The organism is Vibrio sp. 10N.247.311.13, assembly GCF_041467595.1.
Lineage (GTDB): Bacteria > Pseudomonadota > Gammaproteobacteria > Enterobacterales > Vibrionaceae > Vibrio > Vibrio crassostreae_C.
In genome coordinates this window covers 1-57,671 of the sequence record NZ_JBFSUX010000014.1, presented here as the reverse complement: position 1 = coordinate 57,671, position 57,671 = coordinate 1, and the positions used below count along the sequence as shown (strand labels likewise).

The 57,671-nt window shown below is 45.1% G+C and carries 46 protein-coding genes and 3 pseudogenes (1 of these 49 running past the window's edge); 22 read left to right on the top strand and 27 right to left on the bottom strand.

Going from position 1 to position 57,671, the window contains the following annotated elements; genetic code table 11:
- Positions 1-241 carry the 3' portion of a PLP-dependent aminotransferase family protein gene (locus tag AB6E52_RS08485; RefSeq protein WP_102320890.1) on the top strand. The gene continues 1,187 nt to the left of window position 1, outside the view, so 241 of the gene's 1,428 nt are visible here — the last part of the coding sequence; its start codon lies off the left edge, out of view; the stop codon is at positions 239-241.
- A 113-nt stretch (positions 242-354) separates the two neighbouring features.
- On the opposite strand, the gene AB6E52_RS08480 is transcribed toward AB6E52_RS08485, so the two are convergent.
- The 3 genes from AB6E52_RS08480 to AB6E52_RS08470 form a co-directional block, all read right to left on the bottom strand.
- On the bottom strand, positions 355-903 hold the full coding sequence (locus AB6E52_RS08480; protein WP_017069794.1) for a carboxymuconolactone decarboxylase family protein: 549 nt from the start codon (positions 901-903) through the stop codon (positions 355-357).
- A 237-nt stretch (positions 904-1,140) separates the two neighbouring features.
- Positions 1,141-1,710 carry a GNAT family N-acetyltransferase gene (locus AB6E52_RS08475; RefSeq protein ID WP_198594327.1) on the bottom strand — a complete coding sequence of 190 codons (570 nt, stop codon included), beginning with the start codon at positions 1,708-1,710 and terminating at the stop codon, positions 1,141-1,143.
- Positions 1,711-2,946 (bottom strand): MerR family transcriptional regulator, encoded by a 1,236-nt coding sequence (locus AB6E52_RS08470; protein WP_102320888.1) that lies wholly within the window; start codon positions 2,944-2,946, stop codon positions 1,711-1,713.
- Between the two features lie 490 nt (positions 2,947-3,436).
- Here AB6E52_RS08470 and AB6E52_RS08465 point away from each other — a divergent pair, with 490 nt between their 5' ends.
- Positions 3,437-4,600: an amino acid permease gene (locus AB6E52_RS08465; RefSeq protein WP_017061663.1), complete on the top strand. Its 1,164-nt coding sequence runs from the start codon at positions 3,437-3,439 to the stop codon at positions 4,598-4,600.
- 121 nt (positions 4,601-4,721) lie between these two features.
- Here AB6E52_RS08465 and AB6E52_RS08460 read toward each other — a convergent pair whose 3' ends face one another.
- Positions 4,722-6,701: a methyl-accepting chemotaxis protein gene (locus AB6E52_RS08460; protein WP_102320887.1), complete on the bottom strand. Its 1,980-nt coding sequence runs from the start codon at positions 6,699-6,701 to the stop codon at positions 4,722-4,724.
- Between the two features lie 495 nt (positions 6,702-7,196).
- On the opposite strand from AB6E52_RS08460, the gene AB6E52_RS08455 reads away from it, so the two are divergent.
- Both AB6E52_RS08455 and AB6E52_RS08450 read left to right on the top strand, forming a co-directional pair.
- A complete protein-coding gene (locus AB6E52_RS08455) occupies positions 7,197-7,370 on the top strand; it encodes a hypothetical protein (RefSeq protein ID WP_017061661.1) in 174 nt (57 codons plus the stop codon).
- 139 nt (positions 7,371-7,509) lie between these two features.
- The gene (locus AB6E52_RS08450; protein WP_102320886.1) at positions 7,510-8,094 is read left to right on the top strand and encodes a TetR/AcrR family transcriptional regulator; all 585 of its coding nucleotides are present in this window, start codon (positions 7,510-7,512) and stop codon (positions 8,092-8,094) included.
- A gap of 119 nt (positions 8,095-8,213) precedes the next feature.
- On the opposite strand, the gene AB6E52_RS08445 is transcribed toward AB6E52_RS08450, so the two are convergent.
- Positions 8,214-10,079 (bottom strand): fructose-specific PTS transporter subunit EIIC, encoded by a 1,866-nt coding sequence (locus AB6E52_RS08445; RefSeq protein WP_102320885.1) that lies wholly within the window; start codon positions 10,077-10,079, stop codon positions 8,214-8,216.
- A 338-nt stretch (positions 10,080-10,417) separates the two neighbouring features.
- Here AB6E52_RS08445 and AB6E52_RS08440 point away from each other — a divergent pair, with 338 nt between their 5' ends.
- Both AB6E52_RS08440 and AB6E52_RS08435 read left to right on the top strand, forming a co-directional pair.
- Positions 10,418-10,720, top strand: coding sequence for a PTS fructose transporter subunit IIB (locus AB6E52_RS08440; RefSeq protein WP_055319098.1), 303 nt, complete (start codon positions 10,418-10,420; stop codon positions 10,718-10,720).
- 7 nt (positions 10,721-10,727) lie between these two features.
- Entirely contained in the window at positions 10,728-11,501 is a 774-nt protein-coding gene (locus AB6E52_RS08435; RefSeq protein ID WP_102320884.1) for a PTS sugar transporter subunit IIA, read from the top strand.
- A gap of 148 nt (positions 11,502-11,649) precedes the next feature.
- Here AB6E52_RS08435 and AB6E52_RS08430 read toward each other — a convergent pair whose 3' ends face one another.
- Together AB6E52_RS08430 and AB6E52_RS08425 are read right to left on the bottom strand one after the other, a co-directional pair.
- A complete protein-coding gene (locus AB6E52_RS08430) occupies positions 11,650-13,428 on the bottom strand; it encodes a sodium:solute symporter family transporter (RefSeq protein ID WP_102320883.1) in 1,779 nt (592 codons plus the stop codon).
- 606 nt (positions 13,429-14,034) lie between these two features.
- The gene (locus tag AB6E52_RS08425) at positions 14,035-14,874 is read right to left on the bottom strand and encodes a helix-turn-helix transcriptional regulator (RefSeq protein ID WP_060468969.1); all 840 of its coding nucleotides are present in this window, start codon (positions 14,872-14,874) and stop codon (positions 14,035-14,037) included.
- A 378-nt stretch (positions 14,875-15,252) separates the two neighbouring features.
- Here AB6E52_RS08425 and AB6E52_RS08420 point away from each other — a divergent pair, with 378 nt between their 5' ends.
- From AB6E52_RS08420 to AB6E52_RS08405, 4 genes are all read left to right on the top strand, one after another.
- The gene (locus tag AB6E52_RS08420; protein ID WP_102320882.1) at positions 15,253-17,157 is read left to right on the top strand and encodes a fructose-specific PTS transporter subunit EIIC; all 1,905 of its coding nucleotides are present in this window, start codon (positions 15,253-15,255) and stop codon (positions 17,155-17,157) included.
- A 110-nt stretch (positions 17,158-17,267) separates the two neighbouring features.
- Entirely contained in the window at positions 17,268-18,485 is a 1,218-nt protein-coding gene (manA, locus tag AB6E52_RS08415) for a mannose-6-phosphate isomerase, class I (protein WP_102320913.1), read from the top strand.
- 248 nt (positions 18,486-18,733) lie between these two features.
- A complete protein-coding gene (locus AB6E52_RS08410) occupies positions 18,734-19,174 on the top strand; it encodes a PTS sugar transporter subunit IIA (protein ID WP_017069783.1) in 441 nt (146 codons plus the stop codon).
- 13 nt (positions 19,175-19,187) lie between these two features.
- Positions 19,188-20,600: a fructose-specific PTS transporter subunit EIIC gene (locus AB6E52_RS08405; RefSeq protein WP_102320881.1), complete on the top strand. Its 1,413-nt coding sequence runs from the start codon at positions 19,188-19,190 to the stop codon at positions 20,598-20,600.
- A 157-nt stretch (positions 20,601-20,757) separates the two neighbouring features.
- Here the strand turns inward: AB6E52_RS08405 and AB6E52_RS08400 are convergent, their stop codons facing one another.
- The 4 genes and pseudogenes from AB6E52_RS08400 to AB6E52_RS08385 all read right to left on the bottom strand — a co-directional run bounded on the left by AB6E52_RS08400 (position 20,758) and on the right by AB6E52_RS08385 (position 24,786).
- Positions 20,758-22,263, bottom strand: coding sequence for a bifunctional diguanylate cyclase/phosphodiesterase (locus AB6E52_RS08400; protein WP_102320880.1), 1,506 nt, complete (start codon positions 22,261-22,263; stop codon positions 20,758-20,760).
- A gap of 208 nt (positions 22,264-22,471) precedes the next feature.
- Positions 22,472-22,695 (bottom strand): annotated as a pseudogene (locus AB6E52_RS08395) (GGDEF domain-containing protein); the annotation flags it as partial.
- A 10-nt stretch (positions 22,696-22,705) separates the two neighbouring features.
- A pseudogene (locus AB6E52_RS08390) lies at positions 22,706-23,001 on the bottom strand (LysR family transcriptional regulator); the annotation flags it as partial.
- A gap of 159 nt (positions 23,002-23,160) precedes the next feature.
- The gene (locus AB6E52_RS08385) at positions 23,161-24,786 is read right to left on the bottom strand and encodes an ABC transporter substrate-binding protein (RefSeq protein ID WP_102320879.1); all 1,626 of its coding nucleotides are present in this window, start codon (positions 24,784-24,786) and stop codon (positions 23,161-23,163) included.
- Between the two features lie 144 nt (positions 24,787-24,930).
- Here AB6E52_RS08385 and mpaA point away from each other — a divergent pair, with 144 nt between their 5' ends.
- Entirely contained in the window at positions 24,931-25,638 is a 708-nt protein-coding gene (mpaA, locus tag AB6E52_RS08380; RefSeq protein WP_102320878.1) for a murein tripeptide amidase MpaA, read from the top strand.
- A 408-nt stretch (positions 25,639-26,046) separates the two neighbouring features.
- On the opposite strand, the gene eat is transcribed toward mpaA, so the two are convergent.
- From eat to AB6E52_RS08365, 3 genes are read right to left on the bottom strand one after another with little or no spacing between them, the layout of a single operon-like run.
- The gene (gene eat, locus AB6E52_RS08375; RefSeq protein WP_102320877.1) at positions 26,047-27,444 is read right to left on the bottom strand and encodes an ethanolamine permease; all 1,398 of its coding nucleotides are present in this window, start codon (positions 27,442-27,444) and stop codon (positions 26,047-26,049) included.
- 24 nt (positions 27,445-27,468) lie between these two features.
- Positions 27,469-28,338, bottom strand: coding sequence for an ethanolamine ammonia-lyase subunit EutC (gene eutC, locus AB6E52_RS08370; protein ID WP_017067008.1), 870 nt, complete (start codon positions 28,336-28,338; stop codon positions 27,469-27,471).
- Positions 28,331-29,743 carry an ethanolamine ammonia-lyase subunit EutB gene (locus tag AB6E52_RS08365; protein ID WP_102320876.1) on the bottom strand — a complete coding sequence of 471 codons (1,413 nt, stop codon included), beginning with the start codon at positions 29,741-29,743 and terminating at the stop codon, positions 28,331-28,333. Before AB6E52_RS08365 ends, eutC begins: the two co-directional genes overlap by 8 nt.
- 200 nt (positions 29,744-29,943) lie before the next feature.
- Between AB6E52_RS08365 and AB6E52_RS08360 the strand changes: the two genes are divergently transcribed.
- Positions 29,944-30,864: a helix-turn-helix domain-containing protein gene (locus AB6E52_RS08360; protein ID WP_017067657.1), complete on the top strand. Its 921-nt coding sequence runs from the start codon at positions 29,944-29,946 to the stop codon at positions 30,862-30,864.
- A 104-nt stretch (positions 30,865-30,968) separates the two neighbouring features.
- Here AB6E52_RS08360 and folM read toward each other — a convergent pair whose 3' ends face one another.
- The 5 genes from folM to AB6E52_RS08335 all read right to left on the bottom strand — a co-directional run bounded on the left by folM (position 30,969) and on the right by AB6E52_RS08335 (position 35,363).
- Positions 30,969-31,685 (bottom strand): dihydromonapterin reductase, encoded by a 717-nt coding sequence (folM, locus tag AB6E52_RS08355; protein WP_102320875.1) that lies wholly within the window; start codon positions 31,683-31,685, stop codon positions 30,969-30,971.
- On the bottom strand, positions 31,682-32,320 hold the full coding sequence (gene folE, locus AB6E52_RS08350) for a GTP cyclohydrolase I FolE (protein ID WP_102320874.1): 639 nt from the start codon (positions 32,318-32,320) through the stop codon (positions 31,682-31,684). The genes folM and folE overlap by 4 nt, the downstream gene beginning before the upstream one ends.
- 17 nt (positions 32,321-32,337) lie before the next feature.
- Positions 32,338-32,709 carry a dihydroneopterin triphosphate 2'-epimerase gene (folX, locus tag AB6E52_RS08345; RefSeq protein ID WP_102320873.1) on the bottom strand — a complete coding sequence of 124 codons (372 nt, stop codon included), beginning with the start codon at positions 32,707-32,709 and terminating at the stop codon, positions 32,338-32,340.
- Positions 32,710-32,806: 97 nt separating this feature from the next.
- Complete coding sequence (gene folK, locus AB6E52_RS08340) at positions 32,807-33,304, bottom strand: 2-amino-4-hydroxy-6-hydroxymethyldihydropteridine diphosphokinase (RefSeq protein WP_102320872.1); 498 nt, start codon at positions 33,302-33,304, stop codon at positions 32,807-32,809.
- A gap of 1,105 nt (positions 33,305-34,409) precedes the next feature.
- Complete coding sequence (locus AB6E52_RS08335; RefSeq protein ID WP_102320871.1) at positions 34,410-35,363, bottom strand: LysR family transcriptional regulator; 954 nt, start codon at positions 35,361-35,363, stop codon at positions 34,410-34,412.
- Between the two features lie 136 nt (positions 35,364-35,499).
- Here AB6E52_RS08335 and AB6E52_RS08330 point away from each other — a divergent pair, with 136 nt between their 5' ends.
- Complete coding sequence (locus AB6E52_RS08330; protein WP_102320870.1) at positions 35,500-36,321, top strand: DUF4437 domain-containing protein; 822 nt, start codon at positions 35,500-35,502, stop codon at positions 36,319-36,321.
- A 116-nt stretch (positions 36,322-36,437) separates the two neighbouring features.
- Positions 36,438-36,953 carry a DUF3299 domain-containing protein gene (locus tag AB6E52_RS08325; protein ID WP_102320869.1) on the top strand — a complete coding sequence of 172 codons (516 nt, stop codon included), beginning with the start codon at positions 36,438-36,440 and terminating at the stop codon, positions 36,951-36,953.
- A gap of 444 nt (positions 36,954-37,397) precedes the next feature.
- On the opposite strand, the gene pflB is transcribed toward AB6E52_RS08325, so the two are convergent.
- The 3 genes from pflB to AB6E52_RS08310 all read right to left on the bottom strand — a co-directional run bounded on the left by pflB (position 37,398) and on the right by AB6E52_RS08310 (position 42,663).
- A complete protein-coding gene (pflB, locus tag AB6E52_RS08320; protein WP_102320868.1) occupies positions 37,398-39,695 on the bottom strand; it encodes a formate C-acetyltransferase in 2,298 nt (765 codons plus the stop codon).
- Positions 39,696-39,927: 232 nt separating this feature from the next.
- Positions 39,928-40,272 carry a multidrug efflux SMR transporter gene (locus AB6E52_RS08315; protein WP_017061635.1) on the bottom strand — a complete coding sequence of 115 codons (345 nt, stop codon included), beginning with the start codon at positions 40,270-40,272 and terminating at the stop codon, positions 39,928-39,930.
- Between the two features lie 219 nt (positions 40,273-40,491).
- Entirely contained in the window at positions 40,492-42,663 is a 2,172-nt protein-coding gene (locus AB6E52_RS08310) for a phosphoesterase (protein WP_102320867.1), read from the bottom strand.
- Between the two features lie 509 nt (positions 42,664-43,172).
- Here AB6E52_RS08310 and AB6E52_RS08305 point away from each other — a divergent pair.
- On the top strand, positions 43,173-44,321 hold the full coding sequence (locus AB6E52_RS08305; protein ID WP_017076927.1) for an S-(hydroxymethyl)glutathione dehydrogenase/class III alcohol dehydrogenase: 1,149 nt from the start codon (positions 43,173-43,175) through the stop codon (positions 44,319-44,321).
- A 156-nt stretch (positions 44,322-44,477) separates the two neighbouring features.
- Positions 44,478-45,317 carry an S-formylglutathione hydrolase gene (gene fghA / locus AB6E52_RS08300; RefSeq protein WP_102320866.1) on the top strand — a complete coding sequence of 280 codons (840 nt, stop codon included), beginning with the start codon at positions 44,478-44,480 and terminating at the stop codon, positions 45,315-45,317.
- Positions 45,318-45,394: 77 nt separating this feature from the next.
- Here the strand turns inward: fghA and AB6E52_RS08295 are convergent, their stop codons facing one another.
- Positions 45,395-46,477 (bottom strand): pyridoxal phosphate-dependent aminotransferase, encoded by a 1,083-nt coding sequence (locus AB6E52_RS08295; protein WP_102320865.1) that lies wholly within the window; start codon positions 46,475-46,477, stop codon positions 45,395-45,397.
- 306 nt (positions 46,478-46,783) lie between these two features.
- Here AB6E52_RS08295 and AB6E52_RS08290 point away from each other — a divergent pair, with 306 nt between their 5' ends.
- The 3 genes and pseudogenes from AB6E52_RS08290 to AB6E52_RS08280 all read left to right on the top strand — a co-directional run.
- Complete coding sequence (locus AB6E52_RS08290) at positions 46,784-47,185, top strand: hypothetical protein (protein ID WP_017061631.1); 402 nt, start codon at positions 46,784-46,786, stop codon at positions 47,183-47,185.
- A 224-nt stretch (positions 47,186-47,409) separates the two neighbouring features.
- Positions 47,410-48,147, top strand: coding sequence for an NUDIX domain-containing protein (locus tag AB6E52_RS08285; protein WP_102320864.1), 738 nt, complete (start codon positions 47,410-47,412; stop codon positions 48,145-48,147).
- Between the two features lie 237 nt (positions 48,148-48,384).
- Positions 48,385-49,371 (top strand): annotated as a pseudogene (locus AB6E52_RS08280) (sigma-54-dependent Fis family transcriptional regulator); the annotation flags it as partial.
- 18 nt (positions 49,372-49,389) lie between these two features.
- Here AB6E52_RS08280 and AB6E52_RS08275 read toward each other — a convergent pair.
- Positions 49,390-50,241, bottom strand: coding sequence for a LysR family transcriptional regulator (locus AB6E52_RS08275; RefSeq protein WP_102320863.1), 852 nt, complete (start codon positions 50,239-50,241; stop codon positions 49,390-49,392).
- Positions 50,242-50,339: 98 nt separating this feature from the next.
- Here AB6E52_RS08275 and AB6E52_RS08270 point away from each other — a divergent pair, with 98 nt between their 5' ends.
- Both AB6E52_RS08270 and AB6E52_RS08265 read left to right on the top strand, forming a co-directional pair.
- Positions 50,340-50,987: a glutathione S-transferase family protein gene (locus AB6E52_RS08270; protein WP_102320862.1), complete on the top strand. Its 648-nt coding sequence runs from the start codon at positions 50,340-50,342 to the stop codon at positions 50,985-50,987.
- 143 nt (positions 50,988-51,130) lie between these two features.
- The gene (locus AB6E52_RS08265) at positions 51,131-52,573 is read left to right on the top strand and encodes an N-acylglucosamine 2-epimerase (RefSeq protein WP_102320861.1); all 1,443 of its coding nucleotides are present in this window, start codon (positions 51,131-51,133) and stop codon (positions 52,571-52,573) included.
- A 145-nt stretch (positions 52,574-52,718) separates the two neighbouring features.
- Here the strand turns inward: AB6E52_RS08265 and AB6E52_RS08260 are convergent, their stop codons facing one another.
- The 3 genes from AB6E52_RS08260 to AB6E52_RS08250 all read right to left on the bottom strand — a co-directional run bounded on the left by AB6E52_RS08260 (position 52,719) and on the right by AB6E52_RS08250 (position 56,755).
- The gene (locus AB6E52_RS08260) at positions 52,719-54,164 is read right to left on the bottom strand and encodes a sucrose-6-phosphate hydrolase (protein ID WP_102320860.1); all 1,446 of its coding nucleotides are present in this window, start codon (positions 54,162-54,164) and stop codon (positions 52,719-52,721) included.
- Positions 54,161-55,120 (bottom strand): aminoimidazole riboside kinase, encoded by a 960-nt coding sequence (locus AB6E52_RS08255; protein WP_017061624.1) that lies wholly within the window; start codon positions 55,118-55,120, stop codon positions 54,161-54,163. The genes AB6E52_RS08260 and AB6E52_RS08255 overlap by 4 nt, the downstream gene beginning before the upstream one ends.
- Before the next feature lie 195 nt (positions 55,121-55,315).
- Positions 55,316-56,755: a sucrose-specific PTS transporter subunit IIBC gene (locus AB6E52_RS08250; protein WP_017064972.1), complete on the bottom strand. Its 1,440-nt coding sequence runs from the start codon at positions 56,753-56,755 to the stop codon at positions 55,316-55,318.
- 234 nt (positions 56,756-56,989) lie between these two features.
- Between AB6E52_RS08250 and AB6E52_RS08245 the strand changes: the two genes are divergently transcribed.
- Positions 56,990-57,671, top strand: a 682-nt coding sequence (locus AB6E52_RS08245) for a LacI family DNA-binding transcriptional regulator (protein ID WP_372189952.1), incomplete at its 3' end; no start/stop codon positions are given.

The window sequence follows — 57,671 nt, the reverse complement described above, 5'->3', positions numbered from 1 at the left end:
CCTATCAAAACCGGAAGGCTCTTTTTTAAACTGGATAACACTGCCTGAATCGGTCGATAGCTACGCGGTCTATCAAGATTGTTTGAAGCATAAATTGGGGATCTTACCCGGAACAGTATTTGGCACCAACGACCAATATAAACATTGCCTGCGCTTCACTGTCGCCAATATTGAAGAGAGCAAAGAGTGGAAAGAAGGGGTTGTAACACTAGCGAAGATAATCGCTAGGCACGTACGTTAGATTACCTTTCTAATTCTCCATTCAGGCCAAACAACAAAGCCCCTCCAACTGAGTGGGGCTTTCATCATTATCATATCTTGAGTTGCTTAAATACGATGGTTAATTAAAAGCGATTACCCTTGCCAAGCGAACTGTTCAAAAACTTTGTCGACTGGCGTTTTAGCAACGTGGTTTACGTAATTACTGATCACTTTCTGAGACAGGCCAAGAATCACTTCTAGCACTTGTTGCTGACCGTAGCCCGCTTCGAAAAATGCTGCCATTTCACTTTCAGGCACATTGCCGCGGTTACGTACCATGCTCAGCGTAAAATCATGCAGGGCTTGCAGCTTTTCAGTGGGTAAATCTGTGCGATTACGCAGTGCTTCGGTGATTGCAGGATCGACCTTCATTGAATGTGCAATGCCTGTGTGCGCTGGAACGCAGTAGTGGCATTCGTGTTCAACGTTGATGGTTTGCCAAACAACCGTTAGCTCTTCAGCATCGAAAGATGAGTCACTAAACGCCTGATGAAGCTGAGTGTAAGCCTTAAGTGTGTTTGGAGATTCAGCCAACACACCAAACAAGCCCGGCACTCTGCCCATCTGCTTTTTAGCGCCCTCAAGAATAGGTTGGCTTTGCTCTGGCGCGGATTCTACTGAGTGAATTTTGAAGTTGCTCATTGCTCTATCCCTATCAATTTTCGGTTCTAAAGTTATTCAATCACGGAGCAATTAATGAATGTTCTCCGTTGGTGTAAAAACAATATAGATCAAACAAGAACGATCGTTCAAGTGTTATTTTGAACAGTTGTTCAATTTATACATTGAAGCCAGAAGAATGTCTTCGTTCATAACAAGAAAGCCCAACAGGCAAACACCTGATGGGCTTTCTCTTTTTCTCAATTTTTTTGCAAGCGGCTACCAATATTCTGCGTGGGCCAAGCCTTTAACACAGCTCGACTTGCCACTTGTTACTTTAATTTCACCACCAGTCAACGATTGAGCCAACCAACCGTGAGAGAAACTCAATTCAAAGGGCGCAGGGACTTGCTCAACGGTAATTTGCTCAAAGCCCACTTTTGAATAGTAGTTAGGATCACCGTACGTCACTGCAAGCTCAATACCCTGCTCTTTTAGGAGCTGCAAACCGGAGTTAATCAGGCGCTGACCAATACCACGCTTTTGCACCTGAGTGCTCACCGCGACTGGCGAAAGCAAATATGCCTTGGTTTCATCGTCAAATGAAAGCGACGTAAAGATAATCGAGCCTACAATCGTACTAACCGCGTCCGACTCACTAGAATCATCTTCAACAACAAAGCAAAATAGCTCTGTCGGAGCTGTGGTCGTTAAAAGATCGTTGGCAAGCTTACCTACTGTTTTACCTTCGTTCTCACCTTCTGAATCGGTAAAGGTCTGAGTAAAAAGCTGAGTGATCGTTTCGATCTCACTTGAATCATATTGTCTAAATTTCATGGTGTTACTCACTTACTTTAATTTCTTGAGCACAAAGAACTGATAATCAAAATCACGTTGATCAGAAACTTTAGAAGGCTGTTGACCCAAACCGTTCTTTGATGTGCTGCTATCGAAAAATTGTTTAACTTCATTGTCGCAATCGACGAGCGCTTTTGAGTTCGGCATCGTTGCTTTAAGCGCTTCTATTCGCTTTTGAAAGGGCTGGTAATACGCAAGCCAACCAGCGTCACTCATTGCAAAGTGATCCAAAACTTCATAACCCGCTGCTTTTGCCTGTTTAATACGCTCGGAAACCGTCGTCATGTCTGGGTACTCTTTCTGCCAGAACGCTTTGCTCGATTCGTTAGGTTGTTCGGTATTCCACACCAAATCATTAACGACCAATATGCCGTCATCACTGAGTAAATTTCGCCACTGCTTTAGCGCCTTTTCAACACCCATGATGTAAGCGCTGCCTTCCGACCAAATTAGGTCAAACGACTTAGCTTCAAACGGCAGATCCATCATGCTCGCACACACGGTTTTGACGTTGCTTTTTAAGCCAAGAGCCTGTGCTTGCTGAGTCAGAATATCTAAGCTCGGTTGATCATTATCTACCGCCGTTATGTGCACATCCGCTTGATGTTCTACTATGGCTTTCGCTAACACAGAGATGGCAATGCCTTTACCACAACCGATCTCAAGCACATGTTTGGGAGAAACTGGAACTTGTGCCAGCGCCTCTAGAGTATCTTCTGCGGTTCCTGGCCCTAAACGCTGTAAACCCTCAAAGATCACCTCAAAATCCGCCATGTACTGGTCATGATCGTTCATGTCTTTTGAAAGCCATTTCAGTCGCAGTGCTTGCTTCTCATCAAAGCCTTGCTTAATGAGCCAATCGAGATGCGCATCAGGCGCCACCTTGTCCATCGATTCATGCCAATCTTGCAAACCACTCTCGCCTAACAAGGCCGATAAAAGATCTCTCGAACGCTGTTTCTGAGCGATCTCTTCGTCCAATTGTTCGAGTCGGTTTTGTAACAAGGAGCGGTCAACCTTGGCATCCAAACACGCCTGACACTCTTTCAACGTCAGTCCACCCGCTTGTAACTGCTGCAACAATTTCATACGCTGCAAGTCGCGTTCGGAATAACTTCGATAACCATTATTGGTGCGTTGAGCTTCTATCAAACCCAACTTTCCATAGTACAAAAGCGTTGAACGGCTCAGGCCAACGAGCTCCGCTAATTCAGATATGCGATACATCCACTTCTCCCTCATTTCAGTAGTAAAGATAAACTATGAAGTTGTAGTCAGGTCAACAGAATTTTCGACACTTTTCTCGTTCTTTACCTATTTACCTTCAAATTGATAAAGCGATCTGAGCGTGTCTTTTACCCATAGAACGGTTAGTCATCGACATTGCCTGAACGGGATTCAGGAAAGGAGAAGTATTAAACTTGATGAATTGAAAACAATTAGCTCATAAACATACTTCTTTTTAACTGAATTTTGCCAATTTCTAAATCATTCAATAATGGACGAACGTTAACTAAACGATAAATAAACTCACCGAGTGAATACTTAAATCAACCACACATATACACCAGAAATTCCTGCTTAAATTTTTTAGAAAAATTCAAAATTTATTAGAAATTAACCCCTAACTTTACTGAGTATTTTGTTAGTCTTGGAAACAATTATTTACAATCCAAACAAAATTTAATTGGATCGCTTGAGGTTGTTTTTCTTGAATATGAAATTATTCGGCAGTTCTTTGATTCTGTCAGGAACTGCATTAGGGGCTGGCATGCTCGCTATTCCCATGGTGTTGGCCCAATTTGGCTTCATGATCAGCTCAGTGCTGATGCTACTTATCTTTATCGGCACCACATACTCTGCACTCCTCCTGGCAGAAGCATGCACTAAAACTAAAGACAACAGTGGCATGAGCAGTGTTGCTTACCTCACTCTGGGCAGCAAAGGTAAACACTTTATCAATGCACTCTTTTACCTGTTGCTAGTATGCATGTTGATCGCTTATATCTTGGGTGTCGGTGACATCATTCATAAGCTACTGCTCGACGTTGGTGTCGATGTATCAGCATCCGTTGCGTATACCATTTTCAGCCTATTGATGGGTGCTATCGTCGTCTCGGGCAAGTCTTATATCGACAAACTGAATCGCGGGCTATTCATCTTGATGGTCGTGATGCTGTTTATCGTTATCGCGTCATTATTTAGCAACATTCGCCTTGATTACCTAACTCAAACCAGCCAATACACAGCCAATGATGTGGTGCAATACAGCGCGGTTATCTTTACCAGCTTTGCCTCTATGGTGGTGATCCCATCACTGGTGATCTACAACCGTGAAGCGACTCAAAAGCAGATCCGCAATATGATTCTGCTTGGCTCAGTGATTCCATTAATTTGCTACCTGACTTGGTTATTCGCGATTATCGGCAACCTCGGCACAGACGCGATCAGCCAGTTCCACAATATCTCTGAGTTGATCTCTGCGTTCAGCGGCCAATCTGCTTGGTTGAAAGTGGTGATCGCTCTGTTCTCTGCTCTGGCCTTGGTGACTTCTTTCCTCGGCGTGTCGATGGCGCTTTACGACCAAAACAAAGATGCGGTGACCAACAACAAAGCGTTGGCTTATGCGCTAACCTTCATCTTACCTTTGGTATTAGCTGAGCTGTTCGCTAGCCAGTTTGTAAGCATGCTGGACTATGCAGGTATGGTGCTGGTGTTCCTAGCTATCTGGGGCCCACTCGCAATGGTAGTTAAGGTTCGCAGACCTGACTTCCCTCACCTACAAACCGAAGGCAGCTACACAGCAGCCGGTGGCGACACGGCATTAATGGCGACATTTGGTTTTGGTGCGTTGATTTTCGTGTCTTGGTTTATGGGGTAGATCCCCATTGAATGGACTATCTGTTGCCATTTAGAAGACAGCAGATACAAATAGCCCGTTAGTCCTGCTATTAAAAGTAGAGACTAACGGGCTTTTTACTTCTTATTGGAGTGCGTGCTAGTTAGCTCTTAAACGTACTCGCAATATCTTTCAATGAAGCTGCTAGCTGAGCTTGTTCTTTGGCTGTTGCAGCTATTTGCGTTGCACCTGTCGTAGATTCTGTCGACTTCTGCTCTACTGCCATGACGTTCTGAGCAATGTCTTGAGTCACTACCGCTTGCTCTTCGGTTGCGGTTGCGATCTGCTCAGTCATGCTAAAGATCTCGCTTACCGATGCTGAGATTCCTTGTAAGGTGTGCTCCACCTCTTTTGAATCCTCAACCGCTTTAGACGACATCTTCTGGCTGTTATCAATCACATTAAACGCGGTTTGCACATCAGACTGTAGCGAGCTGATGAAACCTTCGATTTCAGCTGTCGACTGTTGAGTACGCTGTGCTAGCGTGCGAACTTCATCGGCGACGACGGCGAAACCACGGCCTTGCTCACCCGCACGAGCCGCTTCAATTGCCGCGTTCAACGCAAGTAAGTTGGTTTGTTCTGCTACCGACTTAATCACATCAATCACACTGTTAATGTTGTTGCTGCTCTCGTGTAGATGCGTGATCTTTTCAGCGAGGTCATTAATCTCAGATGCCAGTTTCTCGATCGAGTGGTAAGAGCCTTGGACTGTGCTCAAACCTTCTTGCGACTGCTCATCGACCATTTTAGCGGAGCTTGCTGTCTGCTGTGTTTTCGCCGCGACTTCGTTCACCGTTGCCGATAGCTCTTCTGTCGCCGTTGCAACCAAGCCAATTTGGTCTTGTTGTTGCACTAGCGTGTTCGAATTGTAGTGACAGGTTTGTGAGGTTTCTTCAGCGGCTGAAGCTAAGGTCAGACTCGACTGAGACAGGTTGTCGATGACATTTGAAAACTTCTCTAGCGTTTCGTTCAGTGCCGAAGAGATCTGTCCAAGCTCACTGTTGCCAACGAACTTAGCGCGAACTGTTAAGTCGTTGTCATTACGAACCTTAGACAACATCACTGTAAGATCTTTTACTCTCATCGTCAGGTCGCTGATCGCCTTATAGCTCACGAAGGTCGCGAACAAGGTTATCAAAGCAAACAGACCAATACTCATCATCATCGCAGACTGCGCCTCTGACATTTTTTTCTCTGTCAGTGCGATAAGTGACTCTGCTAGGTGGTTTTCTGTTTTCTTTAGCTGAACAATACGAGCGGTAGATTGCGAGAACCAGTAAACAGGATCAACATCAAAGCCGCTCATCTTAGATTCAGCCAAACCACGAAGCTTTTCTACTTCTGCCACCGAACGATCATTCAATTGCTGTTCAAAGAAACGAACGTTCTCTGGGTTACCCAACACTTCGAAGTTAGAGAAATAGGTATTTTGCTCAGTCACCAAAGAGATGAATTTAACCAACATGCCTGGGCCAAATTCATTTTTAGAGAAGGTATTATTTAGGACAGCACGCTCGATACCCGCTCGCTCTTTACCTTGCAAGAAGTTGTAGTAAGCGATGGTTTCTGTAGTAATGGTGGCATCCGAACTCAACTCTGCAATCAATGCAGATACGCTCAATAACTTTGCGTTAAGTTGAGTGTAGTAACCTAGAGCCTCAGAAAGTGGGATAGATTGAGAGTCGACTCGATTACGAATAGAAGTGATCTGATTGAGGCTTCGGCTGATTTCTGTATTCAACTTTGTGATTTGCGGTAAATCGATATCAGCCGACTGCCAATATTCGCTTCTCTGGTCACGTCGAGTATCCGCACTTGCTCTTTGTGAACGTAGTTCACTGACAAACTGAGTACCCTGTGAGCCGATAAAACCGGCAGTCATTCCACGCTCTTTCTGTAACTCGTGCACTAATTCACTGTATACAACCGACAAACGGGTAAGTTGGTTTAATGAAGACAATTCACTGGTGGTTTCTACGCCTTTTGAAATCGCAGAAACGCTAAGCCATAGAAATCCCAAGATCGGTAAAATAAGCAAAGCGATGATTTTTTGCTTAAAAGACATATCGGTTAATTTCATTATCATTTCCCTAGCAGCTAACAAATCTTTTCAGTCATCTAACTCGCACACCCTTAATAAGATGCGCCTCAATTGTGACTGTATAATTATTCAACTTGATCAATGTGCATCAATTACCGTGCTACACAGATCGCGATGCGATGAAGGTAACATTTAACCTTACAAAATTCATTGATTTACCGATAAAACTGTTAGCTAAGCGACCTAACGATACCCAAAACACATGCGACAACATTTTATTGACGTAAGCGACTGAAATCTGACACACTTTAACTACCCAAAAGGGGTAGGCCTGCACCAATTATGTGCTCAGAGAAAACGATATATTCAGAACTAACTATAGATTCAACGCTCGCCAGCGATTGATTCACAACTAATCAACTCCCTATTCTGCGCTGATTAACTGTCTATTCCTCGTTAACTAAATATGTATAATGCCGAATTATTAAAGTAGAGATTCGCAATAAATATGCGACAATAACTGAGAGATATTTTATGGATTGTCCCGCTTGCGAAGAACATATCGGTTGGGAATGGGTAGAAGAAGCGGCTATTGAACCCAATGAGGAATTCGATTGTCCAGAGTGCGAAGCAACATTGATGTACACCATCGATGAAGGCACCTACTACGGCGCTCAGCACAAGACCGTAGAAGTTATTGATGATTAAGATTATTTCCTGATGATCTGGATGTTTTATTAACTCTTTGATGTTCTAAGCCTGCGCAAAGCAGCTAAACACACCTTTACTAGAACGGGCGTTCAGCATAAAATATTGAACATATGTTCAGATTAATGAAGTAGATGTTATGGCTAAGACCGCTAAGTTCGATAGACAAGACGTAGTAGATAAAGCAACGAACCTGTATTGGGAAAAGGGCTTTCATGCGACTTCTATGCGCAACCTGCAAGACGTGATTGATATGCGTCCGGGCAGCATCTACGCGACGTTCGGCAGCAAAGAAGGTCTGTTTAAAGAGACGCTTGCTCGCTATACCGAACTTGGCATCCTGAATCTGAACCGCTTCCGCAGTGAAACCGAATCGCCTATCAAAGCGTTGGAAAACTTCGTAAAACGTGCGGTTGTCGAATCGAAACAGAGCGCACCAAACGGCATGTGTATGTTGGCTAAAACGGTCGCAGAACTGACTGATGAACACGCAGAATTGTTAGCAGAAGCGAAGAAGTCACTCAAGATAATGGAAGGTGAGTTCGCCAAGTTGATTACAGAAGCGCAAGAACTGGGTGAGATCAGTAAAGAGCGCGAGCCGACGCAACTTGCTCGACATGTTCAGGTTCAAATCGCAGGCCTACGTACCTACGCGAAAACCTGTGACGACATCGATTTACTTAACTCAATGGTTGAAGACGTATTTAAGTACCACCCTTTCTAAAAGCTGAGCTTATTTAGAAGCCATACATAAAGACTCCACTGTTAGCCATAAGCTAGAGCGGAGTCTTTTTAGTTTTGATCTAGTCAACTTTATAGATGATTAACTTTAGTGTTTAAGGGTTACACCTTTCGCATGATCAGCGCCTGCGCATTGAGCATCGCCTCTTTGGTGCTGACGTCTAAGGTTTTGACGTTCGCAAAGCGCTCGACTTCTTTAATAGCCACATCGTGAGCGAAGATCACCAGCCTCGCCCTTTCGATGTCTTTTGGTGTGATGCGATTACCAATCCCGTTAGCACCTTGTGTTTCGACTTTAATCCGAACCCCAAGATGATGCGCCGCTTTTTCCAGAGACTTAGCAGCTAGGAACGTATGGGCAACCCCTGACGGACAAGAAGTGATTGCGAGTACATCCGCTTGCCCTTCTTCTGTCACCGAACCACCAGCAAACTGGTTGGCACTCGCTTCACCTTCAACCACATTCTTTTTCAGCAGTATCACGATCAAAGCCGTGGTGAGCGCTCCCGCCAATGTGCCAATGATGTAGCCAATCTTGCCATCAACCACAGGCAAAACAATCCAGCCACCCCATGGTGCATGGTTTACCACATGGAACATAAAGCCAACTACGTTCCCGACAATACCACCAGCCACAACTGCAGGTAGAACTCGTGCAGGGTCGGCAGCAGCAAATGGAATCGCACCTTCACTGATGCCGATCATTCCCATGATCCCTGCGGCTTTGCCCGCTTCGCGTTCGTCGCGTTTGAATTTCTTCGGCGATATGAAAGTTGCCAATGCCATACCCAAGGGCGGTGTACAAATTGCTATCCCAACGCCGCCCATCAACCATGGCTGAGTATTCACCTGCGTTTGAGCAAACAGCGTTGCGACCTTGTTGATCGGGCCGCCCATATCAAAGGCGGTCATCGCGCCTAAAATACTGCCAAGTACCATTTTTCCTGAACCCGCCATGCCCGTGAGCATTTGGTTCATCTCAAGCATCACTTGAGCTATCGGAGAGCCAATCACCCACATCACCGCACCACAAGTAACGAAGGTGCCAACTAGTGGATAGATGAAGATAGAACTCAACGAGATCATGCTGTCTGGCAGTTTGATCTTCTTAAGTAGATTCACCACAAAGCCCGCAAAGAAGCCGACCACAATCGCCCCTAGAAAGCCTGTATTGTATTGATTCACCGCAACCCAAGAACCAATCATACCGGGCGCTAAACCCGGTTTATCGGCCATTGAGTAGGCGATGTAACCGCCTAATACGGCGGTAAACAGCGTTAAGCCTGCGATGCCCATCTGCGCGATATCTGCCAGCACGCCACTCTCTGGTACTGCGCCGTGACCCGACATCATCACCGATAAAGACAACAACACACCGCCCGCGACCACGAATGGGATCATGTGCGAAGTGCCATACAACAGGTGTTCTTTGAGTCGATTAAGAGATTGAGCCCAAGGGCTGAGCGGCTCGACATATACTTCATGATGGCTAGAGGTATAGCTATCGAAGGAGTCCGAATTGGTTTCAAGAAACAGCTTTTGAGCCTCTTCAACTGACTCGGCTGCCTTTAATTTTGTAACAAAGCCATCTTCGATCAATTTGGTCGAGATCTGAGCCAATACCTCGATATGATGGTCGTCGTTGTTGTCTGGTGAAGCGAGCATGAAGAACACATCAGAGAGTTCTCCGCCATCAGCACCATAATCAATGCCCGTACGGCTGATGCCTACCGCGACTGCAGGTTTAGCAACCGCCGTACTTTTCGCATGTGGAATCGCAATACCGTCATCAAAACCCGTATTACCAATGGCCTCACGCTTCCAGATATCATCAAGGAATTCACTTTTATTGGAGAGCTTGCCCGCACGATCGAGTAACTCGACAAGCTCTTCAAATACCGCCTGTTTAGAGTCTGCTTGTAGTTCCAAACAGATAATCTCGGGCTCGATAATATTGGTGATATCCATATGTTGCTGTGCCTCGCCTGCATTCAGACTGAAGTTAATAGGGCGTGTTAACCTAGGAATAAGGTTAATAAGATGAAAAGATTAACGGTGTGAAGGCACTCAATATATAGGACGAAAGGTGCATTAACTGGATTATTGTAACCAAGAACTCAGAGTGTGACTTTCACCTTAGAATAAAAAACGGCAATCCATAAAATCCACAGAACCCATAAACATATCGTCCCTCCTCTATGCGAGCTTTCCATACTGGATTTCCCACGCAAGATAGCTCTTACAAAATAGCTTGTGAAAGGTAGCTTATGTAACGTAACAGGGACGAGATTAAGCCGAGAATAATAATGAGAATTGTAGCGGTAACTGCGTGCCCTACAGGCATTGCGCACACCTATATGGCAGCTGATGCTTTAAATAAAACTGCCCCTAAATTCAACGTTTCAATCAAGGTTGAAACACAAGGCGCTATGGGTATTGAAAACTTACTGACTGCACAAGATATTACTCTCGCAGACAAGGTATTGATCGTCTCTGATATCGACATTGAACAGCCAAACCGCTTCGACCCAGCGAAAACCTTATTCATTCCCATGGAAGAGGTATTGTTGAGTGTCGATAAAGTCTTTATTAAGCATTGTCGAACCTAGACCTTTCATGAACGAATATCAGATCACCTTCTTCGTTGACGATCCTGCCGCGAACTCACACGTCGCGCAGCCACTTAGCCGCTTGGCAAAGAAATTCAAAAGTACCATCCGTATTATCAACATCACTCAAAACCGAACGGCCGATCTCTCCAAGTCTGTCGCGATGTTGCAAGTGGGTTTACTTCGTGGCGATTTGTGTCAGATTACCGCGGTAGGTATTGATGCCGAGCTGGCCTGTTTCGTTCTTAAAGATGTCATTGCCGAGCATTACGATATGGTTGGTTCGCAAGTGAACCATGAGTTCTCGAACGACTTAATCCAGCGCATACCGCAGATATGTCCACCTTGTGACATCAAGTGGCATCATGCCAAAGCACAAACCCAACTGACCAAGTTTGAATGTTTAAAAGGGCTCGCTCATCTGGTGTATCCAGAAGATCCGGATGAACTGATTCTGGCGTTTATTAAACGAGAAGAACGCTCGTCTACATGTGTATCCCCAGGCATTGCCTTGCCACATGTGATGTTTGAATCGACCCAAGATCTCTCGATTGCGGTCATCGTCAGTGACGACCCAATTGATTGGGCCTCACGTATTGGTGAAGTACACGTTGCCATCGCTTTGGTACTGCCAACTAAGCCACAGCGAGAGCACATTGTGGCGGCTACCAACCTAACCAGAAACCTGCTTCACGATCAGGTCAATGAGCGTTTACAAAAGACTCGAAGCAGTGTCGATCTACAAGCTTTACTCATGTACATCTCTTCTCGTCTGATTTAGTGCATCTCTCCCTTCTAAACTCTATTTCTTAATCAACTAAGTGACTCACTCCACTGGTTATAACTCCACGGTTCACACAATAAAAAACGGCTGAGCAATCACGCTCAGCCGTTCTATTTTAAATGGCTCATCTAGTGGGCTTAGTTACCTAAGCCGTTTTGTTCTCTTGTTTCGCATCTTCCACCGAGTCGTCCACGGCTTTCACCAGCATCAGACCGACGATGAACACGATACCGCCACACAGTACGAACATCATTCTTCCCCAGAATGGATTTGGTAGAGCAAACATCGCCATCACTGCCACACCAGACACTGCAATCAGTGAGCCCAGCATGTGACGTTGTTTGTTATCCAGTTTCTTCTGCGCTGTTGATTCAGAAACCAATGGCGTCGCAAGGTTGTTGAAGAAGGTATCCACATCTTTCTGACGAGACGCTTCTAGTGGTTTGTAGAACAATGTCGAAAGAACAAAGAAGCCGCCCGTAAACACTAGGTGTGCAATCAGACCTACTGCTACTTTCAAATCAGACCATTCGCGGCTCGTTAGCGGCTCTAGGTTGAACAAGTTCTGCAGCATTTCAGCTGTAATCACGAAGCCAACGATGTAAGAAACAATCGCACCAACCACTAGCGTACCCCAACCAGCCCAGTCCGGAGTCTTCTTAAGGAAGAAGCCACAGAATGCTGGAATGGTCATTGGGAAGCCAATTAACGCACCCACGTACATCATGGTGTCGAATAGGCTCAAACCTTTTAGCGAGTTAATGAACAGCGCAATAAGGATGATGGCAAGACCGAAGAAGGTAGACATCAACTTAGACACAATCATCAGCTCTTTCTCTGTCGCGTTTGGACGAAGAATCGGTTGGTAGAAGTTGATTACAAAAATACCTGAGTTACGGTTTAAGCCCGAGTCCATTGAAGACATGGTTGCTGCGAACATTGCTGCGATCAGAAGACCCACCATACCTGCTGGCATGTATTGCTCTACGAAGTATAGGTAAGCAAAGTCGCCTGCTTTAGAACCTGCATCTGGGTAATGTGCAGCAAGGTCAACGCCTTGTCCTGCAACAAACCAAGGTGGCATGAACCAAATAATTGGACCGATAGTCATCAGGATACACGCCAACAGAGCCGCTTTTTTCGCGTTCTTTGAGTCTTTTGCCGCTAGGTAACGGTAAGAGTTCAACATGTTGTTGGTGATACTGAACTGTTTGAAGAAGATAAAGAATGCCCAGATTCCGAAGATGCTTACGTAGTTCAGATTGTTACCAGAAACGAATGAAGCGCCTTCAGCTACAGGGAAGTCTTTAACGATTTCCGTAACGCCACCACCTTGCACGATAGCCACCGCAGCACACGTTACCGTTACCGCCATGATGATAACCATCTGCATGAAGTCAGACGCGATAACCGCCCATGAGCCGCCTGTCACCGACATAACAAGTACAACAAGACCCGTCAGAACGATGGTTGTCGTCATATCGAAGCCAAAGATGCCCGATGCAATGATCGCCAAACCGTTCAGCCAGATACCCGCAGAAACAATACTGTTTGGCATGCCAGACCAAGTAAACACTTGCTCGTTGAAGCTACCAAAACGCATACGAATCGCGTCAATTGGTGTTACCACACGTAGTTGACGGAATTTCGGAGCGAAGTACAGGTAGTTCATCAGGTAACCAAATGCGTTCGCTAAGAAGATAACCGCGACAGCCATACCATCGGCATACGCTTTACCCGCCGCGCCAGTGAAGGTCCAAGCACTGAACTGTGTCATAAACGCAGTCGCGCCAACCATCCACCAAAGCATGTTACCGCCCCCGCGGAAATAATCACTGGTTGTACTGGTGAACGTTCTAAACATCCAACCTATTGCTATAAGGAAAAGGAAATAAATTCCTACGATCAGAGTATTGAGTTCCATGTATAAGTCTTCTTTATTATTAATATCTGAAGAGCATATTATCCGTAGAAATTTTAATTTGTAGTATTATAAGTCAAGGTTGTGATAGACCGTATAAACTTGAATATTTGATTTTTAGGCATGAATGAAACGTCAATAAATAAAGAATAGAACACTATAAACTAAGCATTAAAAATCAATACCTTACAAACATTTCAATCAGTAACTCCGTCAAGAATAATTAACTTTTGTCGTCTCGATAAATGGATTTGAATTTACTTACAATTCATTTAATGCATCCAATTAATATCTGAATTCTTAGGTATTTGATTCAATAAATAGAGCGCGAAAAACAATAAATAGCTCGCAAAATCACCCCTTATTGTTATTAATCTGCATTATCTAGAGAATCGCGGAAAATACACAAAACGTAGGAGTCGGTTTAGTAATAGATAAGAGAAAGCCGTTGAAAAGAGGAAACTTAGAGGAAAGCAAAAATCAAATTGATTACCACAACGCAGGGCCAATTGCGGTAATCAAGTCATACAAAATACGGTCATATAAGACCAGTTCGAGAAGATAGTTTGAAACGGTATTTGATTGAAACGGTATCAGGTTTAAACGGTATCAGATAGAACCGCGGTATTCGGTTGGGGTTCTTCCTGTACGGTTTTTAAATACTCGGCAGAAGTAGTTCACGTCTTTAAAGCCGCAACGCACCGACACTTCATTGAGCTTGAAGTTGTACTTCTTAAGCATGAACTTAGCGCGGTCGACTCGTACACGAGTGATGTACTCGGCCAACGTCATATGGCCTTGCTGGCGGAACATTCGTGACAAGTGATTGGATGAAATACTAAAACGCGAGGCGATGCTGTCACGGGTGATGTGGCGGTGGAAGTTCTCTTGAATGTAGATACAAATGCCCTGATACACATCCTGAACTCGGCTGTGAGATTTCTCGACAGGCGCATCTAGCATCGTCTTACTGTATTGCAGCAGCGCTTGCAGTAGCAGTTCATCCATCGGCTGCTTGTTACTCTCCCTCGCGAGTGAACTGAGCGCCTCTAGAATGTTATCAATCGCGAACCCAGAGCGAGTCTGAATACTGTGCTTTTGAATGTCGTAAAAGCTCTCTTCACCTTTGCGCTTGCTCACCAAGCTTAAACCAAGCTGACGACGACCAAACAACATGCTCAGCACCGAACAGTCAGTATCCCAATTCGGCTTATTCCAACAGTTAGGCGGGATGAAAATCGCATCCCCTGCTTTGGCGATAACGTTGGTGATCTTGCGGTCATGACTCTCCATTTCATTTATATACTCTCCGTCTAGCACCAGCTCTAAACGTGGAAAGTTCACCTGATAACTGCATGCTGAAGGCGTATGAAAATCTCCAGCAAACCAGATGTTGTGAAACGGTTCTCGCTCGTTTAATACCGACGAGATTAGGTCATGAAAAATCATTTATTCGAACTCTTATGGGCAGCAATAAGGCTACGGGAATAGATATACTCCTTAGTGAAACATAGCGCTATTGAGCAAAATCACAATTTGAGATCTAGGTTACAAAAATCCAGTAGTGGAAATAAATCTCCAGTCAAAAATCTGATATAGCACATTGTTCCCCCGATAACTCTACACGCCAAACCCCTTGCAAATAAAAGCCTCAAGCAGACTCAACCTATGTCAATAGAGGCCGAAAAACACACCACTAACCGATCAAAATCACACTCCATTTATAACGCAACAATCATCCAGTAAATGCGTTTTTTCTTCACTACATAAGGCAAGTAATCAATTTCAGAATACCCCTAACAAAATAAAAAAGAGTAGGGGTTCATTATGATCACGACATTGATCAATCAAGATTTGATTAAGCTTTCGCTTAGCGCCAATTCCAAAGAAGACGTATTTAAAGAGCTGATAGACGTGCTGTACGCACAAGGTCGAATTTCAGACAAAGCACAGTTCCTTACCGACATTAAAGCTCGTGAAGAACAAGGTAATACCGGATTTGAAGAAGGTATTGCTCTGCCACACGCGAAAAGCGCTGCGGTCATCAAACCCGCGGTTGTTATCGGCGTCCACAAGCAGGGTATCGAATACGGCGCCGATGACGGTCAGCCATCAAAACTGTTCTTCATGATTGCGTCTCCAGATGGCGGCGATGATCACCACATCGAAGTACTGGCAGAGCTTTCTTCAAAACTGATTGAAGAAGGCTTTATCGAAAGCTTCATGAATGCTCAATCTGAACAAGAAGCATTAGAACTACTGCTTAGCAAACCTGAGCCTTCAGCAACCGAAACCAACGTTGAGAAACAAGGCTTCATCATTGGTGTGACAGGCTGCCCAGCTGGCGTGGCACACACTTATCTGGCAGCTGAAGCGCTAGAAAAAGGCGCAGCGGCGCTTGGTTACGATGTTAAGGTCGAAACCAACGGCTCTATTGGTGTTAAGAACAGCCCAACTCAAGAAGAAATTGAACGTGCCGACGCGATTGTCGTGGCTTGTGACAAGCAGGTCGACATGGCTCGCTTTGCTGGCAAACGCGTTATCAAAACCAACGTAAAAGCGCCAATCAAAGACGCACAAGGTTTGATCAAACAAGCACTCAATGCGCCGAGCTATCAAGCAGAACAAGCACCGACCAACCAATCTGTTGCCGAAAAAGCCTCACAAGCGCGCTCAGATCTTTACCGTTACTTGATGAATGGTGTATCTCACATGATCCCATTCGTGGTCACAGGCGGTCTTTTGATTGCCCTAGCCTTAGCTATTGGTGGCGAACCAAGTGAGTCTGGCATGGCGATTCCTGCTGGCAGCATGTGGAACCAAATCCTAGAAGTGGGCGTGGTTGCCTTCACCCTGATGATCCCAATCTTGGCCGGCTACATTGCTTACGCGATTGCTGACCGCCCTGCTCTAACTCCTGGCTTGATTGGCGGCTGGATCGCAAACAACGGCTCTTTCTATGGCGCTGACGCAGGCACTGGCTTCATTGGCGCAATCATCGCAGGTCTGTTAGTGGGCTACTTCGTTAAATGGATTACCTCGTTTAACTACCACAAATTCGTTCAACCGCTTGTGCCTATCATGATCGCTCCGATCACTGGCTCTCTATTCATCGCGGGTCTGTTCATCTTTGTTATCGGCGCACCTATCGCGGGGTTGATGGATGCCCTAACTGCCCTACTTACTAGCATGAGCACAGGCAACGTGGTTCTACTAGGCATCGTATTGGGTGGCATGGCTGGCTTTGATATGGGTGGCCCGTTCAACAAGGTGGCGTTCCTATTCTCAGTCGGCATGATTGCCAGCGGTCAAACTCAGTTCATGGGTGCAATGGCATGTGCAATTCCTGTCGCTCCACTGGGTATGGCTATCGCAACCAGAATCGGCCGTAAGTTCGACTTATTTGAATCTTCTGAAATTGAAGCAGGCAAAGCAGCAGGCGCAATGGGCTTAGTGGGTATCTCTGAAGGTGCGATTCCTTTCGCGGCTCAAGATCCGATGTCAGTTATCCCTGCCAACGTACTGGGTTCAATGACGGCTGCGGTAATGGCGTTCTCATTTGGTATCACCAACAGCGTTGCCCACGGTGGACCTGTGGTCGCTCTACTTGGCGCAATGAACTACCCAATGCTGGCGCTTCTGTGCATGGCATCAGGTGCGGGCGTAACTGCGGTTACTTGTATCGCGCTTAAAAATCTACGCAAAGCCAAGCTAACAGCAGCAGCGGCTTAAGCCATTTCAACTCCAATGGCTTGAGCCCTTCGACCCTACTGTTTTTAGTAGCTAGTAGTTTTTTAGGAACGAATAGAGCTCAAGCCATGTTTCCCTTCATGGTGATTTCGATGTCTGATTTTTCTTTAGCGAACGACTCGTTCGTGCAACGCTTTTTCTACCCTATGACTAACGTGATTCAGAACTACGCATGGGGTAGCCCTTCTTCGTTCAGCCAACTGTTTGGTACTGATAACCAGTCTGGTGAGCCGCAAGCGGAGATCTGGATGGGGGCTCACCCTAATGGTTGTTCGATGGTCACTGACAATGGTCAGCAAACCACGTTGTCGAACCTGATTTCCAAGAACCTAAACCTGTTTCTAAGTGAGAAAGTCGCAAGTCGTTTTGGTGAACTTCCGTATCTGTTTAAAGTATTAGCGGCTGAGAAAGCGCTCTCTGTTCAAGTTCACCCGAACAAGCAGCAAGCCGAATCTGGCTATGCTCTTGAAGAGCAGCAAGGCATTCCGATGACGGCTGGCAACCGCAACTACAAGGATCCCAACCACAAGCCGGAGCTGGTGTATGCATTAACCGACTACACCGCGATGAATGGCTTTAGGTCGATCAACGAGATCCTTGAACACTTCCATTATCTCGACATTGCAGAGCTTCATTCGATGGTTAACGATCTCGCGGGCGACCAAACGCCCAATGGATTAGCCAGCTTCTTCGCGAGCTTATTGTCTCTGGAAGGCGAGCAAAAAGGCATGGCGTTAACCATGCTGCTGATGAAGGCTAAGCTTTCAGATACACCTGTGTTCCAATTGATTTCAGAGCTTGAAGCTCAATACCCAGGTGATGTCGGCTTGTTCGCTCCGCTGCTATTGAACGTGATTACCCTAAAACCGGGGCAAGCCATGTATCTGGATGCTGAAACCCCTCACGCTTACATCAAGGGCACAGGCTTAGAGATCATGGCGAACTCAGACAATGTGCTGCGTGCTGGGTTAACGCCTAAGTACATGGACGTGAATGAACTGGTTTCTTGTACACGATTTAACGAAAAGCCCGCGGATAGATTATTGCTCAGCCCGATTGAGCAAGGTGATGTGATGGAATACCAAATCCCTGTCGAGGATTTTAAGTTCTCTATCGTGCAAAATTCGCATCAACGCCAGATCACGACCGAAGGTGCCGAGATCCTATTGCCGCTCGACGAGTCTATGGTGCTCACTCATCAATGTGGTGAAACCTGCGTGATAGAGAAAGGCCATTCGGTATTCGTTCCGGCTTATGCTGAGAGTTACAAACTGGATTGCGCTGGACGCGTAGCGCGCGCTTACAGCTAACTCCCTCAGAACTCAGTACACACTGTTCATGCCCTGCTTTTGCGGGGCATTTTTGTTCCTACAAAAAGTTATTTCAACACCGAAAAACGCCATCAAATATGACCCATCTCACACTGGATGAATGATGCAAATCACACTTAATTTTGCTGGATACAAATGTACAGTGAAGGGCTTTTATTTGCTATTTCGCGAATCGGGTTAATCCATTAATTTTAATTCAAGAACTTCAAGAGTGAATGAGTTAATAAATGATCACACAGCTAACTAACGTCAACTTAATTAATAACAACCTTAAAGCGAATAATAAAAAAGAACTGTTTGAAGAATTGGCAAGCATGTTATTTGAAAACAACCGAATCAGCAGTAAAGAAGCCTTCTTGGCAGACATTGAAATTCGTGAATCTCAAAGCATCACCTCAATGGACGGCATCGCTTACCCACACTCAAAAAGCAAGGCTGTAACTGAGCCTGCCATTGCTGTTGGTGTTAAGCGTCAAGGTATCGAGTATGGCGATGAAGACGGCATCAATCCAACCGTATTTTTTATGATTGCCTCTCCGGATAACGGTGCTGACCATCATATTTATGTACTACAAGAACTATTTGGAAAATTCAGCGACGAATTTATTCAAGATATCCATAACGCAAAAGACGAACAACAAATCCTTAATATTTTAATTAATTCATAAGGCGTAGAAAATTATGAGCACCCTAACAACTCAAGCTACGAATACTAATAATAAAAACAGTAGTAGCGACTTTAAAAAACTCCTTAGTACCATGAAAGGCCACCTGCTTTTCGGAACCTCACACATGCTGCCTTTCATCGTAGCCGGTGGTGTTCTGTTGGCGTTAGCGGTAATGGCATCAGGCAAAGGTGCCGTACCAGCAGACGGCTTGCTGGCAGACATCTCTAATATCGGTATCAAAGGCCTTGTTCTTTTCCCAATCATTCTTGGCGGCTTTATTGGTTACTCCATTGCAGATAAACCAGCACTAGCACCTGCAATGATCTCTTCTGGCATCATGGCTGACATGGGCGGCGGTTTCCTTGGCTGTATCGTGGCAGGCTTTATCGCCGGTGGCGTGGTGTTCCAACTTAAGAAGATCCCGCTTTCTGCAAACATGACGGCGCTAGGTGCGTACTTTATCTACCCGCTTCTAGGTACGTTAATCTCTGCAGGTATCGTACTGTGGGGCATCGGTGAGCCAATTAAACTGTTCATGTCTTCAATGAACGAGTTCCTAGCTTCAATGGCTGGTGCATCTAAGATGGTTCTGGGCACAATCCTTGGCGGTATGACGGCGTTTGATATGGGCGGCCCTATCAACAAAGTCGCGACCCTATTTGCTCAAACTCAAGTAGACACACAACCTTGGCTAATGGGCGGCGTTGGCATCGCGATTTGTACTCCACCTCTAGGTATGGCTCTGGCGACTTTCCTATTCAAAAACAAGTTCTCTAAACAAGAGCAAGAAGCAGGTAAAGCGGCAGCAATCATGGGTTCTATCGGTATCTCTGAAGGTGCTATCCCGTTCGCAGCAAATGACCCAATGCGCGTACTTCCTTCAATCGTTGCCGGTGGTATCGTGGGCTGTGTATTCGGCTTCATGACAGACGTTCTACTGCACGCACCGTGGGGCGGCCTAATCACTGCGCCAGTATCAAGCAACATTCCAATGTACGTCGTCGGTATTGCGCTTGGCTCGCTAACCACAGCCGTTATCGTAGGCTTCTGGAAACCGGTAGCGGTAGAAACAGAAGAAGACATGGTTGAAGCGCCAGTACAAGCTCAAGCCGCTCCTGCAGCAGGCGAAGGCGAGTACGACATCGTAGCTGTAACATGTTGCCCTTCTGGTGTTGCACACACCTTCATGGCGGCGAAAGCACTAGAAAAAGCAGGTGCGGCAGCGGGTCTGAAAATCAAAGTAGAAACTCAAGGTCAAAACGGTATTCAGAACCGCATCACCGACCTAGATGTGGCGAACGCGAAGCTGGTTATCTTGGCTCACGATATTCAAGTGAAAGACGCTCACCGCTTTGCTAACGCGAACGTGATTGAGTGTTCAACCAAAGAAGCAATGAAGAAAGCCGCGACTATGGTGGCTATTTAAAACCTGAAACAAGTTAGAAGATAAAATTACTACCCCCTAGTAACTAAAATCCCCATTCGTTTTGTCAGCGAATGGGGATTTCTTATAGTTAGGCCAACAGCATCCTTCTCGATACAAGTCATCTGTATCTCTGTAGCCTAGATGAAAAAGTATTAAGTTATGTTGTTGAACATGGTTCTATTTCAGAGGTGAGACTTTCTTTCAACTGCTTATATGGCATCGGGTAGCCCAGATAATAACCTTGGCCTTGTTCGCAATTTAACGTTTTCAAAATTGACAGTTGTTGAGCATTTTCAACCCCTTCAGCCACAACACTAATGCCAAACCCTCGCGCTATATCAATGATACCAGACGTTATAGCTCTAGAACGATAATCATCTTCTAACCCACTGATGTAACTGCGATCGACTTTGATTTCATCTACATCCAATTTGCTAAATATACCAAAAGACGTGTAGCCAACACCAAAATCATCTATCGAAAAGGACACCCCTTGTTTTTTTAACTTCTGAACAGCGATTGCACACTGATCTATATCTTTCAAAATAGCGGTTTCAGTGATTTCCAGACAAAGTAAGCGAGCAAACTCGGGATCCTTTCGTAGATATTCGTCCAGATGGTTCATGTCATCAACGCTATTTAGCTCTACCGCTGAAATATTGACCGAGACACTATTAAGCTCATTCCCTAGCAAGCCATTAGCCCTAAGTTGTGACGCAGTCTTCTCTAGAACTAACGTAGTCAAATCACGACAAAAATAATTCTCTTCTGCTAGCGCGACAAAGATATCCGGTGAAACGACACCATAGCGCTCATGCGTCCAACGAGACAACACCTCCACACCTGCGACGAGTCTACTTTCAATGTTGAATTTAGGCTGAAACACAATATCAATCGCTTTGTCATCAATCGCTTTACGTAATTCTTGCACCATTTCTTGACGTTGACGTTCAAGCTCAGTGAGTTTTGGGTCATGAAATTCAATCGTGTCCTTGCTTTTCTTTGCTTCAGTTAAGGCGTGGGTAGCAGATGCCATGAGTTGCTTGGCATTATTCCCATCCGAGGGGAATAGAGCAGCGCCAATACAACAAGTGGCGTGGATATCATAACGATAAGCACACTGGTTAAATCTACGATGTACGAGGGCAATGTAGGATTCAATATGCTCCGTGTGGTTGAGTTTAACCAAGCACGCGAAGCCATCTGAGTGCACTCGTGATGAAAGCGGTTGATGCTCTATAGGAAGTTCAATAGATCGTGCGATATCTTTTAAAAATGAATTAGTATTCTCGAATCCGATCTGGTCAGCGACAGATTTGAAGTTATCAATGTCTAATAAGAAGAGGACATAATGGTCACTGGCTTGAGAATTTTTCAGTCTTTTATTTAAATATCGATAAAAGACTGAAGGGCTATGAAGTCCGGTGACACTATCAAGATCGTTGGCGCTCTCTAAATCGCGATTATTTTTCCGAACCATTACCCATAACAGAGCAGACGTTAGAATGATAAATACCAGACCTTTGACTGTCTGTGCTAAGGCATGTTCACGCAAGTCATTTGATAATGATTCAACCGCGAGATCAGAAAATAAAACCCATAAAGATGAAAGTATTAGGTAGCTGAATACTATGCTGGCCGGATATCTTTTTGTCTTGTTCATCGTTAGCTGCTATCTCTCAGTCTAATGTGTCATGACTTATATGTTATAAATTGCTCATAACGTAGCACCAACATAAATCGCAATCTACCGCTCGCGTTTTTATTTTTGACTTTTATTTACCGATTTTCGTCATCACTTTGCACGACGAAAGCCTTTTAGGGCTAAACATGCCAAAAATAATTTGTGTGGATGTTGGCTCTTAGTCAAACTAAGAGCTGCCGATCGCTTTTGTTGATGCCGGGTATGACTCTTCAATCACAATTGTATTTCGTCCTTTTAGCTTTGCTTGATAAAGCGCGCGATCGCACAGTCTTTCCACTTTTCCTTTTCTGATAGCAAGCTAATACCAAAACTAGACTTAATTGTTAGAGTTGGTTGTTGCTCAAGTTTGATCTTCTGAATTGCTGAGCGTAATTTCTCTGAAAGGGCTGCACACCAGTTACCTATGCTCCTGAAACAGTCGCTCACTATGGGTGTCTTCGCTTTCGACCTTGCCGTTGGTTAGTTCGATATCGACATTCTGACAAGGATTGGTTGATGGCCAGTCCACCAGCTGAATATCGAGCCTGATAAAAGGGTATTTTTGATAAAAAGATGGCAGGCGAGGAAGGTTTCTAAACTTTTGAGCTGTTGGCTAACCGCCGCTTGCGTGACACAAAGCTCTCGGGCAGCCTCGCCAATAGAACCGAGGCGGGCAACAGCTTCGAACGCAACAAGGGCACGTAGAGGGGGTAACATGGCTTCACCTGATTGAAATAAAAGTGAAAAATACTTCAATCAGGTTTCAGTTTTTTGCGCTTACCGTTACAGATTAATGACGAAGGGACGTTGATCAGATATTTATGATCAACGTCCCTTTTCTCTATTTCAGGTTTTTTTGATATGTCAGAAGATCAATTACTCTTTGATGTAGAGATCTTTAGAGTAGATACGCCCTTCTACATTGTTCTTAGCAAAACCACCGACACTTGGTCGCACTAGGCGAGCCTGCATGTAGTAGTAAATTGGTGCGATCGGCATATCTTCTGCCAACAACTGTTCTGCTTGATCATAGAAACCTTGGCGATCTTGTTCACTGGTTGCAGCTAAGGCGCTGTCCATTGCTGCGTCGTACTTGTCGTTATTGTAACGAGCAAAGTTACCCGAAGAACCAGAGCGCAATAGGCTCAAGAAGGTTGATGCTTCATTGTAGTCACCACACCAAGACGCGCGCATCACATCAAAATCACCTTGGCGACGTGATACTAGGTAAGACTTCCATTCTTGGTTTTCTAGTTCAACTTGTGCGCCTAAGTTGCCTTTCAGCATTGATGCAATCGCCACTGCAATCGACTTGTTCGATTCGCTGGTGTTGTAAAGCAGTTTGAAATCCAACGGGTTAGACGCATCGTAGCCCGCTTCTTTCAGCAGCTCTTTTGCTTTTTGATCACGTTCCTTTTGAGTCCAAGTACTGTATTCAGGTTGTGTCGCATCAAAACCAGCCGTGTACTCATGAGCAAAGGTATAAGCCGGTAAGTTGCCCACCTGAGTCACACCATTGGTGATAACGTCACGCATCATAGAATAAGAGACAGCTTTACGTACTCGCGCATCATCAAAAGGTGGTCGCGTAGTATTGAATGCGTAGTAGTAAGTACACAACAGAGGCACTGTGGTAAACGCATCTTGATATTTGCTTTTAAGCTGCTGCGCCATGTGTGTAGGCACGTCCGAAGTAATATCGACCTCGCCCACCGCATAACGGTTAATCGAGGCATTCTGATTCTCAAACGGAATATAAGTTACTTCGGTTAAGTGGGTATCTGAACTGTCCCAGTACGTCGGGTTCTTCTTAAGCTCAATGCGCTCGTTCACCACCCACTCATCTAGTACGAATGCACCATTACCAACAAATTGCTTAGGATCGCTCCACGGCTTGTCACTACTTTCTAGGGTTGCTTTGTGCACTGGCATCATGGATGTGTGGCCTGTCATCGCCACAAAGTAAGGCACTTTACTATCGAGTTCGAATTTCACCGTGTGTTTATCGACTGCAGAGATACCTAACTCTTCAACGGGCTTTTTGCCTTCGGCTACGTCAGCAATGTTGTTGATTTGAGTAAGCTTGAGATACCAAACATTCGGCGATGCCGTTTTAGGATCGACCGCGCGTCTTATCGCATACACGAAATCATCGGCCGTCACCGGATCGCCATTCGACCATTTCGCGTCTTTACGTAGGTGGAATACAAACGTCTGGTTGTCTTCGGTTTCCCAAGACTGTGCAACACCTGGGGTGATATTGCCATCGCGATCTTGAATCACTAAACCTTCAAATAGGTCACGTAGAATGTGCATTTCTGGCAGGCCTTCTGCTTTCGCAGGGTCAAGCGTCGCCGCTTCTGCATCGTTAGCACGAACTAAATGTTGTTCTTTCGCCAGAGAAGTTCCCGCAGGCAATGTGTCAGCAACGGCAGTTACTGAGATAAAAGGGGTCAATAGAGATGAAATGAGTAAAGCCGTTGAATGTTTCTTAAAATCCATATGTTTTTGCTCTCCTAGCCTATCTTTGAAGCAAGTAATAAAATTAACAATGCGACTGTTGACGAGTTTTAACGCTTTAGTTTATTTAAGTAAGTTTGTGTAATCGTTAATACTTGATAGTACTTGATCAATCAGGAGATTAAGGTGAGTTTAATTCCAAGAACGGAAAGAGCTGCATTTTCAATAAAGCCGCTGTCATATGGAAAATCAGTGTTGGGTGCGCCTTTGCTCTATTTCCCCGCGCAAATAGAAAGCGAGTCTCGCGGGCTGATCTTAGCAGGCACACACGGTGATGAAACCGCTTCTATTGCGGGATTATCTTGTGCGCTGAGAAGCTTGCCAGCCGCCAACTTGCGACACGATGTGATTCTGTCTATGAACCCAGATGGCAATCAATTAGGAACACGTGCCAACGCAAACCAAGTCGACCTGAACCGTGCCTTCCCAACTCAAAATTGGACAGCAAACGGCACTGTCTATCGCTGGAGCTCCCACACACCAGTCAGAGATGTAAAAGTGAAAACCGGCCAAGCCAACCAGCTCGAACCTGAAGTGCAGTCCCTCATCACACTCATTGAACAGCGTAAGCCAAAATTCGTCATCTCTTTCCACGAACCTCTCGCCATGGTCGATGACCCAACCCAATCGGAGCTTGCCACTTGGCTAAGCAAACAATTCAACCTACCGCTCGTTGAAGACGTGGATTACGAAACCCCAGGCTCATTCGGCACATGGTGTCAGGAAAGAAACCTGCCATGCATTACCGTAGAACTTCCGCCAGTTTCTGCGGATTTAACTATAGAGAAGTATTTGGATGCGTTTGTGGCAGTGTTGGGGTGTGAGGGAAATTAGTCTGGAGTAGGCTACATATACACATGCGAACAGTAATTCATTCTAATTACTAGTGAATCATATATTCCGTCTACTGAATCAATCCCATTCATAATCTATGCCGAATTCTTCCTTTGCATCATTTCAACTTATCTTTAGAGAAAGGCAATCGACATGATTAGCGCGATGAAAACTTCACTATCAATGAACTTCGGGGCTCGTCGCTATGAATCTAACTCGTTATAAAAAATCATGACAAGTGTCTGGACAAAAACGTTCCAAGAAAATGATCCTAAAACGGCACTATTTCTAAATTAATATTTATCGTTAGAGGTGATGGCGATTGGGGTTTACACGCAAGTTACTACAAGTAGTGTAATAAAGGCTCCTGCAAAGCACTAGAGCCTTAAATACCATTAGAAATTGAATCTAATTAGTAGCCTCAAGCTCTTTCTCTGCAACCGACAGCATCTCAAACTCTTCCTCAGCGGTCGATGCGACCAATTTATTACGGCTATATAGACCATAATAAGCACCACCAATCACAAAGAGTCCCATAGTCATAAAGAATGCAGATGGGTCAAAAGCATAAACACCCGTCATTGCAATAAGCGACAGCACTAGTGAAGTGCCGGAAGTCAGCATGCCACCCGGTGTTTTGTATGGACGGTGAAGCTCTGGTTGCTTGATACGCAACAATATATGACTAAGCGACATTAATGCATAAGACACTGTCGCCCCCACTACCGCCATCGCCAAGATCAGGTCGCCTTCTCCGGTCAATGACACAGCAAAACCAAACACACCCGGCACCACTAAAGCACGAGCAGGCACTTTGTTTTGGTTTGTAAGCGACAAGCTTTGAGGCAAGTAACCCGCACGAGACAATGCAAACACCAAGCGGCTATAACCGTAGATAATCGAGAAGAATGAAGCAATAAGTCCTGCAAGTCCTAGTATATTAACAGCCGTTGCAACGGTTGGATTACCGGTCAACTTCAATGCATCGACTAGAGGAACGGCGCTATTCGCAATCGCTTCAGAACCCACAGCGCCCGCAAGCAGCAGAACGACTAAGGTAGCGGTGACCAGTAAGAATAGCATTGCGCCGATAATGCCTTTGGGTACATCCTTGGCCGGGTTTTTCGCCTCTTCAGCAGCCAATGGAACCCCTTCTACCGCAAGAAAAAGCCACATTGCAAACGGTAGTGCCGCCCATACACCATACCAACCAAAAGGAAGTAGTTCTGTGGCTTGTGCGGTTGCAGGAGCGATATCAAACAGATTATTAGCATCAAACTCACTAACCAATACGCCTGCTGTCATAAGAATTGCTAGTACGGCTAACCCACTGATGACCATCATGACTTTCAGAGCTTCTCCCACCCCTGCCATATGAATACCGATAAAGATGGCATAAAAGATCGCGTAAACAAGAGGACCATCGATACCCATTAGTTCATTCACCGCTGAGCCAATAAAAATGACAATCGCGGCAGGTGCAAGGGCATACTCAATTAAGACGGATAAGCCGGTAAAAAATCCCCCCGTTGGTCCCATGGCTTGTCGAGCAAAACTATAGCCACCTCCTGCAGCGGGAATAGCCGCAGACATCTCCGCCAAAGAAAGGACAAGGGTAAAGTACATCACCGCCATAGCAATTGCAGCAATAAGAAAGCCTCCCCAACCAGCTTGACCGATACCAAAGTTCCAGCCTGCAAAGTCACCAGAGATCACGTATGAAACGCCTAACCCTGCTAGCAAAATCCACCCAGCAGTGCCCCTTTTAAGTTGTCTTTGCGCCAAATATTCCTGATGTTCTGACATTGTAAATCCCTCTATTTTTGTCTTTTATCCAATTAAAAAATTGCCTGTGTGCTTGTCTTCTAACTGCTCACCACCTTCTTCCTCGATACTCGAACGGTCTTTAAGGTTGACCCCAGAAAGCTCTAGCCGACGAGCTTCCTTCAATAGGTATACCGCTCGCTTACACGCATCTTCATAAGCCAACCCCTGTGGGCGAATATTAGAAATGCAGTTCCTATCAGAGTCTTTTGCTCCTCTTCTTGCCTGCCAAGTCAGGTACATACCCATGCTATCTGGAGAGGTCAGTCCCGGGCGTTCACCAATCAAAACCACCACCATCTTGGCTTGTAAGCACTCGCAAACATCATCTCCTATTGCCACTCGGCCCTGCCTCACAACAGTAATAGGAGCAACATGCCACGGCACTTCGTCTTCCCCTAATAAAGAAAGCAGATGCTCAATGACTGGATTTGCATGATTTTGAATGGCAATTGAAGACAAGCCATCAGCCACTACTATCGCGAGATCAAACGGGGGAGACTCTGAATGAAGAACGGCTTGCAACTGATTCCAACAGACGTCATCAAGCTCACGACCAAGATCCGGCCTTTGCAAATACATGAATCTGTCTGTCGCTTTGCTGTGCGCCTTAATTGGTGCCTGAGAAGTGTGTTGAATGACCGAGTTTGATTGAGCGATGAGCTCAACCAATGAATCCACATCTAAAGCACAATGAACGGCATCCATCGCCTGTGCATGGTCGAGTTGAAATGAAAGCAACTCTTTAGTTGGAACGCTATTTCCACTTCGACCCAGTGCAATACGTGCCGATGTAAAACCTTTAAGCTCGTGCCAAGGGTTTTGAGTTACCAACTTAGAAGCAGAATGTTTTGCCATAGAGACCACCTTACCCATGTGCGGGGTCTCCATTAAGTTGTGCTAGAGCGCCAGCAAATGAGCCGGAGAGTCGTTCATTTAGGCGCACATCTTTTACATCATCAAAAATCTGCATCTGAGTTAGCCACTCCTCAAACTCCGGCGCAGGTTTTAAACCCAACACCTTGCGTGCATAAAGTGCATCATGAAACGAGGTTGTTTGATAATTGAGCATGATGTCATCGGAACCCGGAATCCCCATAATGAACGAGCACTCAGCGACACCGAGCAATGTCAGTAAGTTATCCATATCATTTTGATCGGCATAGGCATGGTTGGTATAGCAGATATCACACCCCATCGGCAGGCCAAGCAATTTGCCACAAAAATGGTCCTCAAGCCCTGCTCGAATAATCTGTTTTCCATCAAAGAGATATTCAGGGCCGATAAAGCCGACCACGGTATTAACCAACAATGGATTAAAATGACGCGCTACGGCATAAGCCCGTGTCTCACAAGTTTGTTGGTCCACACCATGAAAAGCATTGGCAGAGAGAGATGTTCCTTGCCCTGTCTCAAAGTACATGACGTTACTTCCAACGGTGCCTCGGTTCAGCGAAAGCGCCGCTTCGTTTGCTTCTTTAAGGATCGAAAGGTTAATACCAAAGGTGTCGTTCGTACCTTGAGTGCCACCAATAGATTGAAAGACGAGATCCACCGGAGCGCCCATCTCAATCGCTTCAATCGTGTTTGTAACATGGGTTAATACGCAAGATTGGGTCGGGATCTGGTAGTGTTGAATGACCTCTTCCATCAGATTCATCAACTTAATTGCCTGTGGTACATTATCTGTTGCGGGATTAATGCCGATCACAGCATCACCATTGCCATACATCAAACCATCAAAAATACTGGCGGCAATGCCATTGAGAGAATCGGTTGGATGATTGGGCTGTAAACGGGTGGATAAACGACTAGGCAAGCCAATGGTGTTACGAAACGCAGTCACTACCCGACATTTTTTGGCGACTTGGATCAAATCCTGATTACGCATGATCTTACTCACTGCAGCCACCATTTCTGGAGTTAAACCAGGACGCAGCTTTGCAAGCGTGAGACTATCGGCTTCATCACTTAGCAGCCAGTTCCGAAAGTCTCCCACTGTAAGGTGATCAATCGCTTTAAACGCCTCTCTATCATGGCTATCAATGATTAAACGAGTAACTTCATCACTTTCATAAGGGATCACCGCTTCATTTAAAAACGTCTTTAGGGGCAAGTCTGCCAGTGTCATCTGAGCTACAACACGCTCTGCAGCAGAAGTCGCAGATACACCAGCCAAAACATCCCCTGAACGCTCTGGCGTAGCCTTTGCCATCAGATCTGCTAACGACTCAAAGTTAAAAACCAGGTGCCCTTGTTGTCGGCGATAAGCTGCTGTCATAAATTCCCTCTTCATAAACTGGTTCAGTTCTTGCTCAATAACCTTTTGTATATATGAGTAATTAAGCGATTTTTGAACCGAATGAATATCAAGAATCGGCAAACATAAAAAAGCATTAATAAACATAAACTTAAAGACAAACTGTACTAATATGGGTCACATGGGTAGGTCATGGAATGATGAGAAAGGATGAAGAATTGATGCGTTATGCACCTAATTTGTGCACATTCAACACATTTGATGCAAATCAGCAGGCAGCCAGCCTCTTTAACTGGCAGCAAGAATATGACCAACTGAGTCAAGGAAGTTTTCTAGGTCAGATCCGTGAACGAAAATTTTCTCACGTGCACCTATTTCGAGAAGACAGCAACCGAAAACTCAAGCAGCAATGTCGTATTAATGAAGGGATTTGGTTAGGGATCAGTGCTAACGATAGACCTTTACACATCAATTACGCACAAGGTAATCCTGATAGTATTTTGATCCGTGAGGCTGGGGCGGATTTTGAGCTACTTACGCCAGAAACCTTTTCTATTTATGGGTTAGTCATAAGCCCTTCACTGGTTGAAATGATTCAGCAACAGCTAGAGATTGAATCATTAAACAGCAAGAGCCACTTTCTTGGTTGCTCTCAACACTACACCCAACAAATAAAAGCTTACTTGAGCTTACTACTCTCCCCGAGTCAATCTCGCTGGTCTTTTCAAACTCATCAATCCATTGTTCAAGATATGTTGGTCGAATTGTTCGCTCAATCGTCTAATCAAAATATGCAAAAAACCAATGCCTCACAGCGTGAGAACACAATGCGTCGAATTAGGCAGTACCTAGATAACTCGCAGTACCGTAAGCCCGTCACCGTGTCTGAACTGTGCGATGCGGTTTATGTCAGTCGCCGTACGCTGCAATACACCTTTGAGTCCTGTTGTGACATATCACCAAAACAATTTATACAAAATGTACGTCTCAACCAGGTACGGCGCATTCTGCAAAATCCGAGCGAACAACGGTGCATCAATGAAATCGCCTTTGACTTTGGTTTTTTTCATCTGGGATATTTTTGCCAAAGCTACAAGCAGTTGTTTGGTGAGTCGCCCATGCAAACACGTTCTAATGTCTAAAACCCAAAAAGTGTCGAGGGACAACTTAAAAAAATGTAGTTAGACGATATGAAAGACGAATAGATTAGTTGACTATCCTGCCTCAAGATCACAACGCATGAACTTCACTTCAAGTGCCTGCCGCCATCAAGGTGCAAAGTCCTTCCTGTCATATAGTGACTAGCCAAAACAAACTTAATGCCATCTATCACTTCTTCAAAGCCTGCCTCTGAGGGAATCAGTGCTTTTTTCAGAGCTTTGGTTTTGTACGCCTCGTCATCATGTTCATTGAATTTTATCATGGCAGGAGAGAGAGTATTGACTTTCACCTTGGGAGCCAGCATCGCTGAGAACGACAGCGTCAAGTTGTTGAGTGCGGCTTTACTGGCCGCGTAAGCGATGTGTTTTTTACTGCCTTTTTCCGCAACGTAATCACTGATGTGGATGATGTCCGACGTTTTATCGCCAGACATTAGTTGGTCTTTGAGCATTAAATTAACCAGATAAGGCACGGTGGCGTGAATCGTCATCATCTGGTGCATGATTTGTGATGCATTTTCACTGGGGTTTGTCTTGTTCTCAGGCTTCCAGTCGGAAGCGTTATGGATGATGGCTCGAATCGCCTTATATTCTTGACCAACATAATGCAAAAAACCCTCTAAGCTACTTTGTTGATAAAAATCTACCTGTTGCAAGTCGGCTCCACTGTCGCGCAGTATTTTCAGCTGGGGATAGTCGCTTCGGTAAGTGCCAACGACTTTGTATCCGTCAGATATAAGTTGCTGCGCCAGAGCGAATCCTAAACGCTTCCCCACTCCAGTTATTAGAATCGTTTCACTCATCGTAAAAACTCAGCTCTAGTTTGAGGGTTAGTTTTGAAACTGCCACCAAGCGCGGTTGTGGTGGTTTCAGAGTTAGCGTCCATAACGCCTCTCGATTTAACGCAGTAGTGAGTTGCTTTAATCGTCACAGCCACATTTTCTGTTTCGACTAGAGTCTGTATCGCGACCAGGATTTGCTGTGTAAGGCGTTCTTGAACCTGCGGACGCTGAGCAAAGAATCGAACAATACGGTTTATTTTAGATAGCCCAAGAATCTTGGATTCTGGGATATAAGCCACTTGTGCTAAACCATCGATGGTGATGAAGTGATGTTCGCACGTCGAAGTTAAATCTATATCCGATACCTTAACCATTTCATCAACTGACATTTTGTTGTCGATAACACTAATTTTGGGGAAGTTATTGTAGTCGAGCCCTGAAAATATCTCGTGAACGTACATCTTTGCAATGCGATGAGGTGTTTCAGCGAGACTGTCATCGGTTAAATCCAGCCCGAGCGTACTGACAACTTCCGTCAAAAGCCCTTTGATGCGGTTGTACTTCTGGTCGGGGTTCATTTCGCTCGATGTCATCGGGGTTTCAAGTCCTTTTGCGAGCAAAGCTTCTCTTACTTTTTCGGCTTCTGTATTCAGCATGACTCTCTCCTTATGAGTTAATCTTCAAGTTCTGCTTCATAGCTCAGGGTGAGCGAGACGGAATCGGCGAAACGTAGAGCATGAGGCTTGTCAATTCTCACCTGAGCGTATTGGACCCATGAATGGTCGATACAAATACCGAGTACGTCGCTGGTTAACTTTTCTAAAAGCAGAAACCGTCCAGATTCAACATGTTCAATAATTTTTTTGCAGATATTTTTGTAGTTAAGTGCGTTCTCCACATCATCAGAGAGGCAAAGGTTGTTCGCGGGATAATGGATCTCCGCATTTATGACGATGTCTTGCTGCTTGGTTTTTTCTTCTTCGTTGAAGCCGATGAAGGTTCTTAATCTGAGATTTGTGATGGTGATAATCGCATTGTGATTCATAACAGTTTCCGATCCTTAGAAGGTAGAGTGAGTTACGTGCCTATTAGAGGAAAAGATCAATAAAGCTCAAGCGTTCTGTTTAAAGCAGTTACAGGGACTAAGTGAAGCTGACCTCGAACGGTATAAGTTCGGTTTTCTGACTCAGCTGATCGAAGTTGTTCCAGAGATGCTGAAAAGAGATATCTAGAGTGGGATGAAGTTCTTGCGCGGCAACATCAACTAACGGTCGAAGCACAAAAGCGTACTCGGTGATTTCACCTCGAGGCAGCTCTACTCCATCAATAATGCCTACTTCGTTACCGTAAAGAAGGATATCGATATCCATCGTGCGCGAGGCATATTCTTTAGTTTCTCGCTTGCGGTCATTTTCTAATTCGATTTGATGCAGAACCTTAGCCAGTTCAGCGATAGAAAGGTCACATTCAAACCCTGCGACTAGGTTTAGGAAGTTGTCCCCTTCAAAACCAACAGGCTCACAATCGTAGAAATTAGAAATGTTCAGAGGTGCAAAGTGACTATTCAATGCTTTGAGAGATTCTGTGATGTGATGTTCGCGGTTAATGTTGCTTCCGATGCTGACATAGACGGTGGACATATTGTTTTCTCCCTTTTAGCTAACCTCTTACGTTGTAAGTCGCTAGGAAGATCAGCTATGGATCCGTTTGATGTAGGGAGGGTAAAAGAAAATCTCCCGACAACTCATATAGAGTTCGGGTCTGAGTCGGAAAGGAGGACTTTTGAACTAGGAAGTACCACGAGTAAAAATTCAGCTTATGAAGGCTCTGTCGGATAGGCGGCACCTGTTACCAGGTGCCTCCCTCCTCAGAACCGTACGTGCAACTTTCACTGCATACGGCTCAAGCCTCCACAAAGGCACCGTTAAGCACCCAGTAACAAAATTACCTTTGCGATACACACTCAAAGCTTTAAAACTGACCCAATGACCACTTGATGAATAAGAAACCACGGTTCGTTGTCAGAAGACGCACTAATTTCATTCGAAATCATCATTTGCTTTTCTTCTTTAATAAAGTTCTTCAAGCTATCTCGCAACGGGAGACCAGTTAGAAGTCAGCTCGCTTTCGCGCCAGATATAAACCTGTATCTACTTCATTACAAAGTAGCATTCGCTTTTTCTAACCTCCTTTACCTGCATACCTATCGGCAACCTTCACAGGCTGCTTTCCCATAGGGAGATATACAGGCTTACCCTGTTCCGTATGTCGCGTAAAATGTCAACTTAGATGCCCACAATGGTGCGGAGAGTGCAATGACCACGAAAGAGTAATGTCCAATCTCTTTCCGACTCTCGTTGCCTTTTGGCTACAGCGTATTAACCACTTCCGCTGCTTCATCATATAACGCGCCTTAAATGGATTCACATTACATTCATCATATTGACCCCCTAGCACTCACCCAACTTGTGGTTGTCAGGAGAAACGTCCTCTCACGATTCCGTTCCCGCTCAGTTTAACGACCAAGCTTCGTTACATTGTCAGAGCCGCTGCTTTATTCAGGCTCTTAGGGGCATCTGGTGGTACAGATGGTTCACTCTTCGTGGTGAACAACGCTTCATACGACTTCAGGTCGCACGGACATTTCTGAGTTAGCACTTTTGCTAAATTAGGGAAAGACGAATTAACTGAAGTATGGCAAACGCTGGTTTAGCTTGTCTCTAGAACAATTATTGGCGACCATAGCTAGTTATCCAGCGGCCATTCACGAGTTTCAATCAACCCTTGCTCAAGCAAGTTGTCGCGAAGCTGGTGAATCCTGACTTTTAGCTCATCACGTATTAATCGAATCGCTGGAGAGATCAACTGACGACTCGGTAATATCAGCCACATTTCGGTCAGTGGTATATCGCTATTAACTAATATCCTCTCTAATCGGCCCGCGAGTAAATCTTCACCGACATCAATAGCGGATTTCTTCGCTATCCCCACCCCATCAATACACCACCGACGAACAATATCACCATCATTCACAGCTCGATCACTGTTCATTTTTATTCTGTATTTTTGATCACCATGATAAAGATCCCAACCGTCGTGCACGACTTCGTACAGTTTGTAGAGCAAGGCTTTATGTTGATATAAATCATCAGGAACCAAAGGTCGACCGTGATTTTCAATATAATCAGGAGAAGCGCATAGAACATGAGGGATATCGCAGATCTTAAATCCATACAAGTTGGATTCTTGCGCGGCACCTTTAGTCATAGCTCGTAACGCCACATCGACCCCATCGCGGTAAAAATCGGTTCGGCTATCACTCACATGGAGCCTCAATGACAGGTCTTGATGCTTGTCCATTACATCATTAAGCAAAACGCGCATCAGGTTGCGCCCCATCTCAGAAGACACCGCGATACGAACTTCCCCACTGATGGATTGCTGCTCTTCATTGACCAACACCTGCCCTTGTTGCAACAAATCCAATGCTTGTTGGCACAAAGGTAGATACCGCTCACCCTCTGGGGTCATGCGCATCTTTCGCGTCGTTCGAACAAATAACTCGGCTCCTAACTCTTGCTCTATCCGTTTTAATGACACACTTGCAGCAGAAGAGCTCATATCAAGTTGATTCGCCGCGGCTGTAATCGATTGAAGCTCAGCAACTTTCAACAAAACCTGTAAATCTGAAATTTTCATCACTACACTCTTCACTACTCGAATGGTCAGTTTTATTATCCACGATTTAAGGAAAGTGTATTAAAAATTAGCCCGTTTATCGAATGAATAATTTTGAATAATATTCACCTCAAGCAAATACAGCAGAGACATTACTATGAAATCATTATTTAAAGCATCGACATTAGCACTAGCCGCAACGCTACTTACTACACCTTCTTTTGCCGATGAAGGTTCTTCAAAAGTTGTCGCGGTAAACGATATTGAGTGGGGTTATCTAAACCCTTTGCGCGGCGTACTTAGCCCGGGAGCTGCGGACCTTTGGGGTGACCGTACAACGGATACCGCAACAGGTATGTTGGTACGCTTTAACAAGGGTTTTGAGTCACCACCGCACATTCATAACATCACGTACCGCGGTGTGGTCATTGAAGGTCAAATGCATAATGACGATCCAACATCAGAAAAGATGTGGATGCCAACAGGCTCGTTCTGGACGCAACCAGCAGGTGAAGACCACACCACTGCCGCAAACGGTGAAACAAACCTAATCTACCTTGAGATTGATGCGGGTCCATATCTAGTTCAACCATCTGAAGAGAAGTTCGATAATGGCGAACGTCCTCTAAACTTGCATAAAGACAATATCGTGTGGCTAAACAGCAGTGATCTTCACGATATCAAAGTAGACGGTGTTCAATCAACGTATGTTTGGGGTAGCACTTCTGACATGGGTGGTTCAATGATCAAACTGCCTGCCGGCTTTGAAGGAAAAATCACCACGGACGCAAGTGAGTTCCGCGCCGTTGTGATTGCAGGCTCGATTGAGTACAACTCAAAAGAACAAAGCAGCAATCTTACTTTAAACCCGGGAAGCTACGTGGAATCTGAGGGCAAGTTCTCTCATAACATCACCAACACGGGGGACTCTGAGGCAACAATCTACATCCGTACTAACAGCAAGTACCAAGTGAAATAAGCCCTAGCTCGCTTTGTCCCTCGCCATCGGCTTAATCCCCCTTAAACCGGTGGCAATTTCCATCGACGCGCAAATCTGTGCAGCACAAGGGTTATGTACAATACAAAGGTTAATATATGAAACACATATTGTTCATCGCTTCTTTGATCATGGTGACATTCAGCTCTGCCTCTTTTGCAGCAAACCAAGTGCGCGATGAAAATACGGTAGAAATTGAGTGGCTTGATCTGATCCCAGAAAGCGAACGTGCACGCGTCAGCGATGAAACCCTTGCTGCCCTTGACCATAGTGCGAATGTTGCTCAGCAGGCTCTAGTGGGAAGTGTTCGTCCAGAACTGAATGGCAGCAACGTCAAAATACCGGGTTTCGTGATTCCATTAGAAGGGGACTCAGAGTCAATCTCTGAGTTTCTTTTGGTTCCCTTTTATGGTGCGTGTATTCACGTTCCACCACCACCTCCAAACCAGATTATTTACGTCAAGTTTGAAGAAGGGACTCCAACTAAAGACCTTTGGGATATCGTTTACATCACAGGAACCTTGAAAACAGAAACAGTAATTTCTGATGACATAGGGGTCGAGTCAGGCTATTCCATTGAAGGTGCGAGCTTAGAGATATATAACAAAGTGTGATCTAGTAAAACTAGAGACTCTATAGGGCTGCGGGTGACCCAAACCAATGATCTGGTAGTGAACAACTAAGGAAAGAGCCATTTGGTTAGCCCGCACTTCACTAGACACTGCACTGGTTAGAAAATGTAGGCCAAATGGCTAGCCTTGAAGTGTGACAGACATGCATCCCGAATTGGAATGGGGCACAAACGTTTTAGAGTCGTAGCACTAAGGTGTTCTTGTCCCGAAGCGACCTTATCAACATAAAAAACAGGTGAATGATCAGCACACCCGAAAGAATCAAAGCGATACCAATCACCGTGTAAATATCGGTTTTGCCCATATACCAGCCAAGACAACGCGACGTCCAACAACATGATTACCGCCATACTCGACGCACAAAAAAGCGCGAGAGACGGATGTCATTCTCGCGCTTTTTAGGACCGTATAACTTGAAGTTTACGGTTAGATCTTAGCAGTAAACGTACGGCTAATTACATCTTGTTGCTGCTCACGTGTTAGCGAGTTGAATCGTACTGCGTAACCCGAGACTCGGATGGTTAACTGTGGGTATTTTTCTGGATGTTCGACGGCATCCAACAACATGTCACGGTTAAGCACGTTCACGTTAAGATGTTGCCCACCCTCAATACGAATCGATCCTGCACTTTCCTCGTGGTGGAAGTAACCATCCATTAGTGCTGCTAGGTTCACTTTTTGGCTTAGGTCATCTTTACCTAGTGCATTTGGTACGATTGAGAAGGTGTAAGAGATACCATCTTTAGCGAACTCGAATGGCAGTTTGGCAACTGAAGAAAGTGAAGCCACCGCCCCTTTCTCATCACGACCGTGCATTGGGTTTGCGCCCGGGCCAAATGGCATACCAGCGCGGCGACCATCAGGCGTGTTACCGGTTTTTTTACCATATACAACGTTTGAAGTAATCGTAAGGATAGATTGAGTTGGAACCGCTTCACGGTAGGTGTTCCTTTTCTGAATTTTCTTCATAAAACGTTCAACCAAATCACAAGCAATATCATCGACACGTGAATCGTTGTTGCCAAATTTTGGATATTCGCCTTCAATCTCAAAGTCGACAGCGATGCCATCTTCGTTACGTACTGGTGTTACCTTCGCGTATTTGATAGCCGCTAACGAGTCAGCAACAACCGACAACCCTGCAATACCACAAGCCATTGTGCGATGAACATCGCGATCCATTAATGCCATTAACGATGCTTCATAGCTGTAACGGTCATGCGAGTAATGGATCACGTTCAGCGCAGTGACGTATTGCGTTGCAAGCCAATCCATCATGTCATCAAAGCGAGGCATTAAGCGGTCAAAATCGAGAACTTCATCTTCGATACGAGCAACTTGAGGACCAACCTGCATGTTAGATTTTTCATCAACACCACCGTTAATGGTGTAAAGCAACGCTTTGGCAAGGTTTGCACGAGCACCAAAGAATTGCATATGTTGGCCAACCACTTGCGGGCTCACACAACACGCAATCGCGTAATCGTCGTTATCAAAATCCGCACGCATTAGATCATCGTTCTCATACTGAAGTGATGAGGTTTCGATAGACACTTTAGCCGCGTATTGTTTAAACGCGATAGGCAGTTGTTCAGACCATAGAACCGTCATGTTCGGCTCTGGTGCTGGGCCCATCGTGTGCAATGTGTGCAAGTAGCGGAAAGTCGTTTTGCTAACAAGAGTACGACCATCAACGCCCATACCAGCCATTGCTTCTGTTGCCCAAATTGGGTCGCCAGAGAACAATGAATCATATTCAGGAGTGCGAAGGAAACGAACCATACGAAGCTTCATGATGAAATGGTCAATCAACTCTTGCGCTTGTTTTTCATCAATCAGACCAAGTTTAAGGTCACGTTCGATGTAAACATCTAGGAAGGTTGATGTGCGGCCTAGCGACATCGCAGCACCATTTTGAGACTTAACCGCAGCTAAGTAGCCAAAATAGGTAAATTGGATTGCTTCTTGCGCAGTACGAGCAGGAGAAGACATATCAATGCCGTACTTCAAACCCATTTCTCGCATTTCATCAAGGGCACGAATTTGATCAGTAAGCTCTTCACGTAGACGCAATGTCTTATCTAAATCACCACCCGTTTCAAGCATCTTCTGAGTCGATTTGAATTGCTCATTTTTGTCTAATTTTAGGAAGTCGATACCGTACAAAGCAAGACGACGGTAGTCGCCGATAATGCGTCCACGACCATAAGCATCCGGCAGACCAGTAATAATACCAGAACGGCGACATGCTTTAATTTCGTCAGTATAAAGATCGAACGCTACTTGGTTATGCGTTTTGCGGTACTCAGTGAAGATCTTTTCGATTTGTGGCTCTAATTCACGACCGTACACTTCGCACGACGTTTTCACCATTCGAATACCACCATTAGCGATGATGCCGCGTTTCAGTGGTTTATCGGTTTGTAGACCCACGATTTTTTCGAGGTTTTTTGCAATGTAACCTGCATCGTGTGAGGTGATAGTGGAAACGATATCAGTATCAAAATCGACAGGGGCATGAGTGCGGCTTTCTTCTTTAATACCCTCTAGCACCGATTCCCATAGCTGTGTCGTCGAGTCCGACACGTCCGCAAGAAAAGATTCATCACCTTCATAAGGGGTGTAGTTTCGCTGAATAAAATCACGTGCATTAACGGATGTTTGCCACTCGCCAGCTTGAAATCCCGCCCAAGCTTCCATCATATCGGTTGTCGGAATAGTCATAATGACCCCCTAAGTTATTGATAAACAGATAATATCTATGATTATTTATAATCATTGGTTTCTGCTGGCTATACTAAACCGACCAATCTATGAGTAAAGTGAGCTGTTTTCATAAAATACATGCACAAAATGCATTTATTGGAATTACTATATTATATTCAATACCTTAAGTTGAAGGCTAACTACTCTAGATTCCAATTAGTTTGTTCCTTCAGAAGTAGGAAATAGACTCTTAGTGACTCACCGACGTTGAAAACAGGTTAATGACCACCACACCAGACAGAATCAAAGCGATGCCAATGATCGCGTAGATGTCTAGCTTTTGCCCGTAGACCAACCAAGACAACGCCGCGACCAACACTATCCCTGCGCCACACCAAATCGCATACGCCACACCCAAAGACATGGTTTGAACCGTGAGAGACAACAGATAAAAAGCAAAGCCATAACCGACGAGTACTGCGGCGGTCGCAGGAAGGGAAGTAAATTGCTGCGTTTTAGGCAATAAAGAAGTCGCGACAACTTCAAGCACGATGGCAAGTGACAGCATCACTGGAGGCGGAAGAGATAAAAGCATGTATGAGTCCACAACATTAAATACGGCGCTCAGAATATTGTAGTTTTATTTCCAATTCATGTGATTTTCAGTAAGCAATTATTATGACGTACCTTAAAAATTCTTAAATGTGATGGTTCATTCATCGAAGAACAGAAAGACAAAAAGAGCCCTACAACATCATGTGTAGAGCTCTTTTTTAATCAGCTAATAGGTTAATCCGCTAATAATCTGAGCCGCTTAATTTGCTGATGATGAACCTCTTAGGATATCGCGCTTCACTTCACCTTTAAGATCGGTCAGAGTTTGTTGGTCGATATCAATCAAGAAGTGGTCACTTGCTTGGCCTGTTGCGAATTTTTCAAGAATCACGAACAAGCTACCAAAACGAGAGCGGAACACTTCACCAACGGTATATTGTCCAAGGTCACCCAATTCTGAATCGACAGTGCCATCGAACTCTGAAAGTTCTCGGCTTAACAACTCATATTGGCGCAATTGTGTTTCACCGATATCACGGAATGCCAGTTCGTCTGCGTTACGTAAACGGTAGAAGTCGGTCGCTAACAACTCACCACTCCACTCTGCAAATTCAGCTAACTCTAGTCCCTCTAAAGAAGCCAGTTTCTCAGCGACAACTTTAGCTGTTTGCCAGTCTTGTTGGAATTGATCGTAGTCATCAACACCATTTTCCACACAAGCGCCAACATCGTAACCCAGTTCATTAGCTAACTGACACACGGTAAAGTTGGTTTCTAACTGAGACATGATCATCATCTCTTCGCCATTCATTTCCATGATCATAGCGCGCATCTCTAACGGCCAGTCACCCGGAAGGAAACGTAGGCGTGTTAGTTCACGGATGTGCCAATCAGTCAGTTCGTAGTAACTCTCTGAATTCAGAATATCTTTGTTCCAAATCTTAGCTTCTGCATCAGGATCGCCATTCGCAGCTTGAGTAAGGTATTCATGCTCTTCTTCATAGTGACTGAATAGCTCGTTGTAACGCTTAACTTGATCGATGACCACCGTCTCAACTTCAATCTGATTATCAGGACGAATGTTCAACAGTTTATACGCGGGAATGTAACCCGCTAACGACGGCGCTTGAATATTGAAGAGTGTGTGCTGAACTCCATCGATATTGAAGCTCTTCTTACCCGTATCGTTAAAGTGCATGTGGCCACCAACGTGGATATTTAGACCAGTAGCAGCTAATGCGCGGCTGGTATCGTCATCCGGTTCACGAGCCAGCTGATGGCTTCCTTCACCAAACAGATCTTCAATCTCTTCAGAAGCGCCGTTGTAGAAGTCGGTCATTGGGAAGTGCGAGAAAGAGACAAGCGTCTTGTTCTGCTCTTTCGCTGCTTTTACAACATCAGAGATCCAATCAATTACGTGTTCTTTGTGAGTCAGCATCATGTTGTAACCAGCACTGCTTGAACCATCGAACGTGTTTCCATCTACAGAGCTATCAGACGAATTTTCTTTCGGGCGATAAACGTTCGCGTCGATCGCCAACAACCAAAGCCCTTTCACTGGCTCTACTAAGTAACTGGTATCCGGCACTTCAGAACAGCTTGAGTAACCACTTTCTTTGTAGCTACCACCCGTACCTTCATAACAGATCTCGTACATGCGCTTATCAAAAGCCGCTTCTTCTTTCGCTAAATCATAGCTGTAACTAGCTCGAGCTTGGTCGCTGCTGTAAGGCGTTTCAAAGTAGAGATAGTCTTGCTGAGGGTAGAAGCCGTGAGTGCCTAGGATACTCATGATCTCTTCATAGCCCCATTCACGTACTTCTTCAGTACAGATGGTTGCTAAGTTGTCACCTTCACCGGGAATAGTCGTCCACTCATCGTCATAACCAACACACTCTTCTTTACCGCGGCTATAGATACGCTGCTTCTTACCACCCTCGCCTAGGTAATCAGATTTACCCGCAGGGATTGTAAATGGACGCACTGGATCGTGGTTGCCTGGCGCTGCAAAAAACTCAAGACCATGAGTCTCGCGGTAGTGATCAAAGATGCTAACTAAGCCACGCATATGAATCGGCTGGCCGTCGTCACTAAAGTCACCTGGCAAGGCTACGTATTTCACGCCACGCTCAACCACATCATCAAGCGCCGCTATCATCGCAAAGTAGTTTTCATTGAATAGACGAGTGGAGTTCATCTGAGACTCCATCGTTCGAATTGTCGCATACTCGCCACTATCCGAGTTGTAGAGTCCCGCGAACGAACCATCTTCAAATTTGCCGTAAACATCATGGAAATGGATATCAGGCATGAATGCGACTTGCACTGCGCTATCTAGATTGCCGTTGTCGTCACTTGGTGAACTTGAATTACAACCAACTAATGTGGCTGCTATTAAGCCTGACAGTACGGTCAATGTACTCTTTCTCATTTTCTCTTCCCAAAAAGTTAGAACTCAAAATTTGGCGAGGAGACTAGATGAGAAAAATGACACTATTGTTTCTGATATCTTACAAAACGTCGCACAACGTACGCTTATGCGACATTGCTTCAATCGTTAAAATTCAAAAAGTTACCATCCATACTAAAAGCTGATAGCTCAACAACACGAATTGAAGGTTAATATATAAATCGCCATAAAACCTCCACCTAAACATCAGTAAAGACAATGTATTCAGACCGTTTGGATAAGTCGCCTGTCCTCAAACCTGAGTCGCTCTAGCTAAGATAGTTGCCAATAAGAAAACTGACCGCTCCATACTTATTATTACAAATACGTAATAATCATTTTCTATTTAAGGGTATTATCAAAACATGCACTCACACCTATACTAGCTCCAACAAAACGAGAGAGCGGAAACAATTAAGCTCAACTACGCTTAACGGGTTGAATTTAATTGCACAGTTATCCGCTGTACTGACATATATAGGAAACATCCAATGACAATCGAAATTAAACCTGGTCAAACGCATATCAAATCAAAAGCAATGGTTGCATGGGCAGCTGGCGAGCCACTAAAAATGGAAGAAGTTGATGTACAACTTCCTAAAGCTGGTGAGGTTCTAGTTCGCATCGTTGCTACTGGTGTTTGTCACACTGACGCATTCACATTATCAGGTGACGATCCAGAAGGTATCTTCCCTTCAATTCTTGGTCACGAAGGTGGCGGCATCGTTGAGATGATCGGCGAAGGCGTGACAAGTGTTGAGATTGGCGACCACGTTATCCCACTTTACACTGCTGAGTGTGGCGAATGTAAGTTCTGTAAATCTGGTAAAACTAACCTATGCCAAGCCGTTCGTGAAACGCAAGGTAAAGGCCTAATGCCAGACGGTACAAGCCGCTTCTCTATTAATGGCGAAACGATTTTCCATTACATGGGCTGCTCGACTTTCTCTGAGTACACAGTACTTCCAGAAATCTCTCTAGCGAAAGTAAGCAAAGAAGCACCACTTGAAGAAGTTTGTCTTCTAGGTTGTGGTGTAACAACAGGCATGGGCGCGGTACTGAACACAGCTAAAGTTGAAAAAGGCGACAACGTTGCTGTATTCGGCCTAGGCGGTATCGGTCTTTCTGCAATCATTGGTGCTCGCATGGCTGGTGCTAACCGCATCATCGGTGTTGATATCAACGAGAGCAAATTCGAGCTAGCAAAACAGCTTGGCGCGACTGACTGCATCAACCCAACTAAATTCGACAAGCCAATCCAAGACGTTATCGTTGAGATGACAGACGGTGGTGTTGAGTACTCTTTCGAGTGTATCGGTAACGTAAACGTGATGCGTCAAGCACTTGAGTGCTGCCACAAAGGTTGGGGCGAATCAGTCATCATTGGTGTTGCGGGCGCAGGTCAAGAGATCGCTACTCGTCCATTCCAACTAGTGACTGGTCGTGTATGGCGCGGTTCTGCTTTCGGTGGTGTTAAAGGCCGCTCTGAGCTTCCAGAAATCGTTAACCGTTACATGGCGGGTGAGTTTGGTCTTCAAGAGTTCATTACTCACACTATGGGTCTGCAGGACGTAAACGAAGCATTCGACCTAATGCACAAAGGTGAATCTATCCGTACTGTTCTACATATGGATAAATAATACCCCTTGGTCTCGATACCTCGGTATCGAGACCGCAGTTCTGACTTAAACATCAGAGCGAAACTGTCTTCACCACCTCCTGCCCGGTGGGTGGTGAAACTTAAAATGCTATAGACATGTTACTCCCCAAACCATCAACCTAACGGAGCACAATAGATGACAATCGAAAACATTAGCCAAGCAAAGGTTGCTGGTGGTTGGCACAAACAATACACCCACTTTTCTGCAACGCTTGACTGCAACATGCGTTTTGCGATTTTCTTGCCACCTAACGCAAGCAAAGAAAACCCAGTTCCTGTTTTGTATTGGTTGTCAGGCTTAACCTGTACCGATGAAAACTTCATGCAAAAAGCCGGCGCTTTCAAAGCCGCGGCTGAACAAGGCATCGCGATTGTTGCACCAGACACTAGCCCACGTGGCGAAGGTGTTGCCGACGATGAAAATTACGATCTCGGCCAAGGTGCAGGCTTCTATGTGAATGCCACTCAAGCGCCATGGGACAGCCATTACCACATGTACGATTACGTGGTAACAGAGCTCCCTGCATTAATTGAGTCGTTCTTCCCTGTTACATCCGTAAAATCGATTTCTGGTCACAGCATGGGCGGACATGGTGCCCTAACGATTGGCATTAAAAACGAAGATAGCTACCGTTCTATCTCTGCATTTAGCCCAATCAGTAACCCAATGCAATGCCCTTGGGGCCAAAAAGCATTTAACCAATACTTGGGCTTAGATATTGAAGAGTGGAAGCAGTACGACGCCTCTGAGCTTCTAAAAGCCAAAGGCACTAAGCTGCCAATGTTGGTCGACCAAGGCGAAGCCGATAACTTCCTGATTGAGCAGCTTAAGCCTGAGCAATTAGTCGAAGCCGCTAAGGTAACCAATGCCGATTTAGATCTACGTATGCAGCCTGGTTACGACCACAGCTACTACTTCATCTCTAGCTTTATTGATGAACACATTGAGTTCCACGCTGCTTACTTAAACAAGTAGCCAGATGAATTTAGCCCGCACTTTGTAAACGCAAGGTGCGGGCTTTTTTATGCCTACTGATTTTATAACGGTTGCTTTTATAACTGCTTAATACGCTGCTTTAACGCTTCTAAATCTATATCATTGCCAACAATTCGTAATCGAACATACTCTTCAGTCATCGCGTCGCACGTAATAGCAAAATCGACACCCGAACATGTCTTAATACCGATACTCTCAAATAGCTTTGAAAGGTGAGTTCCTCTCTTTTTCAACAACATAATGGGCGTCGATATTGACGTGCCAACCACCTCAATATTGTTCTCAGACAACAAGCCGATCATTTGCTGCTTAAAGTATTCAGTTTTGCTGCGGTTCATTTCTACGAAGTGTTTTGCATTGGGTAAGGTCGCCGATGCGATTTTTATTGAGGGGTAAGTCGGCGTAAACACACTCACCGCAGCTTCGATTGCAGAAGTCAGGTTTTCACTGCTGGCTAAGTAACCGAGTCGAATCCCAGCGAGCCCTAAACCTTTAGAAAAGGTTCGTAAAACTATTAAGTTGTCCAAGACTAAGGTCTGATCGAGCATAGACTGCTCAGGGGTCAGGTATTCACCATATGCCTCGTCGACAATCAAAATAGCGCCAGAACGCTCACATACTCTCGCTATCTCGACCAGATAAGCTCTGTCGTAGATTCGACCCGTTGGGTTGTTGGGATTATCGATATACACCAAGGCAGGATTTTGACTGCTTATTTTTGATGCCAACACACCGAACAGATCCGACTCGTTTTGATAATCAAACATGTTGATGGACTGGTACTTCCCGCCCACCAAAGTGAACTCTGATACTGCTTCAACAAACTGAGGGCCAATGCCTATCATGGTGCGATTGTTGTGATCGATAAGTTTATTGAAGATAAGTTCTAGCGCCCCAAGAGAGCCCGTGGTGTACGTAATACAACAATCTTCAATCCCAATAAACTGGCGAGTCAGATAAGTCAGCTCCGAAAGCTCCCTGTGGCAATAGTACTTATCAATACCGTAGATAATATCTTTGATCACATGTTCAGGAATTTCTGGTGCGCCAAATGGATTGGAGCCAAGTGAACAATCGATACGAAATGAGTGATCGACATAAGAATGGTATTCGCCACTTAACCGTGGATTTAAATGCATAAGAAAACGCTCAAAAAATATTCATGCGCTATTCTTAGCGTACTGAATTTTATCTATATAGGTCATTTCGCGACAGTTCTTCGCCTTGTTTCGAGAGACTGGTTAAAAACCAAGATTGGTTCAAATAACGAATTCTCTTAAGCCATAATCAAGAGTTAAGCACTCGTGTTTACATTTCGAGTTAACCGAACCGCTTTCTTTGCGCTAGATTAAGCTGAGATAAGATAGGGTAATAACAGAGCTTGCATCTTTACTCTCCCTAGTTACCATAGCCCCATTAACATCCCCCATATTTTGAAGGTTGCTATGAAAGCAATTAAGACTCTTTTCTTCCTGATGGTTTTATTGAGCGGTCTGTTTACCGCTTGGCTGTTTATTCCAATTCCAGCGACCATGGACAAGCAAACGCTCGACGTTCCATTAACGGAACCATTCAAGCTTGTTGCGTATCGCAGTAACCCGAATGATGCGAGCAAGCCGCTGACTTACCACTACTATGTGATTTCAGATGTGGTTGGTGTAGACGACATGGACCCATTCCTGATTACCACGGACCAGTTCGTGAAGCTTGGCGAATTCGACGAGAACACATTCAACCTTACGGTTAACGGCAAGATTGATAGCTACACCAACGATTTGTGGATCAAGAAATCTGATGGCAAGCTTCAACACTGGTACGTGAGTATTAACGCGAACTATATTCGTTAAAATCGAACTGCAATAAACCTCATTTTAAAACTGCGCTTTGGCTTCCAAGCGCAGTTTTTGTTTCTAGCAACACCCTCCACTTATCCCGACCCGTTCGACATAAACTGCATTGCCTACTTTTGATTCACTGCAGCCCTTGCTCTCAAGGTGTTATAAGCTCTTTAGATACGATAAGCTCAGACCATGCTCGACGCCCAATAAATCAAAATAATAAAGGATCACCCGTGGAATTTACGCTCGACAAATTTAACGGCATCATCATTGACCCAGCAACAGCCCCTCACGATGTTGACTCATTCAATGCCGAACTCAGCCAGATCACCGAATTTTCAAAGCAGAATAACAAAGGCATCATTTGGATTAGCTTACCTATTTCACTCTCGCACCTTATTCCGGTGGCGACTGAGCTTGGCTTTGTGTTTCACAACTGCTTAGAAGACGAGATTACGCTGATCCACAAATCCGAGATTGTAGAGTTTGTGCCTTTCATTCCGACCCACACCTTGGGTGCTGGTGCGTTAATCACTAACGAACACAATCAAGTTCTGATGATCAAAGAGCACGGCATGACGGGTTACAAATTACCGGGCGGTCATATTGAGTTGGGTGAAGGCATTGAAGAATCCGTGGTTCGAGAAACCTTAGAAGAGACTGGCATCGAAGCCACGTTCGTTTCAGTGGTTGGCATGGCGACGAGACACCCGTATCAATTCGGAAAGTCTAACCTCTACTTTGTTTGTCACCTTATCGCTCAAACTCAAGAGATTGCGATTCAAGACACAGATGAAATTGCAGAAGCTAAATGGATTGATGTTGAAGAGTACATTAACAACCCCGACAGCTACCCGTTCAACCGCCAGTTAGTCGGCTCTTTGATAGGCAAACAAGGATTAGAACTTACCCAACTAGAAGGCAACTATGGCCCGAACCATAAGCCAGAGATCTTCTTTTCGAAAAACTAAAGCGATTCAAACATAAAAACGCCAAGCTCATAAGAACTTGGCGTTTTGCTTTTCATTTTACTTAGATTATTTTAGTCAACTCGTTGCTAGTGACTACTTGTTAAACCGTTCTAGAACCTATCTATTTTAGAAAAAACCTAGTGGATTGGTATCGTAGCTGATCAACAGGTTCTTGGTGTTTTGGTAGTGATCGAGCATCATCTTATGTGTCTCACGGCCGATGCCGGATTTCTTATAACCACCAAACGCACGCGCTCCATTTCAGCATCGTGTGATTTGCACCATGGCGAGCAACAAATCGAACACGCTTGGCAGCAAGCCAACAAGGTAATCGATAAAGGGATCAGTTTGTTGATCTTAGGAGAAACAGGAGTTGGCAAAGGCGAGTTTGTTAAAGTGCTGCACAAGCAAAGCCAGCGTAAGTCTTCGCCCTTGGTAGCGGTAAATTGTGGCGCGCTGCCTAAAGACCTTATCGAATCTGAACTGTTTGGTTACGCGCCGGGCGCCTTTACGGGAGCAAGCCACAAGGGCTTCCAAGGTAAGATCCGTCAAGCAGATAAAGGGATTCTATTTCTAGATGAGATCGCCGACATGCCTTTAGAAGCTCAGTGCCGACTACTGCATGTTCTGCAAGACAAATCCGTGGTGCCAGTTGGTTCTAATCAAAGCTATCAAGTCGATTGTCAGATCATCGCTGCAACTCACAAAAACCTCGAGCAGTTAGTCGCAACAGGTGAGTTTAGGCAAGACCTGTATTACAGACTCAATGGCTTAGCCTTCACCTTGCCAAGCCTACAACACCGACAAGACAAGCACGCTTTAATCGAGCACATTCATCGTAAATACGCCGAAGACGAACAGACAATCTGCCCGCACTTGATGAGCTTACTGTGCGCCTATTCTTGGCCGGGTAATATCCGCGAATTAGACAACTTACTTAAGGTTGCTGCTCTATTAGCAAGTGATGAACCCCAACTCACACTCGAGCATGTGCCCAGCCACCTTGCTCAACATCTCACGTCATTAGCACACGATAATCAGCATCAGCTAATGACTTCTAATGCCATAAAAGGTACAGCGAGTAACGATTTAAGAAGCACCGTTGAAGAAACCTTGTTGCAAACTTATCAAGCCAACCAAGGCAACATCAGCAAGACATCTCGAATACTCGGCATCAGCCGCAATACCATTTATCGAAAGCTAAAGAGCTTGGGGATTCTTTAGTAGGAAAAGGAATCTAAGCTACTCAGACTCTAATTCCACAAGTTGATTAAGCACTTCTTTGTCCAACACTGGATGGTGTTTGCTCGCTAAGATCAACACAATATCGACCGAAGGCAACGGCGGCATATCATCAAGTATTTTCAAGTCTGAAGTCACGCTCAGCTTACCCATCGCGCCAATGGCTAATCCGGCTTTAACGATCGCTCGCTGCGCTGAAGCGGTATTGCTACACGCCAATAACTGATAAGGCGTGCCCTGCTTGGTTAAGCCATTCACTGCCGCTGCGTGGTACTTACAATCGGTCTGAAACAAGGCTAGTGGGACTGGTTTAGACTCATCGAACGCATAGTCAGGGCTGCTTATCCAAACACCCACATCATGTGTAAGCCAGTAACCCTCTTCACTATCGGGCGCTCGGGTGACAATCGCCGCATCAAGTCTGCCATCATCTAGCCACTCTCTGAGCGTAATGCTGGGCAGGCTGAATACTTGAATAGAACAGGTGGGTTCTGCTTTCTGCAACAGGCGAATCACTTTCGGCAGAATGGTGTCATTGTAATCTTCAGGGCAGCCGAGTCGCAGAGGTTGTTTGTCTTCGTAACGCTTTACTTGCTTAAGTGCGGTATTGTGAAGGGCGACCAACTGTTCGGCATGAGATCGCAGCGCTAAGCCAGCTTCAGTCAGTATTAAATTACGTCCTTCTTTCTGGAAAAGAGTGACGTTGAGTTCTTCTTCCAACTTACGCATCTGAGCACTGAATGCCGATTGGGTGCGATTTATCTGTTTCGCTGCACGAGTGAAACTACTGGTTTCTACAAACGCGAGAAAGCCTCGCAAAGCATCAATATCCATATTGAAATCACCACCCATCGTTTTTATTAATGTATTGCATCAAAATTATCCGTTAGTGCTCCGCAATACAATCCCCTAAGCTCAAAAGCATACTCACCAAACGCAAGGAAGCAACGATGCAGCTTTATATTGGAAACCAGAACTACTCAACTTGGTCACTGCGCGCATGGCTAATATTCGACAACTACAACCTGAGTACAGAAGTCATCAAGCTCAAGCTATTCACCTCTGATTTTTACGACACTCTGGCGAAAGTGACGCCAACGGCCAAGGTTCCAACCCTAGTTGATGGTAATGTTGCGGTGTGGGATTCATTGGCGATTCTCGAATACGTTAACGATGCCTATTTGGACGGTGCAGCGTGGCCTAGCTCAGTGAAAGAACGCGCCCATGCCCGAGCAATTTCCGCCGAGATGCACTCTGGGTTCTTTGCCGTCAGAAATGAAATGCCGATGAACTGCCGCGCACAACGAAAGCTCACACTGAGTGAAGACGCACTGAAAGACATCGCACGTACTGATGTAATATGGTCTGCACAAATGGAACAATACCCAGAGGGATGGTTATTTGGTGAATGGTCGATTGCCGATGCGATGTTTGCACCCGTCGCATTGCGCGTAGAAACCTATGGAATACAACTTTCCGAAAAGGCATCGCAGTATCAACAACGTGTGCTTAACAGTCCATCAATACAAAAATGGCTGGCAGAGGCAAGCTTAGAAACCGATGTGGTTGAAGAAGATGAGGCGGGCAAGCCAGTATAAAATACAAGACACCCTTCCAAAGCTCACTAGTCTGTGAGCTTTTATCTAAACCTTATTAATTTGGTCGATTGTGATCGCCTAGTCACAATGTGCAGATGTGATTGTTTATATTCAAAGAAATTCAAATAGTTAAGATAAACATCATGTTACGAGCAACGATCGCATTACTCAGTATTACTAGCTTCGCCGTATCTGCCAACGCCCATCTTCCTTCTGGAGAAGAGTGGCTCAACCATGCGACTGAAGGGCTTGCACCTTATTGGTTAATGCCTAGCGCTCAAGGAGAACCGGTAGGAAACTTCCCTACTTTCCGCTGTGATGACGGTACCTTGCTCGATGTTTCTGATGTGTGCCATGAACTAAACAAAGGCTGGATCACGCCACACTTTGGCAAAGAGTTTACGCGGATGAAGTCACGTCAAACTTATGCCTATGGCGTGCTCTACCACCTTAGTGGCGATAAGCAGGCTTTAGCGCTTGCCAAGCAAGGAGCCTACTACATCATTGATCAGCTAGAAGATAAGCAAAACGGCGGCTTTATCGGCTACACAAAAGAGGGAAAAGTAGGCCAGAATTGGCAGCAGCGTACTTCTCAAGATCAAGCGTATGCATTAGTTGGCCTTGCCATGTACTACTACCTGACCCAAGACAAAAAGGTAGAAGAAGCACTCATCGCCCAACAAGCTTTTATCTTTGATAAATATCGACTTAGCGACAACAGCGGTCTTGCTTGGGTACTCGCCGACGGTGAAGATGGCAGTGCAAAACGACGTGAACTGGTTGCGCAACTTGATCAAATAAACGGCTACCTGTTGTTAGTCGCTCCTCTGCTCAAAGAGCCCATCAAATCAAAATGGCTTGATGACTTAAACTGGCTCACGCAAGCCATGATTGACCAATACCATTCTGAAGATGAACAACGCTTCTACGGTGCAATTCACGATAAAGCAGCGATGATGCCGAATGCTAATCACAATGATTTTGGACACACCATCAAAGCGTATTGGATGACTTACCTTACAGGCCAAACATTGAATAACTCTGAATGGTCGGAGTTTGGTTTAGACGGTATGAAACACACTCTGGATCAGGCGCAATATCAGAAAGACTTTGCCAATGTATCTAACTACTTTGGTGAGCGACTTCAGAAAATGTGGCAAGGGCAAGATATCACGGGCTGGCAAAGCAGACCGCACAGTCAGTGGGCGTCATCATGGGAGTGGGCGGAGCTTGATCAAGCAGCCATGACGGTTTCGCTTGTCGATGGTTCAATGAAAGACGTCCTGCAATACACCCTACCGACCTTTCATGATGTATGGGTCGACCATAAATACGGTGGTGTCGGGCTTGACCCAAAACGCACCAAAGCTTTCCATTGGGGCAACGGTTATCACCAGTTTGAACATGCGCTGATTGGCTATTTGTTCGCTCAGCAAGTTGACGCGAAGCCAGCAATATTGCATTACGCAAGGCCGACCAACAGCGAGATGCCAATGGAACCGTATTACTATCAAGGCGATGTGGTGGAGCTATTGAATAAAGATGACGGAACGCAGAAGGTCAGTTTCAATAACATTCGACCTTAGCGTTGGTTGTTTGTTCTAAATGGACTTGAGATTCAGGGCTACGGGGAATGGACAAGGTCAAAGAGTTAGCACAATAGTGATGTCGCAGACCAAACAAAAGCCGCTGTTGATGATCAGCGGCTTTCTTGATGGAGATAAGCGGAGGTTAGTTGTCCAACCCTTTAATTGGGTTCATCGAGTGATAAACGGTGTTCACGTCACCAGTCATCGACAATGAACTCAAGTCATCAATGAAGAAACGGCTGGTCATTGTGTGCTTACCGCCATTGATAAAGATTTCGATCACTGACTTATCAACATAAACCTCGATGATTTGCTTGGTGCTCAACCTCGGTGCTTTTCTCACTGAGCCAAACTCTTCCGCGTAGAGCTGAGACATCTTACTGCGATCAAGCATGAACTCCTTTTCTGTAGCACTGAATACGATGTTATCACCCGCAACGTTAGTAAGTGTAAACTCAAACTCGTCAGTATCCGTTTCGAGCTCAACCATGAAGCTGGTTGTATCCAATTCAAGAGCATTTTCAACCACCACAGCTTCACCCTGTAGCGCTTTCAATTCAGGTAAAGCAGACTGAACAAGATAGCCATCTTGGATTTGAAGTTCGCGTGGTAACGACAACATGCCCGCCCACTGATACTCATTAGATGGTGTATCAATCTCAGGCAGACCAATCCAAGCAATCAGAATACGGCGGCCTGTATCATCTAAATAAGTCTGTGGTGCATAGAAATCGAAGCCATAATCTGGCTGCGCAATATCTTGGTGGTTTTCCAGTTCTACCGAATCGAGATTTAGGCGGTCACCGACGATATAAGCCACCGAGTAGATATTTTTGAAATCGTATGGATTTTCGCTAGACACACCTTGTGGAGAAAACAGCATCACCGACTGATTCTCTATTTCAAAGAAATCTGGGCATTCCCACATATAGCCAAGGTTGTTGTAACGAGTTTGAATTGGACCTTTGTGCTGCCAATTCATCAGGTCTCGGCTGCAATATAGCGCCATAGAGCCAGTATTTTGAGGCGTTTGAGCACCCACAACCATCAGATAATCGCCGCCCTGTTTCCACACTTTTGGGTCGCGGAAATGTTCGGTGTAGTGATCGTTTTCGATAACCACGCCGTGCTTTTCTATTTTGCCGTCAGCAGTCATCTTGGCAAAACATTGAGTTGGCACTCGCAACCAATTTCCGTCGCGCTTGTTACCTGTAAAAAACAACAATGCATTGTCGTTTTCAACCAATGCACCACCAGAGTAAACACCGTGAGAGTCGTAATCTTGGTCTGGGTGCAAGCCAATGCCGTGGTCTTCGAAATGAACGAAGTCTTTGGTAGAAAGGTGGTACCAGTACTTCATACCATGGACGGGGCCAACTGGCGTCCATTGGTAAAATAGGTGGTGTTCACCATTAAAGAAACACAGACCATTCGGATCATTAAGCAGACCAAACTTAGGCGCAATATGGTAGCTTGGATAGCCAGAGTCTTGTTTGCGAAGCTCTACCATCGCATCAATACTCTCTAGAGAAATATCTTCTATACGGCGATATCTTTGCTCTACTGTCCAGTTCGAGTTCAAACTCATACACTCTCCTCTACGGCATTCGTATTTGAAGAGTCTTTTTGAATAAACTGAGTAAGAGCTTCTTGCGTTGGAAGTGCGGTCATTGCGCCTTTTTGCGTGGTCGCCAGTGCACCACACCCATTCGCCCACTGAATTGCAGAATCGACGACTTGTTGATTGTTCCACTCATCATCTTGAGAAAGCTTTGCAAGCAAACCGCCAACAAAAGCATCGCCTGCACCCGTGGTATCCACTGGCGTCACTGAGCGACCTGAAATCAACACACCTTGGTTTTCAAATACTCGCCAAACGCCTTTCGCGCCCTGCGTAACCAGAACAAGCGTGTTGTTAAGATCTGCAATGTTAGCCAAACCTTGTTCCATCGAAGTTGAATCGGTTAAGAAATCCAGTTCTTCTTCTGAGAATTTAACCACATCAGCCAATTCAACCGCTTTCATGACCACAGACTTAATTTCAGATGGGTTTTGCCACACTTCATCACGAAGGTTTGGATCGAAGCTGATGTAACCGCCCGCGGCTTTCATACGTCGGATCGCTTCGAAGGTACTGCTTCGGCTTGGTTCATTAGCCAAAGAGATCGAGCAGACGTGTAGCCACTCGTTTTTCTTAAATTCGGGAATGTCTTCAACAGACATAAACTGGTCGGCACTTGGCTTAACCATAAACGTAAAGCTACGCTCGCCTTGGTCATCAAGATCGACCACCACGGTTGACGTGCGTTGTTCAGGGTCCTTCACCAAACGCTCGGTATTCACACCTTCCTTTTGCAGAGTCACTTCCATAAAAGTGCCAAACGGATCGTTACCCACTCGGCCAAAAAATGCGCTTTTGCCTAAAAGGCGAGAAATCGCTACCGCGACATTAGCAGGCGCACCGCCCGGACATTTCAATAATGTCGCGTCAGTCTCCGGAATGAGGTCGACGACGGCGTCTCCAGTTACCCAAACTTGATTCATCTTTCTTACCTTAAAATTGAAAATCATGACAACCGAAAGCGATGGCAATCGAAAGCAGTAGCAACCAAAAGCAAGGTGACACTTCACGCTGTCATGTAAAAATATAAAAAGGCTAGCTAAGCCAAATCACCTAGCTAGCACCCCAAAGCTTAGGAAATGAAGTGAAAAGGGGGGCTTCACTTCTAGGGAGAAACGTTAAGCTGTTGCTTTAATGTTTTGCTTGCTGCGCTCGCGCAGACCTAAAACAACGGTCAGAGCAAAGGCAGTCACGAACGCGATAATCATACCTACCACGTAGTAGCCAATCTTTTCTGGTGATATTGAGATGATGCCAGGAATACCCGCCGCACCCAGTGCTTGTGCTTTCACATTGAACATCGTGATAAACGCGCTTGAAATCGCAGCGGCACAAACCGCAGCAATGAATGGATAGCGAAGCTTCAAGTTCACACCGAACATTGCAGGTTCAGTAATACCAAGCAAGCCAGTCACACCAGAAGGAATCGCGATACCTTTCATTTTCTTATCTTTACTCATGAAACCAACCGCCAGTGCCGCTGCACCTTGTGACACGTTAGACATCGCCGCGATAGGGAAGATGAACGTACCGCCAGTCGTTGCGATATCCGCAAGCAGCTGAGTTTCAATCGCAATAAAGCTATGGTGCATACCAGTAATAACAAACGGCGCATAAATCAAACCAAACACCGCACCGCCAATGAAGCCAGCACTGTTGTATAACCAATTTAGGCCGTCACCAAGCAGGAAGCCGATATCACGAGTAAATGGACCAACAATCGTGAATGTTAACAAACCAGTTATGAAAATCGCCAATAGCGGCGTTAGCAAGTTATCTAGAACCGAAGGAATAACTTTACGCAGCCCAAGCTCAACTTTCGCTAGAATAAACGCAGAAACAAGAACGGGTAGTACTGAACCTTGATAGCCTACTTTCTCGATTTCGAAACCTAAAATGTTCCAAACCGGAATGCTGCCCGACACTGATGCGCCACCGAAGCCCCAGCCGTTAAGCAAGTCTGGGTGAACCATCAACATACCTAAAGCCGCGCCAAGGTATGGGTTACCACCAAACTTCTTACTCGCTGAAAATGCTAATAAAATAGGTAAGTACACAAAAGGAGCATTAGCAAATGTATTGATCATGTTTGCTAAGTCGGTCAAACCCGGATTAGCGTCGATTAAAGATTTGCCATCAATGAATAAGCCTTGAGCCGTCAATAGGTTGTAGATACCCATCAACAAACCACCAGCAACAATCGCCGGAATGATTGGTACAAAAATATCAGACAGGCCTTTCACCGCGCGTTGCAGGATATTTTGGTTGTCAGCACCTGCAGACGCCACATCGTTGGTCGACATTTCCGTCATTTCAGTCAGCTTAGCCAACTCAGCATAAACTTGGTTTACGATGCCTGAGCCAAAGATGATCTGATATTGACCTGCCACTTTAAACTGGCCCTTAACCCCTTCTAGGTTATCAATCGCCTGTTCATCAATTTTATCTTGGTCTGCAACCGCAAGACGCAGACGAGTCGCGCAGTGTGCGAGTGCGGTGATATTACTTTTACCACCTAATAGAGAAAGCAGCTCTTTTGCTATTTTTGGATAATTCATTACATACCCCATTGGATTATCATTTGAGCTTTTGAATTTTCGGGAACGTTTGCAAAACAAATTTTTGCCTAGAAATAACAAATGATCAAAGATAACTGCTCAATAGTGTGAGAATGATCTTCAAATTATCTCCCTAGGATAAGAAGACAGGGTTAAAATCCCCTAATAACAGGTAAATTTGATGCTCTGTTTGCAAACAATCCCAAAACTAAAATTACAATTGGATAATGAATAATGGCTAGTCTTCATGATGTCGCTCGTCTCGCTGGAGTTTCCAAGTCGACGGTTTCAAGAGTAATCAATGATGAGTATGGCGTAAAAGACGCGACCAAGGTGAAGGTGCGTAAAGCAGTTGAAGAGTGTGGCTATCTCCCAAACCAAGTCGCTAAAGACTTAAAGTCCCAAAAAACCAACCTGGTTGGCGTGATTGTTCCTAGGGTTTCTTCCCATGCCACCTCTCAGGGTGTCGATGGTTTAACCGCCGTCTTAGAGCAAGCGGGCAAGCATGTATTATTAGCGAGCACACACCAAACACACCATAAAGAACTTGAATATATTCAGATATTTAACCAGAGGCGTGTTGAAGGTATCATCCTGTACGCGACCCACCTCGACAACCAATTAGTCAAAGCGATTCAAAGCTCTGCCGTACCCGTGGTATTGGTTGGTCAAGACGGGTCAATGTTTAACATCCCAAGCATTGTGCACGACGACACTCGCGTAGGGTTTGAAGCGGGTAATCGCCTCATAGCGAAAGCTTGTAAGCATATGGGATTCATCGGTGTGCAAGGTGATGATATTGCGGTTGATAAGATGAGATCGGAAGGCTTCGCTCAATCGCTACAATTTAACGACCTCACACTGCAATTTCACGCCCGTGGCGACTTCACCATAGAATCAGGTTACCAACTGGCGA

What these genes read in the sequence shown, in the direction of transcription:
- AB6E52_RS08480 (WP_017069794.1), bottom strand. Translation starts at nt 903, where the DNA reads ATGAGCAACTTCAAAATTCACTCAGTAGAATCCGCGCCAGAGCAAAGC.
- AB6E52_RS08470 (WP_102320888.1), bottom strand. Translation starts at nt 2,946, where the DNA reads ATGTATCGCATATCTGAATTAGCGGAGCTCGTTGGCCTGAGCCGTTCA.
- AB6E52_RS08465 (WP_017061663.1), top strand. Translation starts at nt 3,437, where the DNA reads ATGAAATTATTCGGCAGTTCTTTGATTCTGTCAGGAACTGCATTAGGG.
- AB6E52_RS08460 (WP_102320887.1), bottom strand. Translation starts at nt 6,701, where the DNA reads ATGAAATTAACCGATATGTCTTTTAAGCAAAAAATCATCGCTTTGCTT.
- AB6E52_RS08455 (WP_017061661.1), top strand. Translation starts at nt 7,197, where the DNA reads ATGGATTGTCCCGCTTGCGAAGAACATATCGGTTGGGAATGGGTAGAA.
- AB6E52_RS08450 (WP_102320886.1), top strand. Translation starts at nt 7,510, where the DNA reads ATGGCTAAGACCGCTAAGTTCGATAGACAAGACGTAGTAGATAAAGCA.
- AB6E52_RS08445 (WP_102320885.1), bottom strand. Translation starts at nt 10,079, where the DNA reads ATGGATATCACCAATATTATCGAGCCCGAGATTATCTGTTTGGAACTA.
- AB6E52_RS08440 (WP_055319098.1), top strand. Translation starts at nt 10,418, where the DNA reads ATGAGAATTGTAGCGGTAACTGCGTGCCCTACAGGCATTGCGCACACC.
- AB6E52_RS08435 (WP_102320884.1), top strand. Translation starts at nt 10,728, where the DNA reads ATGAACGAATATCAGATCACCTTCTTCGTTGACGATCCTGCCGCGAAC.
- AB6E52_RS08430 (WP_102320883.1), bottom strand. Translation starts at nt 13,428, where the DNA reads ATGGAACTCAATACTCTGATCGTAGGAATTTATTTCCTTTTCCTTATA.
- AB6E52_RS08425 (WP_060468969.1), bottom strand. Translation starts at nt 14,874, where the DNA reads ATGATTTTTCATGACCTAATCTCGTCGGTATTAAACGAGCGAGAACCG.
- AB6E52_RS08420 (WP_102320882.1), top strand. Translation starts at nt 15,253, where the DNA reads ATGATCACGACATTGATCAATCAAGATTTGATTAAGCTTTCGCTTAGC.
- manA (WP_102320913.1), top strand. Translation starts at nt 17,268, where the DNA reads ATGTCTGATTTTTCTTTAGCGAACGACTCGTTCGTGCAACGCTTTTTC.
- AB6E52_RS08410 (WP_017069783.1), top strand. Translation starts at nt 18,734, where the DNA reads ATGATCACACAGCTAACTAACGTCAACTTAATTAATAACAACCTTAAA.
- AB6E52_RS08405 (WP_102320881.1), top strand. Translation starts at nt 19,188, where the DNA reads ATGAGCACCCTAACAACTCAAGCTACGAATACTAATAATAAAAACAGT.
- AB6E52_RS08400 (WP_102320880.1), bottom strand. Translation starts at nt 22,263, where the DNA reads ATGAACAAGACAAAAAGATATCCGGCCAGCATAGTATTCAGCTACCTA.
- AB6E52_RS08385 (WP_102320879.1), bottom strand. Translation starts at nt 24,786, where the DNA reads ATGGATTTTAAGAAACATTCAACGGCTTTACTCATTTCATCTCTATTG.
- eat (WP_102320877.1), bottom strand. Translation starts at nt 27,444, where the DNA reads ATGTCAGAACATCAGGAATATTTGGCGCAAAGACAACTTAAAAGGGGC.
- eutC (WP_017067008.1), bottom strand. Translation starts at nt 28,338, where the DNA reads ATGGGTAAGGTGGTCTCTATGGCAAAACATTCTGCTTCTAAGTTGGTA.
- AB6E52_RS08365 (WP_102320876.1), bottom strand. Translation starts at nt 29,743, where the DNA reads ATGACAGCAGCTTATCGCCGACAACAAGGGCACCTGGTTTTTAACTTT.
- AB6E52_RS08360 (WP_017067657.1), top strand. Translation starts at nt 29,944, where the DNA reads ATGCGTTATGCACCTAATTTGTGCACATTCAACACATTTGATGCAAAT.
- folM (WP_102320875.1), bottom strand. Translation starts at nt 31,685, where the DNA reads ATGAGTGAAACGATTCTAATAACTGGAGTGGGGAAGCGTTTAGGATTC.
- folE (WP_102320874.1), bottom strand. Translation starts at nt 32,320, where the DNA reads ATGCTGAATACAGAAGCCGAAAAAGTAAGAGAAGCTTTGCTCGCAAAA.
- folX (WP_102320873.1), bottom strand. Translation starts at nt 32,709, where the DNA reads ATGAATCACAATGCGATTATCACCATCACAAATCTCAGATTAAGAACC.
- folK (WP_102320872.1), bottom strand. Translation starts at nt 33,304, where the DNA reads ATGTCCACCGTCTATGTCAGCATCGGAAGCAACATTAACCGCGAACAT.
- AB6E52_RS08335 (WP_102320871.1), bottom strand. Translation starts at nt 35,363, where the DNA reads ATGAAAATTTCAGATTTACAGGTTTTGTTGAAAGTTGCTGAGCTTCAA.
- AB6E52_RS08330 (WP_102320870.1), top strand. Translation starts at nt 35,500, where the DNA reads ATGAAATCATTATTTAAAGCATCGACATTAGCACTAGCCGCAACGCTA.
- AB6E52_RS08325 (WP_102320869.1), top strand. Translation starts at nt 36,438, where the DNA reads ATGAAACACATATTGTTCATCGCTTCTTTGATCATGGTGACATTCAGC.
- pflB (WP_102320868.1), bottom strand. Translation starts at nt 39,695, where the DNA reads ATGACTATTCCGACAACCGATATGATGGAAGCTTGGGCGGGATTTCAA.
- AB6E52_RS08315 (WP_017061635.1), bottom strand. Translation starts at nt 40,272, where the DNA reads ATGCTTTTATCTCTTCCGCCTCCAGTGATGCTGTCACTTGCCATCGTG.
- AB6E52_RS08310 (WP_102320867.1), bottom strand. Translation starts at nt 42,663, where the DNA reads ATGAGAAAGAGTACATTGACCGTACTGTCAGGCTTAATAGCAGCCACA.
- AB6E52_RS08305 (WP_017076927.1), top strand. Translation starts at nt 43,173, where the DNA reads ATGACAATCGAAATTAAACCTGGTCAAACGCATATCAAATCAAAAGCA.
- fghA (WP_102320866.1), top strand. Translation starts at nt 44,478, where the DNA reads ATGACAATCGAAAACATTAGCCAAGCAAAGGTTGCTGGTGGTTGGCAC.
- AB6E52_RS08295 (WP_102320865.1), bottom strand. Translation starts at nt 46,477, where the DNA reads ATGCATTTAAATCCACGGTTAAGTGGCGAATACCATTCTTATGTCGAT.
- AB6E52_RS08290 (WP_017061631.1), top strand. Translation starts at nt 46,784, where the DNA reads ATGAAAGCAATTAAGACTCTTTTCTTCCTGATGGTTTTATTGAGCGGT.
- AB6E52_RS08275 (WP_102320863.1), bottom strand. Translation starts at nt 50,241, where the DNA reads ATGGGTGGTGATTTCAATATGGATATTGATGCTTTGCGAGGCTTTCTC.
- AB6E52_RS08270 (WP_102320862.1), top strand. Translation starts at nt 50,340, where the DNA reads ATGCAGCTTTATATTGGAAACCAGAACTACTCAACTTGGTCACTGCGC.
- AB6E52_RS08265 (WP_102320861.1), top strand. Translation starts at nt 51,131, where the DNA reads ATGTTACGAGCAACGATCGCATTACTCAGTATTACTAGCTTCGCCGTA.
- AB6E52_RS08260 (WP_102320860.1), bottom strand. Translation starts at nt 54,164, where the DNA reads ATGAGTTTGAACTCGAACTGGACAGTAGAGCAAAGATATCGCCGTATA.
- AB6E52_RS08255 (WP_017061624.1), bottom strand. Translation starts at nt 55,120, where the DNA reads ATGAATCAAGTTTGGGTAACTGGAGACGCCGTCGTCGACCTCATTCCG.
- AB6E52_RS08250 (WP_017064972.1), bottom strand. Translation starts at nt 56,755, where the DNA reads ATGAATTATCCAAAAATAGCAAAAGAGCTGCTTTCTCTATTAGGTGGT.